General features: G+C 58.5%; 61 protein-coding genes and 1 pseudogene (1 of these 62 running past the window's edge). 34 read left to right on the forward strand and 28 right to left on the reverse strand.

Going from position 1 to position 55726, the window contains the following annotated elements; translation table 11 throughout:
- The first annotated feature begins 274 nt into the window (after nt 1–274).
- The 5 genes from AC07ED_RS03885 to AC07ED_RS03905 are packed head-to-tail and all read left to right on the forward strand — an operon-like array spanning nt 275 to nt 4065.
- Nucleotides 275–490 carry a hypothetical protein gene (locus AC07ED_RS03885; RefSeq protein ID WP_066707477.1) on the forward strand — a complete coding sequence of 72 codons (216 nt, stop codon included), beginning with the start codon at nt 275–277 and terminating at the stop codon, nt 488–490.
- Nucleotides 487–1887, forward strand: a complete 1401-nt coding sequence (locus tag AC07ED_RS03890) for a TolC family protein (protein ID WP_043872337.1) — start codon at nt 487–489, stop codon at nt 1885–1887. Before AC07ED_RS03885 ends, AC07ED_RS03890 begins: the two co-directional genes overlap by 4 nt.
- Nucleotides 1884–3251, forward strand: coding sequence for a multicopper oxidase family protein (locus AC07ED_RS03895; protein ID WP_074646437.1), 1368 nt, complete (start codon nt 1884–1886; stop codon nt 3249–3251). The genes AC07ED_RS03890 and AC07ED_RS03895 overlap by 4 nt, the downstream gene beginning before the upstream one ends.
- A gap of 26 nt (nt 3252–3277) precedes the next feature.
- Nucleotides 3278–3754, forward strand: coding sequence for a cupredoxin domain-containing protein (locus AC07ED_RS03900; RefSeq protein ID WP_009574143.1), 477 nt, complete (start codon nt 3278–3280; stop codon nt 3752–3754).
- Nucleotides 3755–3777: 23 nt separating this feature from the next.
- A complete protein-coding gene (locus AC07ED_RS03905) occupies nt 3778–4065 on the forward strand; it encodes a copper-binding protein (protein ID WP_009574142.1) in 288 nt (95 codons plus the stop codon).
- Nucleotides 4066–4120: 55 nt separating this feature from the next.
- On the opposite strand, the gene cueR is transcribed toward AC07ED_RS03905, so the two are convergent.
- Both cueR and AC07ED_RS03915 read right to left on the reverse strand, forming a co-directional pair.
- A complete protein-coding gene (gene cueR, locus AC07ED_RS03910; protein WP_009573646.1) occupies nt 4121–4525 on the reverse strand; it encodes a Cu(I)-responsive transcriptional regulator in 405 nt (134 codons plus the stop codon).
- Between the two features lie 12 nt (nt 4526–4537).
- On the reverse strand, nt 4538–7042 hold the full coding sequence (locus AC07ED_RS03915; RefSeq protein ID WP_040402909.1) for a heavy metal translocating P-type ATPase: 2505 nt from the start codon (nt 7040–7042) through the stop codon (nt 4538–4540).
- A 174-nt stretch (nt 7043–7216) separates the two neighbouring features.
- Here AC07ED_RS03915 and AC07ED_RS03920 point away from each other — a divergent pair, with 174 nt between their 5' ends.
- Nucleotides 7217–7414, forward strand: a complete 198-nt coding sequence (locus tag AC07ED_RS03920) for a heavy-metal-associated domain-containing protein (protein WP_009573644.1) — start codon at nt 7217–7219, stop codon at nt 7412–7414.
- A gap of 88 nt (nt 7415–7502) precedes the next feature.
- Here the strand turns inward: AC07ED_RS03920 and AC07ED_RS03925 are convergent, their stop codons facing one another.
- From AC07ED_RS03925 to AC07ED_RS03960, 8 genes are all read right to left on the reverse strand, one after another.
- Nucleotides 7503–7823 (reverse strand): YnfA family protein, encoded by a 321-nt coding sequence (locus AC07ED_RS03925; RefSeq protein WP_009573643.1) that lies wholly within the window; start codon nt 7821–7823, stop codon nt 7503–7505.
- A gap of 118 nt (nt 7824–7941) precedes the next feature.
- Nucleotides 7942–8670: a DsbA family protein gene (locus AC07ED_RS03930; protein WP_040402930.1), complete on the reverse strand. Its 729-nt coding sequence runs from the start codon at nt 8668–8670 to the stop codon at nt 7942–7944.
- A gap of 5 nt (nt 8671–8675) precedes the next feature.
- Nucleotides 8676–9146, reverse strand: a complete 471-nt coding sequence (locus AC07ED_RS03935) for a c-type cytochrome (protein WP_009573641.1) — start codon at nt 9144–9146, stop codon at nt 8676–8678.
- On the reverse strand, nt 9143–10537 hold the full coding sequence (locus tag AC07ED_RS03940; protein ID WP_009573640.1) for a multicopper oxidase family protein: 1395 nt from the start codon (nt 10535–10537) through the stop codon (nt 9143–9145). The genes AC07ED_RS03935 and AC07ED_RS03940 overlap by 4 nt, the downstream gene beginning before the upstream one ends.
- 56 nt (nt 10538–10593) lie before the next feature.
- Complete coding sequence (locus tag AC07ED_RS03945) at nt 10594–11529, reverse strand: c-type cytochrome (RefSeq protein ID WP_096807334.1); 936 nt, start codon at nt 11527–11529, stop codon at nt 10594–10596.
- Between the two features lie 11 nt (nt 11530–11540).
- On the reverse strand, nt 11541–12113 hold the full coding sequence (locus AC07ED_RS03950; RefSeq protein WP_066707483.1) for a c-type cytochrome: 573 nt from the start codon (nt 12111–12113) through the stop codon (nt 11541–11543).
- A 426-nt stretch (nt 12114–12539) separates the two neighbouring features.
- A complete protein-coding gene (locus tag AC07ED_RS03955; RefSeq protein ID WP_066707486.1) occupies nt 12540–13004 on the reverse strand; it encodes a c-type cytochrome in 465 nt (154 codons plus the stop codon).
- A gap of 29 nt (nt 13005–13033) precedes the next feature.
- The gene (locus AC07ED_RS03960) at nt 13034–13537 is read right to left on the reverse strand and encodes a L,D-transpeptidase (protein WP_245918255.1); all 504 of its coding nucleotides are present in this window, start codon (nt 13535–13537) and stop codon (nt 13034–13036) included.
- A 223-nt stretch (nt 13538–13760) separates the two neighbouring features.
- On the opposite strand from AC07ED_RS03960, the gene AC07ED_RS03965 reads away from it, so the two are divergent.
- From AC07ED_RS03965 to AC07ED_RS04005, 9 genes are all read left to right on the forward strand, one after another.
- On the forward strand, nt 13761–14057 hold the full coding sequence (locus AC07ED_RS03965; protein ID WP_066707491.1) for a DUF2933 domain-containing protein: 297 nt from the start codon (nt 13761–13763) through the stop codon (nt 14055–14057).
- 308 nt (nt 14058–14365) lie between these two features.
- Nucleotides 14366–16489, forward strand: coding sequence for a protein-disulfide reductase DsbD family protein (locus tag AC07ED_RS03970; RefSeq protein WP_051130660.1), 2124 nt, complete (start codon nt 14366–14368; stop codon nt 16487–16489).
- Between the two features lie 151 nt (nt 16490–16640).
- Nucleotides 16641–16961, forward strand: coding sequence for a hypothetical protein (locus tag AC07ED_RS03975; RefSeq protein ID WP_143093135.1), 321 nt, complete (start codon nt 16641–16643; stop codon nt 16959–16961).
- 90 nt (nt 16962–17051) lie between these two features.
- Entirely contained in the window at nt 17052–18233 is a 1182-nt protein-coding gene (locus AC07ED_RS03980) for a YncE family protein (protein WP_465234111.1), read from the forward strand.
- A gap of 33 nt (nt 18234–18266) precedes the next feature.
- Nucleotides 18267–19652: an MBL fold metallo-hydrolase RNA specificity domain-containing protein gene (locus AC07ED_RS03985; protein ID WP_066707496.1), complete on the forward strand. Its 1386-nt coding sequence runs from the start codon at nt 18267–18269 to the stop codon at nt 19650–19652.
- Nucleotides 19649–21163 (forward strand): thymidine phosphorylase family protein, encoded by a 1515-nt coding sequence (locus tag AC07ED_RS03990; protein ID WP_066707498.1) that lies wholly within the window; start codon nt 19649–19651, stop codon nt 21161–21163. Before AC07ED_RS03985 ends, AC07ED_RS03990 begins: the two co-directional genes overlap by 4 nt.
- Nucleotides 21163–22053: a ribose-phosphate diphosphokinase gene (locus tag AC07ED_RS03995; RefSeq protein ID WP_009573625.1), complete on the forward strand. Its 891-nt coding sequence runs from the start codon at nt 21163–21165 to the stop codon at nt 22051–22053. The genes AC07ED_RS03990 and AC07ED_RS03995 overlap by 1 nt, the downstream gene beginning before the upstream one ends.
- 65 nt (nt 22054–22118) lie before the next feature.
- Complete coding sequence (locus AC07ED_RS04000) at nt 22119–24479, forward strand: copper-transporting P-type ATPase (RefSeq protein ID WP_009573624.1); 2361 nt, start codon at nt 22119–22121, stop codon at nt 24477–24479.
- A gap of 121 nt (nt 24480–24600) precedes the next feature.
- Nucleotides 24601–25083 carry a c-type cytochrome gene (locus tag AC07ED_RS04005; RefSeq protein ID WP_009573623.1) on the forward strand — a complete coding sequence of 161 codons (483 nt, stop codon included), beginning with the start codon at nt 24601–24603 and terminating at the stop codon, nt 25081–25083.
- A gap of 57 nt (nt 25084–25140) precedes the next feature.
- Here the strand turns inward: AC07ED_RS04005 and lgt are convergent, their stop codons facing one another.
- The 8 genes from lgt to AC07ED_RS04045 form a co-directional block, all read right to left on the reverse strand.
- Nucleotides 25141–26046, reverse strand: a complete 906-nt coding sequence (lgt, locus tag AC07ED_RS04010) for a prolipoprotein diacylglyceryl transferase (RefSeq protein ID WP_009573622.1) — start codon at nt 26044–26046, stop codon at nt 25141–25143.
- 97 nt (nt 26047–26143) lie between these two features.
- Nucleotides 26144–27292 (reverse strand): c-type cytochrome biogenesis protein CcmI, encoded by a 1149-nt coding sequence (gene ccmI, locus AC07ED_RS04015; RefSeq protein ID WP_478241850.1) that lies wholly within the window; start codon nt 27290–27292, stop codon nt 26144–26146.
- A gap of 11 nt (nt 27293–27303) precedes the next feature.
- Nucleotides 27304–27774: a cytochrome c-type biogenesis protein gene (locus tag AC07ED_RS04020; protein ID WP_009573620.1), complete on the reverse strand. Its 471-nt coding sequence runs from the start codon at nt 27772–27774 to the stop codon at nt 27304–27306.
- Nucleotide 27775: 1 nt separating this feature from the next.
- The gene (locus AC07ED_RS04025; RefSeq protein WP_009573619.1) at nt 27776–28336 is read right to left on the reverse strand and encodes a DsbE family thiol:disulfide interchange protein; all 561 of its coding nucleotides are present in this window, start codon (nt 28334–28336) and stop codon (nt 27776–27778) included.
- Nucleotides 28337–28339: 3 nt separating this feature from the next.
- Complete coding sequence (locus AC07ED_RS04030; RefSeq protein ID WP_009573618.1) at nt 28340–30340, reverse strand: heme lyase CcmF/NrfE family subunit; 2001 nt, start codon at nt 30338–30340, stop codon at nt 28340–28342.
- A 47-nt stretch (nt 30341–30387) separates the two neighbouring features.
- Entirely contained in the window at nt 30388–30708 is a 321-nt protein-coding gene (locus AC07ED_RS04035) for an SHOCT domain-containing protein (protein ID WP_232616942.1), read from the reverse strand.
- A gap of 1 nt (nt 30709) precedes the next feature.
- A complete protein-coding gene (locus AC07ED_RS04040) occupies nt 30710–32095 on the reverse strand; it encodes an ATP-binding protein (protein ID WP_009573616.1) in 1386 nt (461 codons plus the stop codon).
- The gene (locus AC07ED_RS04045) at nt 32092–32814 is read right to left on the reverse strand and encodes a response regulator (RefSeq protein ID WP_009573615.1); all 723 of its coding nucleotides are present in this window, start codon (nt 32812–32814) and stop codon (nt 32092–32094) included. Before AC07ED_RS04045 ends, AC07ED_RS04040 begins: the two co-directional genes overlap by 4 nt.
- Nucleotides 32815–32982: 168 nt before the next feature.
- Here AC07ED_RS04045 and AC07ED_RS04050 point away from each other — a divergent pair, with 168 nt between their 5' ends.
- The 6 genes from AC07ED_RS04050 (at nt 32983) to AC07ED_RS04075 (ending at nt 38033) form a co-directional block, all read left to right on the forward strand.
- The gene (locus AC07ED_RS04050; RefSeq protein WP_009573614.1) at nt 32983–33606 is read left to right on the forward strand and encodes an EF-hand domain-containing protein; all 624 of its coding nucleotides are present in this window, start codon (nt 32983–32985) and stop codon (nt 33604–33606) included.
- An 89-nt stretch (nt 33607–33695) separates the two neighbouring features.
- A complete protein-coding gene (locus AC07ED_RS04055) occupies nt 33696–34082 on the forward strand; it encodes a DUF302 domain-containing protein (RefSeq protein WP_009573613.1) in 387 nt (128 codons plus the stop codon).
- Nucleotides 34083–34103: 21 nt separating this feature from the next.
- Nucleotides 34104–34565 carry a rhodanese-like domain-containing protein gene (locus tag AC07ED_RS04060; protein WP_009573612.1) on the forward strand — a complete coding sequence of 154 codons (462 nt, stop codon included), beginning with the start codon at nt 34104–34106 and terminating at the stop codon, nt 34563–34565.
- Nucleotides 34566–34610: 45 nt separating this feature from the next.
- Entirely contained in the window at nt 34611–36029 is a 1419-nt protein-coding gene (locus AC07ED_RS04065) for a multicopper oxidase family protein (RefSeq protein WP_478241855.1), read from the forward strand.
- Complete coding sequence (locus AC07ED_RS04070; RefSeq protein ID WP_105236768.1) at nt 36026–36718, forward strand: TVP38/TMEM64 family protein; 693 nt, start codon at nt 36026–36028, stop codon at nt 36716–36718. Before AC07ED_RS04065 ends, AC07ED_RS04070 begins: the two co-directional genes overlap by 4 nt.
- Entirely contained in the window at nt 36711–38033 is a 1323-nt protein-coding gene (locus AC07ED_RS04075) for an APC family permease (protein WP_009573609.1), read from the forward strand. The genes AC07ED_RS04070 and AC07ED_RS04075 overlap by 8 nt, the downstream gene beginning before the upstream one ends.
- Before the next feature lie 208 nt (nt 38034–38241).
- Here AC07ED_RS04075 and AC07ED_RS04080 read toward each other — a convergent pair whose 3' ends face one another.
- Both AC07ED_RS04080 and AC07ED_RS04085 read right to left on the reverse strand, forming a co-directional pair.
- Nucleotides 38242–38562: a type II toxin-antitoxin system RelE/ParE family toxin gene (locus AC07ED_RS04080; RefSeq protein WP_009573608.1), complete on the reverse strand. Its 321-nt coding sequence runs from the start codon at nt 38560–38562 to the stop codon at nt 38242–38244.
- Nucleotides 38563–38567: 5 nt separating this feature from the next.
- The gene (locus AC07ED_RS04085; protein ID WP_105236769.1) at nt 38568–38810 is read right to left on the reverse strand and encodes a type II toxin-antitoxin system ParD family antitoxin; all 243 of its coding nucleotides are present in this window, start codon (nt 38808–38810) and stop codon (nt 38568–38570) included.
- 530 nt (nt 38811–39340) lie between these two features.
- Here AC07ED_RS04085 and AC07ED_RS04090 point away from each other — a divergent pair.
- Nucleotides 39341–39937: a hypothetical protein gene (locus tag AC07ED_RS04090; RefSeq protein WP_009573606.1), complete on the forward strand. Its 597-nt coding sequence runs from the start codon at nt 39341–39343 to the stop codon at nt 39935–39937.
- Nucleotides 39938–40173: 236 nt separating this feature from the next.
- Nucleotides 40174–41016, forward strand: coding sequence for a hypothetical protein (locus AC07ED_RS04095; protein WP_096807337.1), 843 nt, complete (start codon nt 40174–40176; stop codon nt 41014–41016).
- 268 nt (nt 41017–41284) lie between these two features.
- On the opposite strand, the gene AC07ED_RS04100 is transcribed toward AC07ED_RS04095, so the two are convergent.
- The 5 genes from AC07ED_RS04100 to AC07ED_RS04120 form a co-directional block, all read right to left on the reverse strand.
- Nucleotides 41285–41647, reverse strand: a complete 363-nt coding sequence (locus AC07ED_RS04100; protein WP_009573604.1) for a SpoIIAA family protein — start codon at nt 41645–41647, stop codon at nt 41285–41287.
- Nucleotides 41619–42584 (reverse strand): cation diffusion facilitator family transporter, encoded by a 966-nt coding sequence (locus tag AC07ED_RS04105; protein WP_009573603.1) that lies wholly within the window; start codon nt 42582–42584, stop codon nt 41619–41621. Before AC07ED_RS04105 ends, AC07ED_RS04100 begins: the two co-directional genes overlap by 29 nt.
- Nucleotides 42574–43329: a transglutaminase-like domain-containing protein gene (locus tag AC07ED_RS04110; protein WP_009573602.1), complete on the reverse strand. Its 756-nt coding sequence runs from the start codon at nt 43327–43329 to the stop codon at nt 42574–42576. The genes AC07ED_RS04105 and AC07ED_RS04110 overlap by 11 nt, the downstream gene beginning before the upstream one ends.
- 95 nt (nt 43330–43424) lie before the next feature.
- Nucleotides 43425–44003: a cation efflux transmembrane domain-containing protein gene (locus AC07ED_RS04115; protein ID WP_009573601.1), complete on the reverse strand. Its 579-nt coding sequence runs from the start codon at nt 44001–44003 to the stop codon at nt 43425–43427.
- Between the two features lie 103 nt (nt 44004–44106).
- Nucleotides 44107–44535 (reverse strand): MerR family transcriptional regulator, encoded by a 429-nt coding sequence (locus AC07ED_RS04120; protein WP_013959865.1) that lies wholly within the window; start codon nt 44533–44535, stop codon nt 44107–44109.
- A gap of 171 nt (nt 44536–44706) precedes the next feature.
- Between AC07ED_RS04120 and AC07ED_RS04125 the strand changes: the two genes are divergently transcribed.
- From AC07ED_RS04125 to lnt, 10 genes are read left to right on the forward strand one after another with little or no spacing between them, the layout of a single operon-like run.
- Nucleotides 44707–45309 (forward strand): SCO family protein, encoded by a 603-nt coding sequence (locus AC07ED_RS04125; RefSeq protein WP_232616941.1) that lies wholly within the window; start codon nt 44707–44709, stop codon nt 45307–45309.
- A gap of 5 nt (nt 45310–45314) precedes the next feature.
- On the forward strand, nt 45315–45737 hold the full coding sequence (locus AC07ED_RS04130) for a disulfide bond formation protein B (protein ID WP_009573598.1): 423 nt from the start codon (nt 45315–45317) through the stop codon (nt 45735–45737).
- Nucleotides 45734–46393: a DsbA family protein gene (locus AC07ED_RS04135; protein WP_009573597.1), complete on the forward strand. Its 660-nt coding sequence runs from the start codon at nt 45734–45736 to the stop codon at nt 46391–46393. The genes AC07ED_RS04130 and AC07ED_RS04135 overlap by 4 nt, the downstream gene beginning before the upstream one ends.
- A 23-nt stretch (nt 46394–46416) precedes the next feature.
- Complete coding sequence (locus AC07ED_RS04140) at nt 46417–46884, forward strand: copper chaperone PCu(A)C (RefSeq protein ID WP_009573596.1); 468 nt, start codon at nt 46417–46419, stop codon at nt 46882–46884.
- Nucleotides 46884–47510, forward strand: a complete 627-nt coding sequence (locus AC07ED_RS04145; RefSeq protein WP_009573595.1) for an SCO family protein — start codon at nt 46884–46886, stop codon at nt 47508–47510. Before AC07ED_RS04140 ends, AC07ED_RS04145 begins: the two co-directional genes overlap by 1 nt.
- A complete protein-coding gene (locus tag AC07ED_RS04150; RefSeq protein ID WP_009573594.1) occupies nt 47507–48880 on the forward strand; it encodes a M23 family metallopeptidase in 1374 nt (457 codons plus the stop codon). The genes AC07ED_RS04145 and AC07ED_RS04150 overlap by 4 nt, the downstream gene beginning before the upstream one ends.
- Before the next feature lie 3 nt (nt 48881–48883).
- The gene (locus AC07ED_RS04155) at nt 48884–49339 is read left to right on the forward strand and encodes a DUF411 domain-containing protein (protein ID WP_009573593.1); all 456 of its coding nucleotides are present in this window, start codon (nt 48884–48886) and stop codon (nt 49337–49339) included.
- A 12-nt stretch (nt 49340–49351) separates the two neighbouring features.
- On the forward strand, nt 49352–50134 hold the full coding sequence (locus AC07ED_RS04160; protein WP_009573592.1) for a ZIP family metal transporter: 783 nt from the start codon (nt 49352–49354) through the stop codon (nt 50132–50134).
- A gap of 28 nt (nt 50135–50162) precedes the next feature.
- Nucleotides 50163–50621, forward strand: a complete 459-nt coding sequence (gene lspA / locus AC07ED_RS04165; protein ID WP_009573591.1) for a signal peptidase II — start codon at nt 50163–50165, stop codon at nt 50619–50621.
- A complete protein-coding gene (lnt, locus tag AC07ED_RS04170; RefSeq protein WP_009573590.1) occupies nt 50588–52165 on the forward strand; it encodes an apolipoprotein N-acyltransferase in 1578 nt (525 codons plus the stop codon). Before lspA ends, lnt begins: the two co-directional genes overlap by 34 nt.
- A gap of 9 nt (nt 52166–52174) precedes the next feature.
- Here lnt and AC07ED_RS04175 read toward each other — a convergent pair.
- Nucleotides 52175–52687, reverse strand: a pseudogene (locus AC07ED_RS04175) (L,D-transpeptidase family protein).
- Nucleotides 52688–52750: 63 nt separating this feature from the next.
- Nucleotides 52751–55105: a heavy metal translocating P-type ATPase gene (locus AC07ED_RS04180; protein WP_009573588.1), complete on the reverse strand. Its 2355-nt coding sequence runs from the start codon at nt 55103–55105 to the stop codon at nt 52751–52753.
- A gap of 182 nt (nt 55106–55287) precedes the next feature.
- Here AC07ED_RS04180 and AC07ED_RS04185 point away from each other — a divergent pair, with 182 nt between their 5' ends.
- Nucleotides 55288–55572, forward strand: coding sequence for a hypothetical protein (locus AC07ED_RS04185; protein ID WP_009573587.1), 285 nt, complete (start codon nt 55288–55290; stop codon nt 55570–55572).
- Between the two features lie 47 nt (nt 55573–55619).
- On the opposite strand, the gene AC07ED_RS04190 is transcribed toward AC07ED_RS04185, so the two are convergent.
- A protein-coding gene (locus AC07ED_RS04190; protein ID WP_009573586.1) for a L,D-transpeptidase crosses the window boundary here: on the reverse strand, nt 55620–55726 show its 3' end. 556 nt of this gene lie beyond the right edge of the window; only the last 107 of its 663 coding nucleotides appear in the window; its start codon lies off the right edge, out of view — the gene reads right to left on this strand; it ends in the stop codon at nt 55620–55622.

Genomic DNA, 55726 nt, shown 5'->3' on the forward strand with positions numbered 1-55726 from the left:
AAACGAGCGCCACCATCATGAAACGGACATTCCGGCTGCAGATATCGACCATGGAGCAGACCACTGTGCGTCACATATCTGCGTGGTCGGAGACTTCGTAGGTGCCGAAAGTTGCACAAAGCAGTCCGCTAATGTTTCCCTCCGGTCCTGGGATATTGCGTCCCTAGTCCGTTCGGCCACACCCGAAGGTTTGCGGCGCCCTCCTCGCGCCTGATGCACCTGTAGCCGCAGTTTGACTGCGACCATCTGCATCTGACATTTCGAGGAAATCTAAGTGAAAATTCTGCTTGCGGCATCCTTGCCGCTGTTCGGGGCCGCCTGCTCGGCGCTTCCTGAACTTGAAACCGTGCCAGCGCTTACGGCGGCGGTTACATCGCCTGTGGTCGCGTCTGCGCAACCCGGGCCTGTTGTTGCTTACGCGGGCTACTCGGTCGGAGAACCGGCCGAATGGCGGACGCTGAATGATGAACAACGGGAGGGTGGCGAATGAAACTGCCTCTTCTCATGGGGTCCATGTTGCTGGTGTCCGCCTGCGCCAGTCCTGCCGTTCTTGAGCGCGCAAAACCAGATCGCGCGGGCTTTGGCAGTGTCGAGACGGGTGCACGCCAGGCTCTAGGGGCCACACCGATCTGGAACCTGTCTGCCGCGGACCTTGAGGAAACGCGCAAGAGGGTTCACGCCATGGTGCATGGTAAGACCGTCAGCGCCGACACCGCAGTGCAGGTTGCCCTGATAAACAGTCCCGCACTTCAAGCCAGCTTCGCTGAGCTAGGTCTGTCCTCAACTGACTTATGGGAAGTGGCTATGGGGCCGGTGCCCTCGATCGGTGTGTCAATCTCCGGGTTGGCTGGCGATGTCACTCGCACACTTGAGGCAACATTAATCAACTCCCTGCTCGACGTGGCAACATCCGCACCGCGGACCCAACTTGCGGAGATTCGCTTCAGACAATCCGAACTTGCTGCGCTCGCCGACACGATAGACTTGGCCGTTGAAACCCGCCGGGCCTGGATTGAGGCGGTTGGCGCTTTCGAAGCCGCTGCACTGATCGCTCAAACTCAGGGCACTGCCGAGGCAGCGTCCGAACTTGCTGTGCAACTGGGCCGTACCGGCGCGATGAGCAAGGCCGATCAAGCAAGAGAGCATGCCTTTACTGCTGAGCTTGCCGCCGAACGTGCAGCCGCCCAATTGGAGGCGCAATTGGCCAAAGAAAAACTGCTTCGGCTGATGGGGCTTTGGGGTAGCGACACCACTGTATTCGTGCCGGACTCGCTGCCCGCCTTGCCTGGTGGCCCGCGCGTTGCAGGAAATATCGAACAGCTGGCACTGGCAAACCGCGTAGACCTGGCATCTGGAAAGCTGGAACTCGAGGCGCTCGCGCTGGACTACCGTCTGACCGGGCAAACCCGTATGGTCTCGGACGTCCAGTTGGTGGCTGGTTTCGACCTGGAACGTGCAGCCGGAGAAACCGAGGCCAATCCAGCGCTTGCTCTAGATTTCGAGATCCCGCTCTACGACACCGGTCCGCTGGTGTCGAAGCGTGGCCGCATGGCCTATCTGCAGGCAGCGAACAGGCTGGCCCAGCAGGCCGTCGATGCGCGTTCGGACGCACGCATGGCCTATAGGGCCATCACCGGTCGCCATAGCATCGCGCGGCATTGGCGCGACTCTGTTTTGCCTCTGCGACGCCAGATCGATGACGAAGCGCTGCTGTCCTACAACGGCATGCTGACCTCGACCTTTGAATTGATCGCTGATGCCCAGGAGGGGCTCGCTTCGCGCCTCTCTGCCGCAGAAGCGAAACGTGACTACTGGCTTGCCGAAACAGACGCGACCGCGGCGATTTGGGGCGGGGCAATTACTCTGACCGGAGGTAGCGAAGAATGATGAACCGTCGTCAATTACTGGGCGCGGGATTGACCGCGAGCGCTGGAGCTGTGCTGGCGAACGCCGGGGCCGCGCAAACACGCTTTCGCGATCTGCCCGAGGCCGCCTTTACCGACAGCCCCTATACACAAGTTCCCCCAAGGCCTTCGGATCGGTTCGACTACAACCCCGTTGTAACACTGAACGGATGGTCTTTGCCGTATCGCATGAACGGAGATGTAAAGGAGTTCCACCTCGTTGCAGAGCCTGTTGAAAGGATTATGGCGGACGGGATGATTGCGCGGCTCTGGGGCTACAATGGCCAATCCACCGGACCCACAATCGAAGCGGTCGAAGGCGAGCGGGTGCGTATTTACGTAACCAACCGTCTTCCGGAACATACCAGCGTGCATTGGCACGGACTGATCCTGCCATCGGGAATGGATGGAGTTGGTGGTTTGTCGCATCCCGGCATCCCGCCGGGTAAGACCTTCGTCTACGAGTTCGACCTCATCAAGTCCGGCACCTTCATGTACCACCCGCATGCGGACGAGATGGTACAGATGGCCATGGGCATGATGGGGCTCTTCATCGTGCATCCGCGCGACACGGCGTTCATGCCGGTGGACCGGGATTTCGCGTTCCTCCTTGCGGCCTATGACATCGACCCGGGGACCTACATCCCGCGCGTGGCCGAGATGACCAATTTCAACATGTGGACCTGGAACAGCCGGATCTTCCCGGACATCGATCCTCTGGTGGTCAACAAGGGGGACCGCGTCCGTGTGCGTTGTGGCAACCTGACGATGACCAACCACCCAATTCACATGCATGGCTATGACTTTCAGGTCACCTGTACTGACGGAGGCTGGGTGCCGGAAAGTGCCCGTTGGCCCGAGGTCTCGATCGACATTCCTGTAGGCGCCATGCGCGCCTACGAGTTCGACGCGATTCACGAAGGTGACTGGGCGATCCACTGCCACAAGTCGCACCACACCATGAATGCTATGGGCCACGACATCCCTACATTTATTGGCGCCGACAAGTCCCGCCTGACCCAAATGATCCGCCGCCAGCAGCCTGGCTACATGCCGATGGGCACGGCGGGTATGGCGGATATGGGCGAGATGTCGATGGAGATCCCCGAGAACACCGTGCCGATGATGACCGGATGGGGGCCGCATGGCCCATTGGAAATGGGTGGCATGTTTAGCGTGGTGAAGGTTCGCGAGGGCATCGACCGCGACGATTACAGCGATCCTGGCTGGTACGACAACCCGCCCGGAACACAGGCCTACGAATGGACGGGCGAGCTGCCCGAACATGCATACAACACCAGTCCGAAAACCGTGATCACGCCGCGCGGCGGCGTGCGGCAGGGCTGATGCCAGAGCACAGGAGAAACACGCTCATGAAAACTGCACTTTTGACATTGGGGCTGGCCCTGATTCCCGCCCTCGCAATTGCGGACGCCGGGCACGGCAACGGTCAAATGGCCATCGGCATGCCTGCGATGCATGGCCATGAACCCACGCGAACCATCGATGTGATAATGCGTGAGGACTACGACAAGGACGCACCGTTCGTCTTCGAACCCTCCTCGGAAATGACTTTTTCTGAGGGTGAAACCGTGCGCCTGCGCATCACGAACATGGGTGAGGAAACCCACGAGTTCGTGATGGATTCGATGGCACAAAACGCTGAACACAAAGAGCTGATGGCCAAGTTCCCTGAGATGGAACATGACGACCCTAACGCTGTGCGCCTTGAACCAGGTGAAGAGGCGGAGATCCTTTGGACTTTCAACAAGGCCGGCAACTTCGAATTCGCCTGCCTGCTGCCCGGCCACTATGAAGGCGGCATGCACGGCGCCCTTACTGTCAACTGATCTCAAATCAAAGGAAACCAATCATGACCAAATTTTTGACGCTCGCCGCTGCCCTTCTGATGACCGCTGGAACTGCAATTGCTGCTAGCGATAGTGCCATGTCCTCGGGCACGGTGACCAAGATCGATGCCAAGTGGAACAAGATTACTGTCGACCATGGCCCGCTGGAAAACCTCGACATGCCAGCAATGAAAATGGTCTTCGTTCTCGCCGATCCCGCGATGCTGGAAGGGCTGAGTGAAGGCGCACAGATCAACTTCGTTGCCGACCGTGTGAATGGCAAGCTGACTATTACAGAGCTGGTGCAGTAACTACAGGTCGCGCGCCCTGTCTCGCAGGGCGCGCGATTTCATTCGTCGTCGGAGATCATGAGAAAGTTGCGTCGTCTACGACAGAAAGATCCGCAAGAATTGGACAATCCGGTCGGTGATCGCCAGCACACTGGTGCACGAGAGACGAAAGAGTTTCTTTCATCGACATGAGTTTAGAGATCTTTTCATCAATCTGGCGCAGGTGCACCTCTGCGACGGCCTTTACCTGCGCACTTTCTCGATTGTCATCGTTATAGAGCGCCAAAAGCGTACGGCAGTCTTCGATTGTAAATCCCAAGGCTCGCGCTCGTCCGATGAATGCCAGCTTATGAAAATCGATCTCTCTGAAGCTTCGATACCCGTTTGCAGCGCGCAAAGGTGTTACTAGACCGATATCCTCATAGTAGCGAATGGTCTTGGCCGGCACTCCTGACCGCTCGGCAACATCACCAATGTTCATTTCTGCCTCCTCTCACTCGGCCGGGACGGGGGCGAAGTCCTCCACCCGCCCAGACTCTTGGCGCTCGTCCATCGCCGGTCTTACGCGCCGCAGCCGCAAGGCGTTCGTCAAGACAAAGACCGAGCTAAGTGCCATCGCACCGGCAGCGACGACCGGTGACAGCAGCACGGCGAAACTCGGATAAAGCGCTCCGGCGGCCAAGGGTATCAAAGCCACATTGTAACCAAAGGCCCAACCAAGGTTCTGTTTGATGTTTCGCATGGTGTGTCGCGAGATCTCGAAAGCGTTCACAACGCCGCGAAGATCACCGGACATCAATACGACATCTGCGCTTTCGATCGCCACATCCGTGCCAGTGCCGATGGCGATGCCAACATCCGCGTGGGCGAGCGCGGGTGCATCGTTGATGCCATCGCCAACAAAGGCCAATGTGCCCTGCTGGCGCAGATTTTCCAGTGCCGCCACCTTGCCGTCGGGCAAGACCCCCGCGATCACGTGGTCGATACCAGTCTCTTCGGCAATTGCTTCTGCCGTTTCGCGTTTGTCGCCGGTAATCATTGCCACCTTCAAACCCAGACTGTGCAGTGCGGCAATCGCGGCTCGGCTCGAGGGTTTGACCGGATCGGCGACGCCAATCGCAGCCACCGCCTTGCCATTGATTGCGGCGAAGAGTGCGGTGCGACCTTGCCGTGCGAGCATAGTTTCAGCCTCTGCGAGTTCACCAAGATCGATCCCTTCGCGCTGCATCATTCGGTCAGCTCCGACAACAACCTCGGCCCCGTCAACGATGGCGCGCACGCCATACCCTGTAATCGAAGTAAACGCGCTCGGTTCCGACAGTCTGATGTTTTCCGCCTGCGCGCCGCGCACGATAGCTTCGGCGATCGGGTGTTCTGATCTGGCTTCGACCGATGCGACTGCCGCAAGAACGGTGCAGCGCTCGGCTCCTTCCGCCAGCACAAGGTCGGTCAGCGCGGGACGTCCGGCGGTGACGGTGCCGGTCTTGTCCAGAGCGACAACCTTGACGTCCCCCAATGCTTGCAGAGCATCCCCCTTGCGGAACAACACGCCCATTTCAGCAGCGCGACCGGTCCCGACCATGATCGACGTCGGCGTCGCCAGTCCCATCGCGCAGGGACAAGCAATGATGAGAACTGAGACACCCGCGACCAGCGCATAGGTGAGGGCGGGATCAGGGCCGAATATTAGCCAGACAAGGATCGTCAAGGCGGCGAGGGTCATCACAGCGGGGACGAACCAAAGCGTGATCCGATCCACCAACCCTTGAATGGGGAGCTTGGCGCCCTGCGCATCTTCGACCATGCGGATGATTTGGGACAACGTGGTATCCGCACCAACACGCGTTGCTTTATAGGTCAGACTGCCCGCGCCATTGACCGTACCGCCCGTGACAGGATCACCAGCCGACTTGCCGACCGGCACGGGTTCCCCGGTGATCATGCTTTCATCGACATGGCTTTCGCCGTCCACAACCTCACCGTCCACGGCGAGTCGTTCTCCGGGGCGCACAACAATCAGATCTCCGGTGCGCAAGGCATCGATCTCGACCTCGACCGCATCGCCGTCACGCAAAATACGCGCCGTACGAGCCTGTAGGCCGAGCAGCTTCTCGATTGCAGCCCCTGTTCGCCCTTTCGCTCGCGCTTCGAGCCAGCGCCCGATCAGGATCAGGACCACGATGACCGCGGCGGCCTCGAAGTAGACAGCGCGGACGGCCTCGGGCATCAGCGACGGGAAGAACGTTGCGACAACTGAATAAAGATAAGCTGCGCCTGTGCCGACGGCGACCAGACTGTTCATGTCTGGAGCACCTTTCAGCAAGGCCGGAAACCCTTTCAGATAGAACTGTCGGCCGGGCCCAATGAGCACAGCCGTTGTGAGGATGAACTGGATCAACCAGCTGGCCTGCTGTCCTATGGTATTGTTGATCGCCATATGCACGGCCGGGATCAGGTGCCCGCCCATTTCCATCAGGAAAACCGGCAAAGCGAGTGCTGCGGCCAGTGCCACCCGGCGTGCCAACCCGCGCGCTTCCTCTTCTTTTCGCGAAGTGCGATCCTGTGTTGCCGTGGCCTCGGCCACGCTGGCTGGATATCCGGCTTGCTCGGATGCACGGATGAGGGCCACAGGGTCGGTCATGCCCTCAAGATATGTGATGCGCGCATTTTCCGCCGCAAGATTAACGTTGACCTCCAACACGCCGGGAACCAAGGCAAGTGCCTTGTCGACGCGCCCGACACAAGAAGCACATGACATGGACGCGATGTTCAGCGTCACGGATGCCGTTCGCGCTGGATACCCGAGATCTTTCAGGGCTTGGACCGCATCTTGCAGGTGGGGCGAACCATCCACGCTGAAACGCGCCGTCTCGTTCGCGAGGTTCACCGAGACATCGGATATTCCCCTCAACGCGGCTAGGCCCCGATCCACGCGCCCTACGCATGAGGCGCAAGACATTCCTTCAATCGAGAGCGTCACTTTGGATTGATCTGTCATTTCAGTCTCCTGGAATCCCATTTGACACCCCAAATAGGAGTTCCAGTGACTGGAAGGTCAATACCCAATTTGAACTTTCCTGGCTTCGCTTTAAAAATCTACGGAGACCCTTGACCTTCCCCCCACTGGAAGCCCCATCTGCACTGAACAAGCTGTCACAGAGGAGACATCGACATGAAATTCAACGTTCCCGACATGAGTTGTGGTCATTGCACCAGTACGATCGAAAAGGCGATCAAGGCAGCTGACGCAAATGCGAGCGTATCTTGCGACATTCCGGCCCGCACGGTTTCTGTTGAAGGTGCACTGTCAACAGAACGGCTGACGGCCCTGCTTCGTGAAGCTGGGTACGAAAATACCGTGACTGCCTAATCTATGGGTCATCGCACCCGTCGTGACGGGTGCGATGACCTAGCGATTTCTAGCGACGGATTTGCCTGGTTTTCTGAGGTTCCGCAGATCATGAGCGCGAAGGCAACAGGATGAGAGCACTGCCTAAGAGGCAAAGAAGAATGCCTGCAATGTCCCAGCGGTCCGGTCGGCTCCCCTCCACTAGCCACATCCAGATCATGGACGCCGCTATGTAGACGCCCCCGTAAGCTGCATATGCCCGACCGGCCATTTCGCTTTCTGCGCGCGTCAAAAGCCATGCGAAGAGTGCCAAACTTACCAGACCTGGCCCGACCAAAAGTGGCGAACGATCGAGCCGCAACCATGCCCAGAAAGCAAAACATCCGGCGATCTCGGCAAAGGCAGCAATAAGATACCAAAGGTAAGTCATCTTCTCGCCGCCTCTTTCAGTGGTAGGCCGTGCCTAGGTCTTTTGGTATGTAGGGGCTCCGGCTCATTCGCCTGCATCATTGCTCATCGGGCGTGATGTCAGAACCCACCGCAGAGTGCTAGTTTGCCGACGCCCGCACGTTGTCGACCAGTTCCGTGAGCTTATCGCTCTCCACGAAGCCTGGAACCAGATTGTCGCCGATCACAAATGAAGGCGTGCCACTGAAGCCGAGCGACTGCGTCAACCGCATCGAGGTCGCGATGTGCTCTTCAATTTCGGGGCGCTCCATGTCGGTTTGAAGGCGTTCGATGTCGAGACCAACTTCTTGTGCTATCCTGAGAACGCTTGCCTCTTCCGCCCGGCCGTTCATACCCATTAGGGCCCAGTGGAATGCCTCATACTTGCCTTGCAGCCGCGATGCGAGTGCAGCTTTGGTTGCAAACACTGACCCGTCCCCGAGAATTGGCCATTCGCGATAGACCAGACGCACATCAGGATCGGCCTCCAACAGAGCCTGAACTTCCGGCATAGCGCGTCGACAATATGGGCAGTTGTAATCGAAAAATTCGATAACGGTCACATCCCCATCGGGATTGCCGAGAACCGGTGCATTCGGGTCTTGCTCGAGCAATTGTCGCTGATCGCGCAAGACGGTTGCCTGCGCTTGTGCCTGGGCTTCGGCGTCCTGACGTTGAAGTATTTCGACTGCTTCCATGATGATTTGCGGATTCTCGCGGATAGCCTCATATACAAGTTCCTTGACCCGCGCTTCGTCCAGGTCTGCGGCCTGCACTGCCATTGGAAGTAAGGCAAATGACGATACGAGCATCAAATTTCTGAAAATCATGTCCATTATCCCTCTTGTTCTGCTGCTGTGCGTGCGGCCTGAGCATTGCGCTCTCGCTCTGGCCAGGTCGACTTAATGAAGCCGAGAATGTTCCAAATTTCCTGATCTGTGAGTTTGCCGGCGAAGCCCGGCATGCCACTATCGAAATCTGAGCCCTGTTGTCGCATCAGTTCCGCCCCCCCGAGCTTGGTGTAGGAGAACAAAATCTGGTCACTATGGTGCCAGGTATGACCGTTGCGATCATGCGGCGGCGCGGGCAGGCGGCCATCTGAACCAGGGCTTCGCCAGTCTGGTTGCCCTTCGAGATTGGCGCCATGGCAGGACGCACAGTTTTCAGAATAGAGAGCTTGCCCCAGTTCGATATTGACGTCGTCAAACGGGGAAGAACCCTGGGAGGCATTGCCGCTGAACCACCAGGTTGCACCTAGCCCAATCAGGCCAATGGATGAAATTACCGCCAGGTAAGCTGATCTCATGCGACCTCCAGCCACGTCATCATGCCGGATGCCGCGTGCGAGAGCATGTGACAGTGAAACAGCCACTTTCCCGGATTGTCGGCAACGAAGGCGATCTCGCGAGTCTCGCCACCGAACATCAGCAAGGTATCCCGCAGGGGACCAACTTCACCGCCCTCCAGCACCTCCCGGAAATGCATCCCGTGCAAATGCATGGCGTGGGGGAAGGATGTATCGTTGTAGATCTCCACTCGCGCTGTTTCACCGCGTGACAGGCTAGCCAGTGGCTTCTCGGTCATGCCCACGGTACCATTGAAAGCCCAGAACTGGTTCGCGTCGACCAGTTGGCGGAACGTTTTTCGCTCACCCTCAAGTATGGCTGCGTCAAGGTTGCCCATTGCCCCGCCTTCCATGTTGAGCCTGATGCGTCTCGCCTGCTCCAGTCCCGGCACATCCATATTAGGGTTCGGTGGCAGAACTTGGGGGACATCCCGCACAGCGGAGGCCAAAGTGCCGGTCACGCGAAACTCGGTTTGGGCAAATCCCTGGCCGTCTTCAAGCCGCACCAGATGAGCACTTTCCCCTTCATCCGCAATGACGTCGACAAACAAATCCGCTCGTTGGCCCGGCCCAAGGATGATCGGTTCGCTGATCTCACTCGGCGTCACCAGTGGCATTCCGTCGAACGCCATCACCCACCCCTTTAGACCTGACAGGCCCAAAACAAAGATCCTGGCATTTGCCGCGTTGATCAACCGAAGCCGCATCCGCTCACCCTGGCTCACGTTGAGCGTAGAATTGAAGCTTCCGTTGGTGGCGACAAAGTTGCCACGTCGGCCTGCATGGCTACGATCATGAACGGCTTCAAAATCTGGGTCGAGTTGTGCGGTCTCCGGGTTGAGGAGCCAATCGTCAAGAATAAGGACTTCATCGCGATCAACATCCGGGGCTATCGGTTCTTCGACGATCAACGCTCCGTAGAGCCCACGAGCGACCTGTTCGACGGAGCGATTATGCGCGTGAAACCAAAAAGTTCCTGCATCTGGAACGGCAAAATCGTAGTCGAAGGTTTCGCCTGTGGGGATGGCATCTTGGGTGAGCCCGGCCACGCCGTCCATCGCATTTGATATCCGCACGCCATGCCAGTGCAGGGACGTCGCCTGCGGCAACTTGTTGACGAGCCGACGTTGAAGACGCGCGCCCTGCCGAACACGGATCACGGGGCCAGGAAACTTTCCGTCATAGCCCCAAATCTCCGTCTTGGGGTAGTCCGGAGGGGCGAGTTGTACGGCGCCACTTTGCGCTGTCATCACCTGAAATTCAGGGGTGGCTGCTGATCCAGCCTTAGGGAAGACGCTCAACGCACTCATTGCCAACCCCGATTGAATGAATGCTCTTCTGGTGTGTGTCATTTCGTTCTCGTTTGTTGTGCGAGCCAGTTTTGGCTCACACATTGTCTCTATTGCAGTCACATGTCTTTATTAGCAGCGGCGCCCTCGCCCTGAGCGACCCGGTCGGCTCGAGGTTCGTCACCATCAAGCAAGTACACGGCCATCGCTTCCAGATCATCGGGGGACAAAAAGCGCGTATTGCCCTGCACGACCTCCACCATGCTGCCGCCGAAAGCGTCGCCTGACGGCGTCACGCCAGTACGCAACGCATAGGCGAGGTTGGAAACGGTCCAGCCGCGTTCCGCCAGTGAGTTCGGCGTGATCGAAGGCGCCTTGCTCCCCCCTGGCAATGCCTCATTTCCAGCAAAAACCGCGTCAAGCAGGCGCCCGCCTCCGATATTGCGTGGCGTGTGGCAAGCACCGCAATGTGCTGCACCTCGAACCAGCTCGCGACCGCGGTTCCATTGTGCGTTTTTCTCGTCAATGGGTTCCGTGGGTGGATCGTAGAGATAGGCCGCCCGCCATAGCTTCAGGCCCCATCTCTGATCGAAAGGAAACTTGACATCATGCTCAAGCGCTGCCTCGGCGACCGGTGGCACGGTCTGGAAAGCTGCCCAAAGGTCGGCAATGTCCTGATCCGTGAAATCCGCATAGAACGGATAGGAAAAAGCGGGATAATACGGCTCTCCGCTAGGACTAATGCCCTGGCGAACCGCCTTGGCGAACTGCTCAACCGTCCACCCCCCGATGCCGCTCTCTTTGTCTGTCGTCAGATTGGGCGGAAAAAACGTGCCAAAATCTGTCGCCAGCCCCGCGCCGCCTGCGAGTGCGGCGCCGCCAGCCTCTGAATTGGTGTGGCATGAAATGCACCCGGATACGCGAGCCAAATAGGCGCCGCGCTGGACATCACCCGTTTGCGTGATCGACGCGGGCACCTTGCCAATCGGCCAGATCACAAGGCCGCCGACCACAAGGGCGCCAAGCGCCCCTGCAGCAAAGACCAGTTTTTTCATCCGGCCCATCTTTACTTCGCCTCGTAGCGGAATTTCGCGTGACATGCCGAACATGTCTGGGTCACCATGTTGAATGCCCCATCTGCGGGCATCGAGGCATAGTCCATCATCGGGCTTCCTGACGAAGTTCCCATCATGGACGAAGCTCCCATCATGCCACCGGGGGATTGCGTGCCCATCATAGAGCCTGCATCCATTCCCGCCGCTGACGCCATAAGCCCGTTGTCGGCGGCTTTGGCAAGACCTTCGCTAACCACCTTGAGCTGCTCTGCGAGCGCACTGAATTCTTCCCAATCCGACCAGATCTCGGGCTTTGCTTCCGACGGTTTCCCAGCAGACCCTTCGGGAAACAATTCGGTCATGCCTTCGCTATGTTCGACAAAGACGCGTGCTCCCGCACGAACAGCTTCAGCATCATAGGTGATTTCACCACGCATCATCGGAGCCAGTTCTTTGACCGATTGCCCCATGGCCATCATGCCGTCCATGCGTTCCTTGACGACGCCTTCCGCGCCACCATGTGCAAATGCAGCTGCGGCCATTGTCGTTCCTGCCAAGAGGCCGATCATCAGTTTGCTTTTCATCGTTCCGTATCCTGTATTTCCATGCTTGATAGATTTAATTTGATGAGGCGTGGTTGCCCCTAGGTCAGGATAGGTGTTTGGGAGGCGGGGTGTCCCTTAGGACATTCCGGTTAGAAAAGCTCTGATCTGGATGTTCGCGAGGCAATTGCGACAAGTTGGTCGAAGCTCTCGGAGCTGATAAAATGACAATTACCATATTTTTCGAGCAGTCCGGCCCCGGATCGCAATGCCCGGGGAGAAGATTATCTGCATCTTCCTCATGAGAGGTCTGATGTTTTTGCGCACTTCGTTCGGAAACTTTGGCAGCGACCGTTTCATGGCCAATTGCATCGAGAGATCCCGCCGGGAGAACGACAAATAACGCAATCGAGACCAGCAGGAGAATCTGGATCGCGCTACGGAAGATGTTCAGCCTGACGACCAAAGTCAGTTGATCCCGTTCGCGCGCTGCAGTTCGCGCACGTATCCAGCAATCATCTTCACATCACCTTGGGTGAGGCCTTCAACGGGAGGCATATTGCCAAAATTCCAATGATGAGATTGGACGCCGTTTTGCGCCGCATTCAGGAACGCGGCATCGGAATGGTGGTTCGGCTCGTAGATTTTGTGAACAAGCGGAGGAGCGACCCCATTCTGGCCTGCGGCATTTTCACCATGACAGCTGGCGCATTTTGCCTCGAACGCGCGTTGCCCCATTTGGGCTTGCGGCGAAAACTCAGCGGGAATTATTACATTGGCAATGGGCGCGCCCTGAGGAATGCCGCTCGTGTCCGGCGGAACCATTGAGTGTCCTTGAGCGGTCTGCGCCGGGGCCGGCTGCAACGCTTGCCAACCGACCGCTCCAAGGCCGAGCACGAAGAACCCGCTAACGAACCATCCCCAGAAATTCATAGTGTTTTACTCTCCTGCATGTGATCCGTTCAGATCAACTTAACCTGCGTCCCGACCGGCGTGCGATCGAAGACCTCTTCTATATGTTCGTTGTAAAGGCCGATGCAGCCGTTTGATGATCGACGCCCGATTTTCCGCGTGTCTTGGGTTCCGTGGATCCGGTAGTATTGCCACGACAGATAGAGCGCACGCGTTCCCAGAGGATTGGAGGGATCTCCTCCAGGCACATAGGCTGGCCATTCCGGATTGCGTTCCCGCATTGAAGGGGTCGGCGCCCAACTTGGATTTTCCCGTTTCTCGACAACTTCTGTATACCCGCGCTTCGTCAATTCATCAGTCAAGGGAACAGAGGTCGGGTAAATCCGCATCTCTTCATCCTCTGTCCAGTGTTGGAGCACCTTTGTGACAGTATCCGAAATGATGATGCCCTTCCCGAGACGGTCAAAGTGATCACGCCAATTGTGGAGAACGAACGACGAGATATTGCGTCTTACCACACCAGCCTCTTCCGCCCGAAGAGTGTGGGGGGTCATCAAGAATGCGCCTGAAATTGCAATCAGGCTCCGCCTGTTCAAACTCGGTCTCTCTGCCATTTGTTCGTCCTTGGTTACTCAATTGGACGAGACAGGCATTGCTCAGATGGGGCTGAATCTCAACCGCAACAGGCCGCAAGATTTGTATCGAAGTGTATCCTTGACCTTCCAGCGGGAGATCAAGCTAAACAGGATGCGTTGACCAAAATCAGAGGTGGATTCCATGCAAGAGGATAGCGAGTCAGGTGGCAATCGCCACGGAAAGTTGATGCACTGGGGCATGATGGCTTGCTGTGCTGTCATGCTTCTACCCATCGCAGCTTTCCTGATTGGCGGAGGCACCGTCGCAGGCCTTTGGGCAAACGCTACCGTCTTTGCGCCTCTGGTGCTCTGCGTTGGCGCCCATTTTGTGATGCACAAGATGATGGGGCGTTCATGCCATGGAAGCAAAGAGCACAAGCAGACCGCCCCCCAGCCAGTGCCGATTGAAGATATGACCGACAGCGCCGTCCGGCGGTAAGTCGAAATGAGAACAAGAGCGCGGCTGGCGACTGTCTTCTTGGGAGCGATTTTCGTGAGCGCTTGTTCCGGCGGACCAGTCCTGTGCCCGACAAACCCGCCGCCAACTTTGTCGACAAAGTCACCAGAGCTGGAGCTGCCCAATGGATGTCGTCTGGCAGGGCCTATCTCCAACGGTGTGGGCCAGTTGGATTGTGTAAACGGCCGATCAGGCTTTGTTGCCACTCAAGTTCAAAGCCTGGAGATAGTGCGATGACCATCTGGCGCTCGCCAATCCGTCTTGCTTTCTGCGGTACCCTCGCTGCCGCAATGTTCTGGCTCTTGATCCCCTTTGCTGCAACGGCCGAGGTATCAGTCGCCCACAAGGTCACTGCGGTGGAAGCGCGGCTGATCTCCGCCGAGGATGCCGTTTCCGCCGAAGCTCAAACGCTCTCCGCCGGTCTGGATCTGAACCTTGCTGACGGATGGAAAACCTATTGGCGTTCGCCTGGCGAGGTTGGCATTCCGCCACAGATCGACTGGAGCGGGTCGACGAATGTCGCGGGCGTTGATTTCCTATGGCCTGCGCCCGAGCGGTTCACTGCCTTTGGCATCGAAAACTTCGGCTATCATGATGAGGTTGTCTTTCCACTTCAGATCACCCTGAAGGATCCTGGGGAACCTGTCGAACTCAGAGCAAACGTCAAGCTCTTGACCTGCTCAGCAGTTTGTGTCCCCCAGGATTTTGACTTGGCACTTTCGTTGCCTCAGGGGAACTCAATCGATCAAGTCTCGGCTAATCGTATCGGGGCATTTCTCGCACGCGTTCCGGCGGAAGGAGGAGCGGCAGGCGTGACCGCCGCCACATCCCATATAAACGATGATTTCACCCGCCTAACGATAGAAATAGCTGCCACGACTGCCTTCAAAACCCCGGACGTCTTTCCTGAAATTGGTGATGGCAACACGTTGGGGAAGCCCGACATTCGCCTTGGGGCAAGCGGGCGAACGCTTTGGGCTGAATTCCCAATTCTTGCCTACATGGCAGATACAGACGCGCCGCCACGGGTAACCGTGACGGACGGGCCGGATCACGCCCTCACCGTCACGCCAGATCGGGCAACAACCGCCCCAACTCCCCCTTTCAGTATTGATCGGGTGGTCCCCGGCATTGATCAAGTGATCTGGATCGCCATCATCGCTTTTCTTGGGGGCTTGATCCTGAACGCCATGCCTTGCGTGCTTCCTGTTCTGTCGATCAAGTTATCTTCTGCCCTGAAATCCGAAGGACGCGGCAATGCCCAAGTCAGGGCAGGCTTCTTGGCCGCCGCCGCCGGAGTCATGGTCTTTATGTGGGCACTCGCGGCTGTTCTCTTCGCATTGCAAAAGATTGGCGTTGCCGTCGGTTGGGGGCTCCAGTTCCAGAGCCCAACGTTCCTGGTTCTGATGCTCCTGATCCTTGGTCTGTTCACCGCAAACCTGTTTGGACTGTTCGAATTCTCTTTGCCAGCCGCCCTGACAACGCGGTTGATGAAAGCAGGAGGTACGGCCGGTTATGGAGCGGATTTTGCCACCGGATTTTTCGGGGCGGTCATGGCTACTCCCTGCTCCGCGCCGTTTCTTGGAACAGCTATCGCATTCGCACTTGCGGGGCGGGTGATAGACATCGCTGTCGTTTTCACCTTTCTCGGGTTAGGTCTGGCCAGCCCATATCTGTTGGTGGCCATCGTGCCGAACGTTGTTCGGTTCGTGCCCAAGCCCGGCCGCTGGATGATCGCCTTGAAAGCCGGCCTTGGCATCCTCCTGATGGGTACCGCGGCATGGCTGTTCTATGTCCTGCTCGGCGTTGCTGGATCGCGCGCGGCCCTAACAGTTGCATCTCTCGGTGCGGTTATGCTCTTCATAGCGGCATCGCCCTGGGTGCCAAGATCTCTTCGCTGGCCCTTTGGGCTGGCGCTGGCGGCACTCGCGGTCGCGGCCGCGCCATTCTTGGCAACACCCGCCGCACCCGATGCCCAAGCAGGAAAAATTGCCTGGGTCACATTTGACCGCGGCGATATTGCCCGTCGGGTTTCACGCGGAGAGGTCGTTTTTGTCGATGTAACCGCCGATTGGTGTTTGACCTGCAAAGCCAACAAGGCGCTCGTTCTTGAACGCGACCCGGTTCTTTCGGCATTGAACAGCTCTGGTGTCACGCCGATGCTGGCCGACTGGACCCGCCCAGATGACGCGATCACCCGTTTTTTGGAGACCAACAACCGTTACGGCATTCCATTCAACGCGGTTTATGGGCCGTCTGCTCCCGAAGGAATTATCCTGTCTGAAATATTGTCGACTCAGGATGTTCTTGCTGCTCTGCACGCGGCGCGTCCGGGGGCCGCTCAAGCAACGCTCATCGAGGACGATGTGAAGGTTTCCAGATTTGGAAACACTTTGGAGCAAAGTGCCGACTGAGTAATTTCGCCTAAGCTGCGCATCAAGGACGCCGAGTCAGGCAGCATTTAACGCCCTGATTTAGATCAACCACACCATCTGGATAGCGTGTTATAATCACCTAGGAAGGACTCAAATCATGCGATCAAGGCCACATATCGATGTCAGAAGAGTGTCGCGTATTCGCGTCAGCTTCGTCCTGATATTGATCGGAGCCTTGTTTTTCGGTCTCATTGCCGATGGTTTGCATGCGCATGAGGGCGAGCCTGCCGGGTTAGAGACGCAGATTGTTCAGGTCACCGACGCAAATTCCTCCGTCCACGTTATTCTGGACGCGGATTGCGGAATTCATCCCGGTTGCGCCGCTGCTCTGATCCCTAACGGGCTTGTCAGCGCAGTAGTTTCGAACCGTAGCACGCGAATGGTAATGTCGTGGCGGCAATCGGCGTCTTTCGCCGATGACGAATTCATACACGTCCCCATTCTCTTCTGAGCATTCCAGTCAGCGAGGTAGCGAAGCGCCTCCCTTTCGGCTTTTACGCCAATCGTGACGCTTAGGTTTTTCGACAGGCTCGTAGTCTGGATGTCCGGATTCTGCCTGACCGCGCTCCTCACTTCATTCGCTCCTATTAACCGTGGATCCGCCGGTTTTCTGCCCTCGCCACGGCCACCGCATGATCTCGACCAGATAAAGGTTCCAAAAATGAACATGTCGCCCCGCATCGCCTATACGCTCGCCACTTTGTTCGTGTCAGCACCAGCTTTGGCCGCTCCGCCTACGGTCTTCATTCCAGAGGGCAGCGCCAATTCAGTCCTGATGGTTCAGGCGGAGACTGGAAAAGTCCTGCGTCGGATCAATGATGTCGAGGCGGTCCACGGTCTCGCAGGCGCACCCGGCGTGCCGTATCTGGTCGCCGGCAGCTATTCGGAGATCCCGCGCGAGGATGTCGCGGCGCTAGAAAAGCCCTCCACCGTGTCTGCAGACGATCACGCCGCGCACCACGCACCAAAGGCCGCGCCAATGGGGCCACCCGATGCCGGGATCAGTCTTCTCTCGATTCTGGACGCAAAAAGTGGCGATATCCTGCGTCGGATAGAGGTGCCGGGTGCCGTACATCATACGGCAGTTTCCCCTGATGGACGCTTTGCCGTTGCGACCCATCCGGCAGGTGACGGAATATCGGTGATTGACCTGGCGACTTTCGGCATGACGGCATTTGTCCCGACTGGATCGATGCCGAACTATGCAGCGTTCGGAACTGATCCCAATCTCGTCTACGTCTCCAACACCGGTAACGGAACGATCAGCGAAGTAGACCTGTCGCGGGGTATCGTTCGTCGCAACTTCATTGCAGGTGACACCCCGGAACATACGGCGGTTTCGCCCGAAACTGATCGACTCTTTGTGGCAGACGCGGACGCAGGTCAGGTTCTGGAACTGTCTTTGAGTACCGGTGAAAAGCTGCGGACCTTCGAAATTGGCGGCGAGATTCATGGACTGGGGCTGTCAAATGATGGGGCAACTTTGTTCGTCGCGGGTAGGGGAGAGGACAAACTCGCCTCAGTTGCACTCGCTACCGGGGAAGTGCGCACAGCCACGCTTGCACCAGAACCCTACCACCTGACGGTAATTCCAGGCTCCGACATCCTTTATGTCTCAAGCCGTGCAGAGCCCGTGGTTTGGCTCATCGATACCAGCTCACTGCAAACGCGTGAAACAGTTTCTGTCGAAGGAGAAGGACATCAGATGGTGGCGCTTCCCTGAAGGGCTGCCGATGGGAATGAAAGGCACAGGATCATGGCACAGGACACTCGCCCAACACTTCGTTTTCTGGGAGCCGCCGGAACAGTAACCGGATCGCGCTATCTGATTGAAACCGGGGATCGCCGCATTCTAGTTGATTGTGGCTTGTTTCAAGGCTTCAAATCGCTGCGGGACCGCAACCGCAAGGCGTTTCCGGTACGCCCCTCCACCATTGACACCGTACTTCTGACGCACGCGCATCTCGATCACTCAGGCTATCTGCCTGCGCTGATCCGCGGCGGGTATCGAGGGAAGGTGATGTGTACCGAAGCGACGGAGGAACTCTGCGGCCTGATCCTGCCGGACAGCGGCCATATCCAGGAAGAGGAGGCACGTTTTGCCAAAAGGCACCGATACTCCAAGCACAAGAACCCCAAGCCGCTCTACACGTTGAAAGATGCTCAGGCGGCGCTTGAGCATTTGCACAGAGTTCCCTTCAACAGCACAATCGATGTTGGTGACGGAATATCCGCAGAGTTCATCCCGGCGGGCCATTTGCTCGGTGCGGCGCAGATCCGTATCAGACTGCCGGGAAGGACAATCCACTTCAGTGGCGACCTCGGCCGACAGAACGACGCACTGATGCGACCACCACAACCGTTCTCAGGTGCGGACGTGTTGGTTTGTGAATCCACCTATGGCAATCGCCATCACGCAGCCATCGACGCGGAGGAAGAGCTTCTGCCAATCCTGAAACGTGTTTTCGGGCGGGGCGGTACGGTTCTCATCCCCTCATTCGCGGTTGGGCGCGCGCAGGGGCTTATGTATCACATTGCACGCCTGCAAAACCGCGGCGAGATCCCATATGTGCCGGTTTATCTCAACTCGCCAATGGCGATCGACGCGACCGAAATCTACCACGGCCATCACGAAGAACATCACGTTGCCTGGGAGGATTGCCTTGCGATGTTCCAGATCGCCAAGCGGGTCACTTCGGTCGAGGAGTCGAAGAAGCTGAACACGCAGCATGGCCCGATGATCATCATTTCGGCGAGCGGCATGTTGACCGGCGGGCGGATCCTGCATCACCTCGCCAGCTTCGGCGGCGACCCGCGCAACGCAATCCTGCTGTCGGGCTTTCAGGCTGGCGGTACCCGCGGGGCGGCACTGGCCGCTGGCGCGGACAGTCTGCGCATGTTCGGTCGAGATTTCCCGATCAGGGCAGAGGTGATCCAGCTCGAAGCCTTTTCCGGACATGCCGATGCCGAAGAGTTGCTGGCCTGGATGCGCGCGTCGGATCGCGCGCCGCGCATGACCTATGTGACTCACGGCGAACCTTCTGCCTCGGACCGGCTGCGCTGGCGGATCGAACATGAACTCGGCTGGCCTGCCCGCGCCCCCGAACACCTCGAAACGATCCGGCTGGACAATCCAAAATGACAGAAATCGACAATACGCTCGCCCTGTCCCGCGCGGGGATCGACACTTACCGGCAACCCGTTGTCTTCATGCGCGAAGACTGCCACGTCTGCCGCGCCGAAGGCTTCGCAGCCCTGACCCGGATCGAGGTCACGCTCGGCGACAGGTCGGTGATTGCCACGCTGAACGTGTTGACCAATGGCGACTGGCTGCCCGACGACACTGCCGCCTTGTCGGAAGAAGCCTGGGCCGCCCTGAAGCCCCAACCGGGGGACCGGGCAAGTTTTACGCACCCGGAGCCACCGGACTCCGTCTCAGCGATCCGCGCCAAGGTCTATGGAGAAACCCTTGAGCAGCAAAGGTTCGACGCAATCATTCGTGACGTCCTCGATCATCGTCTCTCCGATCTCGATCTGGCAGCCTTCATCACCGCCTGCGCGGGCGACCGGCTTTCGATTGCGGAAACCATCGCACTGACCCGATCCATGCAGGCGGCGGGCGAAACGCTGGATTGGGGCGGCGCCGAGATCTACGACAAGCATTGCGTCGGGGGGCTTCCAGGAAACCGCACCACGCCGATCATCGTTTCGATCATCGCGGCGGCGGGGCTGATGATCCCCAAGACCTCTTCTCGCGCGATCACTTCCCCCGCAGGCACGGCCGACACGATGGAGGTCATGGCTCCCGTCTCGCTCGACATCCCCGCGTTGAGACGCGTCGTCGAGGCTGAGGGCGGGTGCATCGTTTGGGGGGGCAACCTCGCTCTCAGCCCTGCGGACGATGTTCTGATCCGGATTGAACGGCCACTCGATTTCGACAGCGACGGACAGCTGGTGGCGAGCGTCTTGTCGAAGAAGGCTGCGGTCGGTGCGAAGCGCGTGCTGATCGATGTGCCCGTCGGACCAACGGCCAAGGTCCGCTCGGCGGAAACCGCCGCTGCGCTGGCAGAGCGGCTCCGCGCCGTTGGCAAGGCCATCGGCCTGACGCTCTCGATCCATCAAAGCGACGGGACTGCACCTGTCGGCCGCGGAATTGGACCCGCACTTGAAGCCCAAGATGTCCTTGCCGTGCTACGCCGCAACGAGAACTTCCCTGTCGACCTGCGCGACCGTGCACTCGACATCGCTGGAGCGCTGCTGGACCTTGTCCCCGAGACGGGCAGCGCGGGAGGGCGAAAGGTGGCCGCACAGCTGCTCGACAGCGGCGCTGCCGAGGCGAAGTTCATGGCGATTTGCGATGCACAAGGCGGTTTCACTGAGCCCGGTGAGGCGCGTTATCATGCGGTGATCACCTCCCGCACGGCGGGGCGCCTCATTGCGATTGACAATCGTCGCATCGCGCGCACAGCGAAACTCGCCGGCGCACCGCGGCAGCAGCTCGCAGGGCTGCGCCTTCTGGTCCAGATCGGTGACCATATCGAATTTGGCAAGCCGCTGTTCGAGATCCACGCCGAAACGCTGGGAGAACTGGAATACGCCCGCTCCTATGCCGAGGCGCAATTGGGACTTTGCACAATTGAGGAGGCAAACTGATGACCATTATCGCCCCCTTTCCCGGCATGGAGCCATTGGCGCGCAGAATGGCGGCGACATCCGGTGCCGAAATCCAGCCGGTGGACTTGCACCATTTTCCCGATGGTGAAACCCTCGTGAAGCTCGGCGGCGATCCTGCAGGACGCGAAATCGCCTTCCTCGCCACGTTGCGCGATCCTGATCGGCTGGCGTTGCCTCTGCGTTTCGCAGCTCTGACGGCGCGCGAACTTGGGGCCGCGCGTGTGGGGCTGGTCGCGCCCTATCTTGGCTACATGCGCCAGGACAAGCGGTTTCATCCACGCGAAGCTGTGAGCGCCCCGATCTTCGCGGGATTTCTTGATGAATGTTTCGACTGGGTGATGACCGCTGACCCCCATCTGCATCGCAACCCGAGCCTTTCAGCGCTGTTCCGCATTCCCGCATATCGTGTCGCCACAGCCCCTCTGCTGGCCGACTGGATTGCGGCGAACGTTCCAGAGGCCGTGCTCCTTGGGCCTGACAGCGAAAGCCAGCAATGGGTGGCTGAAGTCGCCAGGCTCGCCGGACGCCCCTACGAAGTGCTGACAAAACATCGCTCCGGGGATCGGCAGGTCGAGATCAGCCTGCCGGGCAGCGCCGTTTTCCGACAGGGGACACCCGTGATCCTCGATGATATCGCCTCGTCCGGACACACGCTGATCCGAACGCTCGAACAACTCGAGCAGGCCGGTGCCCGACCTGCGACTTGCGTAATTATCCACGCGGTTTTCGCACACGGCGCAGAGGAAGCAATCCGCCATGCCGGTGCCGCGCGGATCGTCAGTACCGATACGATTCCACACTCAACGAACGCAGTCTGCGTCGGCGAGCTGTTAGCGACAGAAATGAAAGTTGCTCAATGCGCCACTTGACCTTCCAGTTACTGGAAGAATTAGGTTTGAGGCAATGAGCTAGAAATACGGGAAAGGATCCCCGAATGAACAACCATCACGAACATGCCAACGGATCTGACGATCAAGTTCCTTCTGGCTACGCGGGCACGGTCTTCACTTGCCCGATGCACCCCGAGGTACGCCGCGCCGAACCGGGAGATTGCCCGAAATGCCAGATGCATCTGGTGCCGGAGGGCGAGCCCTCGCAACACCACGCCCATCATCAGCACACGGGCGACGCGGTGGAGCCAAACCACTTGGACTCGGTTCCCAACGACTACACTGGCCCGGTTTATACCTGTCCGATGCACCCTCAGGTGCGCCAGACGCATCCCGGGTCTTGTCCGATCTGCGGTATGGGGCTGGAACTGGAATCGGCCGCCATGGAAGCGGAAGGCCCGAACCCGGAGCTTGTGGATTTCAGCCGTCGTTTCTGGGTGGGGGCCATTTTGACCGTACCGCTCCTTGTGCTGACCATGGGCCCCTATCTTGGCCTGAGCGGGGTGCGCGAGATATTCGGAGAACGCGTCACCCTCTGGGTCGAACTCGCGCTCGGGACACCCGTTGTCTTTTGGTCCGGCTGGCCTTTCCTTGTTCGTGGCTGGAACTCGTTCCGGACAAGGAACCTCAATATGTTCAGTCTCATTGCCATGGGTGTAAGCGCCGCATGGCTGTTCAGCATCATCGCCGTCCTGGCACCGGGCATATTCCCCGATGGGTTCCGGGATGCCGAAGGGCATGTCGGCGTCTATTTCGAGGCGGCGGCTGTGATCGTCACGCTGGTCCTTGTGGGACAGGTGATGGAGCTGCGCGCTCGCGAAGGCACTGGCAAGGCGATCCGTGCTCTTCTGGATATGGCCGCCAAGACGGCACGTATTATCCGCGACGACGGAAGCGAGGAAGAGGTTCCATTGGAACAGGTCCAGGTCGGCGACCGACTACGTGTGCGACCCGGTGACAAGGTGCCGGTCGATGGTATGGTCGTCGAAGGCAGGTCCTCAGTTGACGAAAGCATGATCACGGGCGAGCCGGTACCTGTAGAAAAGGTCGGAGGAGACCCTGTAACGGGTGCCACGATCAACGGAACCGGCAGCCTGATCATGGAGGCGACGCGCGTCGGCGCCGACACGATGCTGAGCCAAATCGTCGAGATGGTGGCCAATGCGCAGCGGTCTCGCGCGCCGATCCAGAAATACGCCGACAAGGTCTCCGGATATTTCGTGCCTGCAGTTATTGGCATCGCCGTGCTGGCCTTCATTGGCTGGGCCATTTGGGGCCCGGTCCCGGCCCTTTCCTATGCTCTTATTGCGGCCGTTGCCGTTCTCATCATCGCTTGTCCCTGTGCCCTCGGCCTTGCGACACCGATGTCTATCATGACGGCGACGGGGCGCGGCGCGCAGGCGGGTGTCCTGATCAGGAATGCAGAGGCACTGGAACGGTTCGAGAAGGTCGATACCCTGATCGTCGACAAGACCGGCACGCTGACGGAAGGCAAGCCGAAACTTGTCGGCGTCTACCCTGAACCGGGTCACGATGAGGTAGAAGTGCTTCGGCTTGCCGCATCGCTGGAACGCGGCTCCGAGCATCCTCTCGCGGAAGCCATCGTACGCGGTGCTGAAGAGCGTGGCGTCGACCTGGCAAAAGCCGACGCCTTCGAGGCGGTCACCGGCAAGGGCGTCAAAGGCACGGTGGACGGGCGGGTAGTGGCGCTCGGCAACGTGAAACTCCTGACTGACCTCGGACTTGATGCAGCAGAGCTTCGGGACAAGGCGGATGCCCGTCGGGATAATGGCGAAACGGTTATGTTTGTCGTCGTCGAGAATGACGTTGCCGGTCTTGTCAGCGTCGCAGACCCGGTAAAGGCGACCACACCGGCCGCCCTGAAGGAACTGCACGCACTTGGGTTCCGTATTATCATGGCGACGGGAGACAATGAGCGTACCGCTAGGGCCGTCGCGTCCAGTCTAGGCATCGACGAGATCCGCGCCGATGTGATGCCGGAAGACAAAGCGAAGATCATCAAGGAACTTCAGGCCAAGGGGCACAAGGTTGCCATGGCCGGCGACGGTGTCAACGATGCACCTGCCCTGGCTCAGGCCGATGTCGGGATTGCCATGGGCACCGGCGCCGATGTGGCCATTGAGAGCGCAGGGTTCACGCTCGTCAAAGGGAACCTCGACGGTATCGTGCGTGCGCGCAAACTCGCCCGCGCGACCATGCGGAACATACGCCAGAACCTGTTCTTTGCTCTGATCTACAACACTGCGGGCGTGCCCGTCGCTGCGGGGATCTTGTTCCCATTCCTCGGGATCTTGATCAGTCCGATGTTTGCGGCCTTTGCCATGAGCGCTTCCTCAATCTCGGTCGTCCTAAACTCCCTTCGGCTACGGCGCGCGCAGATTTGAGGGGAAACAAGAACGATCGCGAGGTCCATCAGACCGTTCAATAAACAGTATTGGGTACAATCCATCGCCGGAGAAGGGGCAACAGCGTTCAGACAATCACCTGCAAACCAAGGAGACCAAAATGACCTACATTTCCAGACAGATGATCTTAGCCATTGCTGTGGTGTGGGCGCTGCCAGTCGGCGCCCAAGACAGCGGGCATATGACAGATAATGGGGCGATGAGTCAGATGATGAGCTCCGGACTGTTCCTGCCAAACATGGATGCAGCCAAGGGGCGTGCGCTGTTCGCCTCGAAAGGCTGTGTCGTTTGTCATTCTATCAACGGGGTCGGAGGCGAGGATGCCCCCGCCCTTGATGCAGCGTATATGGACCTGCCAATGAACCCGTTTGAATTTGCCGCCCGAATGTGGCGCGGCGCGCCGGCGATGGTCGCTGCCCAAGAGGATGAGCTCGGCGGGCAAATTGAATTCACAGGTCAGGAGCTTGCCGATATCATCGCGTTCGTTCACGATTCCGAAGAACAGAAGGCATTCTCTGCCGGCGACATCCCCGAAAAGATTGAAGAAATGATGCACCAAATGGGTGAGGAGGATCACGACTGAAGCGTCAGGGGATATCGCAGTAGAATAAGGCAATGCGTCGAAAGTTTCATTTGCGCCCTAAGATGCCGATCCTATGGCGGACCGCTTCTGCGCCAGCCAAAGTAATCCAAATCCCGCGGCTAACATCGGCAAGGAAAGGAATTGCCCCATCGTAAGCCCCCAGTCACCAAACTGCACAACATACCCAATCGGATTGTTCACGTCTGCGAATTGAGCGTCGGGCTGGCGAAACAACTCTACAAAACTTCTCGCAAAACCATATCCGGCCAGGAAGAGCCCGCAAATTGCCCCTGGTGTCCTAAGCCATCCGCGCCGCCACGCAAGGAATAGGAGAGCGAAGCCAAGCAACAGGCCTTCCAAAAGGGCTTCGTACAGTTGCGAAGGATGCCGTGCGCAAATGTCGGTTATTCCCGGGCATGATTGCGCTGCGTCACCGGGAAATATGACGGCCCAGGGCATGTCCGATGGGCGGCCCCATAGTTCATTGTTTATGAAATTTGCGATCCGGCCCAAGAACAAGCCCGGAGGCGTTGCCAGAGCGAGAAGGTCAGCCATGCTCAGGAGCGGCATACGCTGACGGATGCCATAAACAAGCGCGGCAATGGTTACGCCAGCAAACCCACCATGAAATGACATTCCCCCTTGCCAGACCTTCAGAATTTCTAACGGATTGGCAAGATAGAACCCGCGCTGATAGAACATCACGAACCCTAACCGCCCGCCAACGATCACCCCGATGATAATCCAGGTCAAAAGATCCTCAATTTGGCGCGGTGTTAGCGGGGCGCCCGATGCAGGCCACAGAGCGGCGCGTTTGACCGTGGCAACACAAATTCTCCAGCCGACGAGAAGGCCGATGATATAGGCCAACGCATACCAGCGGAGAGTCAACGTAAACGTGCCGATCTCAACCGAAAATATATCCGGCCCGATATTTGGGAACGGAAGTGCGGACAAAGGCATGGACATTCTTTCTAGTCATTCGGGTGAGGTCGGATCGTGCACATACGCCGTTCGTGCTCTCTCATGGTTTGTTCATCGCGAGTGAAGCTTCCGCGGGCTATTGGCCCGACTGGAGTTCTTCCAAGGACTGCAAAATGACACTTTGGCGCGGGTCTTCGGAGGAAACGGGCACCAATAGCTCTTTGGCTCGACTGTACGCGTTCAAGGCGAGGTCAGTTTCGCCGAGCACCCTGTAGGCCCTGCCAAGACGCATCCATCCATCGATATCGTCTGGTTCAGCCTCAAGGCGTGTTGCCAAACGTTCCACCATGGATCGGATAAATGCATCTCGATCGACATCATCCATCTGGCTGGCCGCTTCGACATCTGCAGCAGTGGGGCCGGGCGAATTGCCTGACATTACTGGAGCATAATCCGACAAACTGATAGGCGCTCGGCCCAGTGCCGCACCTATCCGGTTTGCTTCCGCGACAAATGTTTCCATCCAGGGTGCGAACCCATCCACTTCGTCCAATCGCGTGAGAAGACGATTGTAGGCCTGCTCATTCGCACCCGCTTGCGCAAGCCCGACAGCATCGTAAAAAGTTCCAGCAGGATTGGTCGGATCGAGCTCAAGTGCTCTTGCAATGGCCCGCTTCGCTTGGGGTGTCACGATCCCCTGTTCGGAAACGATGAGAGCTTCCGCATAGATCGAAAACACAGCAGAATCGGCATTCATGGATTGTGTTGCACGCTCGTAGGCCGATGCGGCATCCGAAGCGCGGCCCAATTTCATGAAGGTCTGTCCAAGGAGCATCCAGCCCTCCAAGGCTCCGCCTTCTGAATCCGCCTGCAACCGCTGCAATAGCTTCTGCGCCAACGCTTCGATTTCACGATTTTGCGCGACCTCTGCCTGGCGATCCTCGAAAGCGATGCTGGATAGGTTTGGCGCTCCAGCAAAACTGTAATACCCCGCCGCGAACAGCGGCACAAAGACCGCAGCAGCCATGAGTATGACCCTGCCGCCGCCGTTGGATTCCCCGGTGTTTTTTACTCTCCCCACGGAGAGAACCCGCCGCTTGATTTCCTGTCGCGCCGCATGCGCCTCTGCGACAGAAAGCAGGCCGCGTTCAGCATCCCGATCGACTTCAGACAACTGGTCCTTCAAAACTGCGAGAGTCCTGTCTTCGGCCGGACCTTGCACCAAGGCAGGCTTCCACGCCGAAGCCGCAACAATACCTGAGGCAGTCAAGGCGAGGACTGCCATTGCAATCCATATCATCGGTGGTCCCCTTCGCTGGATGAAGTGAAAATGCGTGCGACCTCGGCCTCCTCGTCATCGCTCAGGTCTGCGATTTTTTTTCTTTTTCGAGAGCCCATCAGGATGCCGCCACCGATCCCCAGAGCCAAGAGCCCAAGGAGTGGGGGGGTAAACCAGAGAGCGTAGGTCTCGGGTTTAAACGGAGGCTTCAGTAGAACGTAATCGCCGTATCTCGCTTGGATGAAAGCAATTGCATCTTCGTTCGTGTCACCCGCAACCAACCGTTCCCGGACCAAAAGTCGTAGGTCGCGCGCAACGCCGGCGTTCGAGCTGTCAATATCCTGATTTTGGCAAACTACGCAGCGAAGCTGCCTGGAAACCTCCCGTGCCCGAGCCTCGAGGATTGGATCGGAGAGGATTTCGTCGGGCTCAACAGCCTGCGCAGACATTGGCATGATGAGTGCCAACACAAGGAAAAAACGACGCATGTCAGCTCCTCTCCTCTAACACACCCGCTTGTCGGAGAGCCTGGCGAAAGGTTGATACAGCCTCTTCACCGACGATCGGGCCGACGTATCGGTAGAGCACCGTTCCATCGCCTCCGACAATGAATGTCTCGGGCACACCCGAAATCCCCCACTCGATCCCGGCACGACCTGACAGATCCAAGCCAATACGTTCGTACGGGTTCCCGAGATTTTGAAGCCAATTGACCGCGTCTACCGGTTGATCCTTGTAGTTGATCCCGAACAAACGCACGCCATCGCGCTCAACCAAAGCGCTCAGAACCGCGTGTTCGGCACGACAGGGAACGCACCAGGAAGCGAACACATTAACGACGACTGGCGTTGGGTTTCCGAGCAGGTTTTCCCGAGACAGTCCCTGTACATCAAGACCCGGCACCGGCCCGAGAATGAACGAGGGAGCTGGCTGAGAAATGAGAACCGAAGGAATCTCGCTTGGGTCACGATTGGGATTCAGGCCCCACAAGAAAAATCCGCCGACAATCACTGCCAGTACCAAGGGAATAATCGCTACAGCTCGTTTCATTGCTCACTCCGCTGCGACCGGTTTCGTGGATCGTGCCTTGGAGCTTTGGGGTGCCCCGACCCGGAAGCGGCGATCGGACAAGGACAGACTGCCGCCTATGACAAGCATGGCCGCACCCAACCAAAGCAAGCCGACGAATGGCTCATAGAGAATACGCAGAGTCCAGGCACCGCTCTCTTCGGCTTTGTCCAGAGAGGGTTCCGTGATCGAAGCGTATAGGTCTCCCGCCAGGGTTGACCGTATCGCCGATTCTGTTGTCGTACTTTGTGCGACCGGATAGCTGCGCCGTTCAGGTTTGAGAGCCGTCACGAAAGAGCCGCCCCTTTCGACGCGCAGGGTTCCCTGATCCGCAATATAGTTCGGGCCACGAACGCGCTGCACACCTTCAAATGTGACATCAAATCCCGCAATGTTGACACTCGTGCCGGGCTCTACAAATGCGATCTCTTCAGATTTCCAAACCGAAGAGCCAATCATGCCGATCATCAAGACCGCAACTCCCGCATGAGCGAGCGTCATTCCATGCGCCGCGCGGGGCAAATTGCGGGCACGCCGGATGCTTTCCTGGAGCGGAACCTCGAACAAACGAACCCGCAGCGCCCATTCACGTAAGGAAGCAAAAAACAACCAAAGCGCGATGAGGATCGAAAGATATGCCAACACGGGCCCGCCTTTGGCGAAATACCAAATTGCGAGCGTTGCCAGCACCGCCAGCACCACCACGAAGCGGACACGTTGAAGCACTCCGACGAGATCGGCTCGTTTCCAGGACAAAAACGGCCCCAGACCCATGACAAAAACCAAGGGGAGCATCATTGGTACGAACGCGCCATTGAAGAACGGCGGACCGACGGAAATCTTGTCACCAGAAACGGCTTCGAGAAACAGCGGATAAAGCGTACCGAACAGAACCGTGCCAGTCGCTGTAGCCAGGATCAGGTTGTTTAGCAACAACCCTGCCTCTCGACTAATCGGCTTAAACAACCCGCCACCTTCCATCATTGGCGCCCGCCACGCATAGAGTGCAAGTGAGCCACCAATTGAAATCGCAAGCAGGCCAAGAATGTATAGGCCTCGCTCCGGATCCACGGCAAAAGCATGCACAGAGGTCAGCAAGCCAGACCGAACCACAAATGTGCCGAGGAGTGACAGCGAAAACGTCAAGATCGCGAGTAGGATTGTCCAGCTTTTGAACGCGTCACGCTTTTCAGTGACAATCGCCGAATGGAGAAGTGCTGTCCCGAGAAGCCAGGGCATAAAACTGACATTTTCAACCGGGTCCCAGAACCACCATCCACCCCAACCCAGTTCGTAATATGCCCACCACGATCCCAGAGCTATCCCCGCAGTCAGGCTGATCCACGCGGCCAGTGTCCAGGGTCGAACCCATCTTGCCCAGGCTGTGTCGATCCGTCCCTCGATCAAGGCTGCGGCTGCAAACGAAAAGACGATCGAGAAACCGACATATCCAAAATACAGCAGAGGCGGGTGCATCGCGAGGCCGATATCCTGGAGCAGAGGATTGAGGTCAGCGCCATCAAGCGGCGGAGGAAAGACGCGCTCGAACGGATTGGATGTGAAGAGAAGGAAGGACAGGAACCCGACGCTGATCCATGCCTGCATTGCCAAAGTTCGCGCTCGAAGTGTTTCCGGTAGGTTTGAGCCGAAAGCAGCAACCGCAGCACCGAAGATGGTCAGAATGAAGACCCAGAGAAGCAACGATCCTTCATGACTTCCCCAAGTCGCCGCGACTTTGAAGATCATTGGTTTCAGCGAATGCGAATTGTTCGCAACGTTCAAAACAGTGAAATCAGAGACAACAAAAGCGCGCATCAAGGCTGCAAAGGCAAGTCCGACGAAGACGACCTGCCCAAAAGCAGTCGACCGGGCCGAACGCATCCAGAGAAGATTGCCCCGGGCCGCGCCGAAAAGAGGAATAGTCGATTGGACGAGGGCCAACGCCAATGCGAGGGCCAGCACAAAATGGCCGAGTTCCGGGGTCATAGGAGCCTCACGATCTTTAGCAGTGGGGTCGACTGGTGATCACTTTCTCAGTCGTCTAGAGCGGCTTTGCGCTTGCGATACTCTTCTTCATCAATCTCACCGCGCGCGAAGCGATCCCTGAGAATGTCATGCGCGCTCGACCCGGAGGCACGGCCCTTTTCGCTGAACCAGCGAACGGCGAAGAATATCAGCGCAATAATCACGCCCCAGAACACGATCATCATCAGCCCTCCCAGCATTCCAAATCCACCGCCCCACATGTGGCCGTAATAATCTCCGCCGGGGTCCGCCATGGCGGTCGTCGCGAACAGTGTGAATGCTGCGGTTGTGTTGGTAAGTCTAAGCATGTCGGTTTCCTTTTCTGTCATTTCATGTTTCAGCAACTGGCAATCGAATTGTCGCGATAAGCCCCCCGTCCGGGTGGTTCGCCAGACTGATCTCCCCACCCTGCGCACGAAGAATGGACCTTGCGATCGACAGGCCCAGCCCATGCCCGCCGGTTTCCAGAGATCGGCTTTCTTCAAGCCTGAAGAATGGGTCAAATATGCGTTCCAATTCTGCGGTTGGAATCCCCGGCCCTCTGTCAGTGACGGAAATTTCTATTTCCCCCTCGGCTGATATCCAGCCCAGGGTTGCGGACCCGCCGTAGCGCACCGCGTTCTCGATCACGTTTCGCAATGCGCGTCGAATGGCATTGGGGCGCAATCGAACCGTGACTTCGGGGCCGTCAGAGAGCACAAACGGTACGACCATATCCCCCCGCAGAGCTTCTAGGAACGATTGCAGGTCAACATCCTGCATTGGTTCGTTCCCTGAGAGACCTTTCGCGAAGGTAAGGGTTGCTTCCACCATCGACTGCATTTCTTCGACGGTTGCGACGAGACTCTCTCGGGTTTCGTCTTCCTCTACCATTTCTGAATGTACTCTCATTGCGGTGAGCGGAGATCGAAGATCATGTCCAAGGGCCGCCAGAACCCTCGTTCTGTCGGCAACGAACCGTGTCAGCCTGTCCTGCATACGGTTGAAACCAGCGGTCAGCTCCCGAACCTCCTGGGGTCCCCGTTCTGGCAACGCGTCTATGTCTTCTCCACGCCCCAATCGTTCCGACGCCCAGGCCAATCGCCGCAGAGGGCCCAGCAGTCCGGTCATGACAAACCAGCTCACTGCGACCAACAGGGCCATTGCCGTCAGACCAAATGTCAGCATGGAATAAAGCGGCCACTGGATCGGCGGACGCTCAAAGCGCGTACTTACGTTCAACCACTGGCCGCCGGCGATCGAAATTGAAAGGTTCATCTCGATTGCGGACAGTTCACCTCGCATCATGGCCAAGTGCATCTCGGTCATTTCGTGCGAAAGGTTCGGTAGCGGCAGGATCGCGCCTTGGATCTGGTGAAGCTCCACACGAATGTCGCGACTGTAGCTGTCGTTCAGGAGTGCGCGGACGCGGGTTTCAACCAACCCGCCATCCGAATGGTCGCTATGTTGCACAAGCGGCTTCGTCCCGAGGTCAAAGCGAACAAGGGGCGAGTTCGCCGCGCGGATAATTGATGGGCGCAGGTCAGCGGGTGCCTCTTCAATCAAGCGCGCAACATTTGCCGCTCGTCCAGCTGCCTCAAACCCAAGAGCAGCCCGTATGGCGAGGCTTCGTTCATCGGCGAAGAGCCACAGGCTGACAAACTGTGCGATCCCCAACGCGATAATGATGAGAAGAACGAGTTGGACCCGGAGAGATCGTAGGAGCCGCCAGATCATTCGGACACCTCGACGTCGACCGACAGGCAGTAGCCGCCGCTTCTGATCGTCTTGATAATACGTGGACGGAGAATGTCGGGCTCGAGCTTTCGCCGAAGGCGCGAAATCTGGTTGTCAATTTTCCTGTCCAACGGACCAGCGGAAATGCCCTGAGAAAGATCTAGCAACTGATCGCGGCTCAACACCATCCGAGGGCGCTCCAGAAGGACCGTCAGCAGTTTGAATTCTGCGACCGTAAGAGCGGTCTCTTGTCCCGCGTCGTCGAGAAGCACCTGCCGGTCTACATCCAAGGTAAGGTGTGCAAAGCGGACTTTGCGGCCGCTCAGAGATCCGGTGAAGGCCTCTTTGTGCTCGCTTCTTCGCAGGACGGCTTTGATCCTCGCAAGGAGTTCGCGTGGATTAAACGGCTTGGGAAGATAATCGTCCGCACCGATCTCCAAACCGACAATACGGTCCGCATCTTCACCGAGCGCGGTTAACATGATGATCGGCAGTCGCCCTTCGCTTGACAGACGTTGGCAAACGGAAAGGCCATCCTCGCCAGGCATCATGATATCCAGGACCAGTAGGTCGAAGCTTCCGACAGCCAGCTTCGCGTCCATCTCCGCCGCATCCTTGGCAGCGGTTGCTCGCATGCCATTCTTTTCCAGATAGCGGGTTACACTTTTCCGGATCTGTTCATGGTCATCCACGACGAGAATATGTGGCGCGTGTTGCATGGGGCCCTTCTAAAGCATTGGAAATCAGACGGTCAGGTTCCTTTTTGTCGCCAATTGTATCAGCCCCTGTCCATTGCGACAGACGGATACAAATCCACGGGTGTACGTCCTTACATTCAAATGTTTGATGCCAAGTTGTATGAGGTCAAAAGAAGGAAAGGCTTCAAAATGTCCTACTCAACAAAAGTTTCTACCGGTCTTCTGGTTGCCGTTCTCACAGCAGGTGCTGCGCTCGCCGATGACAGCCATCACCAAGCTGCGGGCGGTGAAAGCGTCTCTCCCAATGTACTTGCTCAACCGATGGCAGGGACGGGCGGGCCCGGAATGATGATGGGTGGCGGCATGATGGATCCCAGTCAGATGGCCGAGCATCTTCAGATGATGCACGGCATGATGCGCATGATGATGCAAATGCATTCGGGCATGATGAGCGGAAACGGCAGCATGATGGGACCAAGCACAACCGGTCAAGGTATGTTCCCGATGATGGGGGGCAACATGATGTCAATGTTCGATATGGATGGAAACGGCGCGGTGTCTCCCGAAGAGGCGCATGAGGGCCTTCAGTCGATGCTGTCGGACTATGACGCCGACGGTAATGGCACGCTCTCGATTGACGAATTCGCGTCGCTTCACGCCAAGGCGATGCGCGAGACCATGGTCGATCGTTTCCAGATGCTTGATGCTGATGGCGACGGCCAGATTTCTCAAGGCGAAATGGTCGCCCCTGCCGACAACATGGCACAGGGTATGGCCGCAAATCCCGGAATGATGACGGACGAAGACAACTGAACCCCGTCGTTCAGAAATTCCCCATTCAGGTAAGCCCGTCAACGGTTCGGTGCTTTGGGTTTGCCTGAACAAGATCGAGAGGGCTCAAAATGAGTTATACCTACAACAGACATCTGCCCAATACGGCGATTGATGATGCGGAGATGCGCCTGCGCGAAGCCCTGAAAGAAAAGGGATTTGGTGTACTGACCGAAATCGACGTACAGGCAACAATGAAGAAAAAGATTGACCGCGACATGGATGGATACCGCATTCTGGGTGCGTGCAACCCTCATATGGCATGGGAGGCCATTGGGCTGGAGCCCCGTATAGGATCGATGCTGCCTTGCAATGTGATCTTGCGGACGGTCGAAAACGGCACTGAAATCAGCGCTGTTGATCCAGTGGCTTCGATGGCCGCTGTCGAGAATGAGAAGCTGCACGAAGTCGCCGCGCAGGTGCGCGATATGCTGCGATCTGCGGTTGATAATGCATAAACTAAACTGAGGAGGCAGACCATGCTGAGCCGCCGTCAAACTTTTGGCCTGTTCGCATCGAGCACCTTGCTTGCCTATTCGCCAGCTTGGGCTGACAACCATGACGTATGGGCGCTCGATACTCTCCATGATGCGCTGAAAAGCGATTTGGCAAGGCTTGTGGACATCCGCAGACCCGAGGAATGGCAAGATACCGGCGTCGCGGAGGGGGCGTGGCCAATCGACATGACCCATCCGCGGTTCGGGGAGCGCCTCTTCGACGCCCGCGATCTTGCTGCGGGACGCCCGGTCGCCCTGATTTGTCGGACCGGCCATCGCTCAGGTCTCGTAATGAGCAAGTTGCGTGAAGCGAAAGCTGCCGGCTTTGTTGACGCCGTAGGCGGGATGCTTGGCGCCCCGGGGAGATCCGGCTGGATCGAGCAAGGTCTGCCGACAGTAACAAGAGAAGCCGCACTGGCCGCCCTCCCAAGTGAGCTAGCGTGAGACACAAGCTATACCATGACAAATCGTAGAGCCTTCATCGCCGGCTTGGCTGGCCTGCCGTTCGCCACAGGTCCGCTGGCGGCCATCGCACAGGGGAGTGTCAGGGCGTTGGCTATGCCACCATTGCTCGACGCAACCCGCGATCGGCATTTCCGTCTGACTGCCCAAAAGGGCAAGACCGATTTTACAGGACTGGGCGGCGGTGAGACCTGGGGGTTCAACCAATCCTTTTTGGGGCCTACGCTACGTCTTCCCGCAGGAGCTTCGACGCAAGCACAGATCGACAATACGCTGTCAGAGAAAATCTCGGTGCACTGGCACGGTATGCTGATACCCGGCGAAGTTGACGGCGGCCCACACCAGACCATTGAACCGGGCACGACTTGGTTTCCCGAACTGGATCTGACACAACCACCCGCTACTCTTTGGTACCACTCGCACGTTCATGGTGACACCGGACGACAAGTTCAAAGGGGATTGGCCGGTGTGATCCACGTTGATGACGGTCGGGACGATGCTCGGGGTCTCCCGATCTCATACGGCGTCGATGATTTGACCTTGGTTCTGCAAGACCGCCGGTTCGACCGGCAGGGCCGCATCGATTATGGCCTGTCTATGCCAGATCAGATGATGGGTTTCATGGGCAATGTCATTCTTGTTAACGGTCAGCTAGGCACCCAGGCTGTCGTCCCTCGCGGTATTGTCCGTTTGCGCTTGCTCAACGGCTCGAACGCGAGGATTTATCCCCTATCGTTTTCTGACCGTCGCGAGATGCACCTCATCGCGACGGACAGTGGCTATCTCAATCAACCTGTCGCCATTGAGTCCCTCGTGATCGCTCCCGGCGAACGATACGAAGTCCTCGTCGATTTTTCGGGAGGAGAGGCTGGCACGCTGGTATCCTCTGCAAATCCCAATCAGATGATGGGTGGGATGATGGGCGGCGCGAGCACTGCTGGGGGGAGCTTCGTAGTTGTACCCTTTGGTGTGGATGCGAGACTTCCTGCCCGCATTCTGGAAATACCCGCCGACTTGGGCGGCGTCCTGCCTGACGGTGAGGCCCGATCAGTCAATACACGTCAGATCACACTCGATATGCCAATGGGGATGGGCATGATGATGCGTAGGTCGAATGATCGGTTTGCGATCAATGGGCAGTCCTTCGACATGGGGAGGATAGACTTGTCTCTTTCGAAGGGGGCGACCGAGATTTGGCAAGTCTCCTCAAACATGATGATGCACCCGTTTCATGTTCATGGCGTGAGGTTTCAGGTGCTCGCCGAAAACGGAAAGAAACCAAGCATACAAAATTCTGGCTGGAAGGATACCGTGCTCGTAAATGGCCGAGTCGATATCCTGGTCAGCTTTGAGCAGACGGCAGATCGCGCCAATCCCTTCATGTATCACTGTCACATCCTTGAACACGAAGATGGAGGAATGATGGCGCAGTTCACGGTCACATGATCGTGCAAGCATGGGGATATGGTCGCCTGATTGGTTGTTTGGCGATAGCAACAGTTCTGTCTCTTGCAGCTTTCGGTTTTTTTTCGGGCACGGTTTCTCTGAGCAATCTTGGGGTCGCCTTTTCACAGGCTGAAGTGCAGCGCCATATTGAAAATGCCGGAGCCGTTGGCCCCCTCGCGGTTATTGCACTCATGGCCCTCGCGATTGTCGCAAGCCCCATACCGAGCGCACCAATCGCACTTGCCGCCGGGGCTGCATTTGGTCACTATCTCGGAGCCACCTACGTAGCCATAGGCTCGGAGCTCGGTGCTACAATCGCATTTGTCTTCGCGCGAAAACTCGGTCGAAGCACAGTTCGGCGTTTTTTGGGTAAGTATTCAGAGTTCGGGCTGTTGGGGTCGCAAAAGGCTCTGATGTTATCAGTGTTTGCGTCCCGCCTGCTTCCATTCGTTTCTTTCGATGCAATCAGCTATGTTGCGGGCTTGAGCCAACTTCATCTATGGCGCTTCATGCTGGCAACTTTTGCCGGGATTTTGCCGGCGAGTTTTGTTCTTGCCCATTTTGGAGCTGTGGCCATGTCAGGGGATTGGGGAACGGCTGAATGGATCACGATAGGACTTGGGGTTGTGACAGCACTGCCTTTTGTCTTTTTGACCCTCAAAAATAGAAAGCAGATCGACGATGAATAGCGACTATAAAGCGGGCAGCATTTCTCTTTGGGATGCCGTCGCCATGGGGACTGGTGTCATGATTGGCGCCGGAATTCTGGCACTCACAGGCCAAATTGCGGAACTGGCCGGCCCTACCTTTCCACTTGTGTTCATCGTTGGAGCCATCGTTACAGCCTTCAGCGCTTACACTTACATAAGAATGTCCAATGCCTACCCGTCAGCTGGCGGAATTGGAATGATCCTGCAAAAGGCCTATGGACCAACCGCCGTAGCCGCTGCAGCGGCTTTGCTTATGGCTCTGTCAATGGTCATTAACGAAAGCCTAGTCGCACGGACCTTCGCAAACTATTTGCTCCGTGGACTGGGCATTGCACCAGATGGCTTACTGGTTCCGGCAATAGGCGTTGCTCTCATTATCGCAGCCTATGTCGTCAACATCTCGGGCAACCGCTCTGTAGGCTGGATTTCCCAGTTGCTCGCGGTACTGAAGGTTGGCGGTATCACTCTGTTTGGGATCTCTGCGCTTTGGGCCGGCGGGTTTACTTTTGGCACAACAGGAGATGGAACAGCTTCACAGGGTCTCAGCGGATTTGTTGGTGCCACAGCGTTGGCAATTCTGGCATTCAAAGGGTTCACGACAATCACCAACAGCGGCGCCGAGATAGTGGACCCACACCGCAACATCGGACGCGCGATCATCATTTCATTGGCGGTCTGCGTAGTGGTGTATCTCTTGGTAGCATTTGCGGTGGGAAGCAGCTTGCCGCTTGGCAAGATCGTCGAAGCAAAAGACTATGCGCTCGCGGAAGCGGCAGCACCGTCCCTTGGGGAAACGGGCTTCTATCTGACCGTCGCGCTCGCTTTGATCGCAACTGCATCAGGCGTGATTGCCAGCATCTTTGCGGTATCTCGTATGTTGGCAATGCTGACAGAGATGAAATTGATCCCGCACAGTCATTTTGGGATGTCAGGCGGAGTCCGCGACCATACACTGATCTACACAGTAGTGATTGCGAGCCTGCTGACCATTCTCTTCGACGTTAGCCGAATAGCGTCGATGGGGGCCTTCTTTTACCTTGTAATGGATATGGTTATTCACTGGGGAGTGTACCGAAACCTTAGGGCCGAGCTTTCTGCGCATGGATGGATCATGTTGACTGCAATCGGTCTCGACGCGATCGTGCTTGCCGTATTCGCTTCACTAAAGTGGCAGAGCGATCCAATGATTGTAGTGGTCGCATTCGCGATCATGGCTTGTGTATTGATCTTTGAGCATTGGTTTCTTCAGCGCACAAAAACCGAGCCACATCAACATGATCACAATGGGCATTGAGTGCTCGCGTGATGACCAGGTATCGAAGCAGTAATTCTTAGCGCTTCCAACATTCAAATTGGTCGGGTTTGAGCGATTTTGAGACCCACTTTGCCGATGTGTAGGACTACTTTCGTTGCCTCGATGGCGGGCGCCAACGCGCGTTTCACGAGGTCAGTGAAGACTATGGAAGACTGGTCGAGCCATTGAAATGAGGAAACGCAAGGGCTTAACCGCCGTCGAGATCCTCGTAGTAGACGAGCGCGGGCATGTTGCGGCGCTGATGCACGATGCGCAGGATGACTGCCGCCCCATCCGCCGCATCTAGCCGCTTGTAGAAGATCACGTGACGTTGGCAGTTGACGGACCGCAACCCCGGAACGAAGAGACTCCTGTCCCGACCCCGGTCGGGATCCCCGGTGATCTGCTCGAAGGCGTTGACCAACTGGCGGTAATAGACGAGCCATTGGTCCCTACCCCAAGTTTCGACGGTGTAGGCACGGATCTCTTCAAGGTCGGCCCTGGCCCGACCGGAAAGTCGAATAATCATATGGGTCAGCGATCAAATGCATCCGGTTCGAAGGCATGAGCATCGAACTCGGCGAAATCCCCATTTTCGGCCAGGGAGGCTGCTTCCTCTAGGTCGGCCTTGAGGGCATAGAACTGCCGGGCGCCATCCTTCTCCATCAGCATCCTTACGCCGGCGCGCACGACTTCGCTCAGATTGGCGTAGGCGCCGGACTCGATCTGCGCCTGCAAATATTTCTGCATCGGTTCGGTCAGGTGGACGTTTGGCATCAGACTCTCCTATCCATGCTCAATCGTATCAGATACTGACATAGATATTCAAGCTCAGGCTCGATCCCAACTTGGGCCCCAAATCGGCTCGCTGGCTGCTCCCGCCCTTCTGCTCCCGGATTCCATGCGGAGAGCCGGGCCGGGCAGTTTCCCGATACAGCCCTTCCCGAGGCCAGGAGCGCTGCGCCACGCGGTTTGGAGGGCTCATTCGATCTGTCCTTCCGTGACCACTTTCGCGGCCACATTGGAACACCCAATTTCCCCTTTGTAACAGACGTTTGTTTAGCAGCTAACATGAAAGGGGTCCGCAATTTTGGCCACTTTCAAGACGCAGAAGCAGCCAGAACCGGCGTCAGATCTTGGAAGCGGTCAAGCGACACAAGCGAACAGTCGCAAGCAACCATCAATCAAATCTCCTTGCTATCATTAATGTTGTTTCGTATCGCTGCACCATTATAGATGGAGTCGGCATCATGAAGCACGTGATCCACAGCGTGGCAACAGCCACGGCACTAACCATATCCGGACTAATGGCCTCGTCAGGTCCGGCTCAGGCCTATCAGGTGGACTGTGCAATCCTCCTCTGCCTTGCGGGCGGCTGGCCTGCCTCCGCGCCCTGCGCGCATGCCAGAGCGGTCTTCATTCGGCGGATCACACCATGGCCGATCGAGCCGCCCTTACAAATCTGGCGGTGTCCGATGGGTGTGTCGTTCAACGATCCCAGCCCGATGTCGCCTATGGAACGCCTTTATGACACCACGTTCCGCGATCCGCCCGAACCGCAGGAATCGACTTCGAAACCCCTTGTTCGCGTCCAAGCAGATGAGCAAGCTGACATCGACATTTCGGGCGACGCCTTTGATTTCGTGCGCAGCATACGGGTCTATCACATCCAGTATCGCCAGCACGAAAACCGAGATGGCGACTGCAATCGCAGCGACTCGACGCGATTGGGGTCCTACGGCGTGCAGGGCGACTACCGATGGACAAGATCCACCGTGGGCCAGGTGCCAGCCGCATCCGGCCTGAGCATCCCGAATGGATGCGGCAGCTACTTTTACCGTTCCGTCTTCGTCGACTGGCGTGATCACGCCGGGAACTATGGCTCTGAAGAGGTTCGCTACTGACAAAATCTGCGCGCGGTATTACCGCGCGCGTCCTGACAACCCCGCACGGAAGGCTGTGCAAAACCCCCGAAAAGGAGACGACGCCAGACCGTGAAGCCTGACGCCGTGCTAGAAAACTCCGTGAACAAGAGTTTCCTAGCGCACCGCTAAAACACCCGCAACCAGCAAAGTTGTTTTGCTGGCAAGAATGTTGTTGTCTCACGACATGGCGTCGGTTCTCCAAGGAGACCTCGACCATGGAACCTACGACCGGCCTGATCCTGCGACGGATCACACAGACAAATCTCTCTGTTGCTGCGCACAAGCTTGCTACCCTCATCCTCGATGCCATCGCCTGGAAGGATGGCTACAACGGTTTGTCGCGCGGAACGGCAGCCTTCACCCTCTCGGCCCTGGCGGAGAAGATGGGTGTTTCACGACAATATCTTTCGGTTCTATTGAGCGAACTTGAGACGTCGAAGTTGCAGCTCGAGCGGGCAAAGCCGAATGGAAAGTTCGCGCCCTGGATCTTTCGGTTTTCCGCCTTCGACGAGGAGAGTGAAACCCATGATCTCGTGTCAGGTGAAGGTGACACATCACTATCTAGAGATAATAATAACAAAACTATCTTCTCAGGACTGATCGACATCACCGCGAGTTCGAACGTTTTTCAGACCAGTTGGGCAGAGCTCATCAAAGCAGCGAAGGCCACGTTGCCCTGCTGGAACATCGACACCCAGGTCATCTGGGATCGCTTCCTCGCCTTCAATCGGTCCCGAGGCAACGGCAGGGTGCCGGCCGGCTTCCTGCTTGGCTTCATGCGCCGGTGGCGAAATTCGTCGGGAACTCCAACTCGTCCCGCGGTCAAGCCGCCCGCGAGACCAATAACGGACCCCAAAGAGCGCGAATTGCTGAGACAGATGCAAGCCGCACCAACTTCGAACCGCCAGTTCCACGCGTCCGACTTGTGTCGCTTGATCGGATACACTGCCTACGAAGCGCGTGTACTCGATGTGATCCACGAGTTTGGGTGCCAGAGGTTTTCAGCGACGTTGGCGGTGCACGGACGAGCGGTGCTGGCAGGGGAGATATCCAGGTAGATTCACCTGCCAAGCTTTGGATCCGGGAAGGCTCTGCCCCCGTACAGAAAATCGGCAGATAATGAAGTTTATGTTAAATTTCGAAGAATTCAGCGCGTAGGGACTTATTTTGCAGCCTAAAGTCGACATCAAACTTCATCGGATTTTTTCATCCGAGCAGACAAATGTTGCTGACTACATTTAGATCGTTCCGATCCTCCATTAATCGTGAAGCATCTGATGTGATGTCAATTTCCAGGCCAGAATCCTTTTCTTGCAGAATCGCTGGCTACCCGTCACGCGCCCACGCAATTGCGGACTCGGTATCGCTGGATTCGAACCACTGCATCTCGGAGCCCGTCAGTAGGTTGACCACCCGTGCGCCCCATTCCATCCATCTGCGTTCTCCGACAACCGCTATGCGACCGAAATCGTTCACGTGGGCGGTGTCGACCTTCAGATCTTCCAGCATCGCCGAAGGCTCTTCGTAGCCCTCGAAACTTGTAAGGTCGAGAACCAGACCCGGATTATCGGTTGTTCCAAGACGCTCATGAAGCAGCGCGTGCATTTGCTTGAATTCTGTCTCCGTCAACTTGCCTTCGCAGACGAGCCCGATGACATCATCACGCTCGGTCAGCGTTTCCTTGAACATTGGTCTTCTCCTTTTCACTTGCGTTGCCGTGACAGTAGAGATCGGCGTTCTGATGAGCGCGATCCTCGTGCTCGAATTCGAGGCTGGAATGGCTGATGCCGAATTCTTCCTTCAGCCGCTTCTTGATCGCGCTCTTGATCTCTTCAATCTTCGACCACCCTTCGGCTGCCACGACGACATGGCAGTCGAGCGCAGCCTCGTGCTCTTGCATTTGCCAGAGATGGACGTGGTGGACGTCGGCGACGCCTTCGACTTTCCGCATCGCTTCGACGACGGCCTCGTTGTCGATGTCCGGCGGGCTCCCGAGCATCAGGGTTCGGATTGGGCCGCCTATTTCAGTGAAAGACAGATACAGGATGTAGATCGCGATGCCGATGGTGATGGTAGGATCGACCAAACGCATGTCGTAAAGGATGATCATCGACCCAGCGACGATAACCGCGACCGAAGCAAGCGCGTCCGACAGGTTATGCAGGAAAAGCGCGCGGATGTTCACGCTCCCCTTCTGCATCGAATAGGTCAGCATTGCGGTCAGCGTGTCGACCACAAGCGCGATTCCACCGAGAATGACGACGGTCCACCCCATGACTTCGGGTGGATCAATCATGCGCATGCCACCTTCGTAGATCAGATAGAAGCCGATCACGATGAGGGTGGTGTAGTTGATCAGGGCCGCGACGATTTCGACCCGACCATAGCCGAAGGTCATGCGCTCATCGGCCGGGCGGCGCGCGATCTTGCGTGCGGCGAAGGCAATGACAAGCGAGGCCATATCGGAAAAGTTGTGCAGCGCATCGGCGATCAGTGCCAAACTACCCGAGAATATGCCCCCGACGATCTGCGCAACGGTAAGAAGCCCGTTCGCCCAGATCGCGATGGCAACCCGCCGATCGCCAGAATCCGGTTCGATATGCGCGTGCCCATGATCATGCGGCATTGGCAGGCTCCTCATGCGCGTGTGTCGCGCGTCGGTCAGTCTTGAGGCGGCCGCTGCGGAAACCACGTACGCGCGCATTCATCCAGTGGCGGATGATATGACGGTAAAGGGCACCACGCAGCCACCCAAAGGATTGCTCATGGGACAAATAGAAGGCGTCCGGCGTATCGTACACGCCAAAATCTTGCACAATGCCGGTTTTCTGAATGTAGGTATCTTCTCCGTTCCAGGCGACGGGAGGCGCGCCAAGGCAATCCGTGCCCGCGCCATAACCGCAGAGACTTTCTGTGTCCGAGAATGACGTTTGCAGGACATCGAGGAAAGCGTCATCCAGGATGAAGCCTTCAAGGTTGATCCAGGCACCTTGAAATTCGATCTCGACCCATGAGTGGAGAATTTCCTGCGGAGCAAGCGGATACACCAGCTCAGGGACAACACCGCGCTGCAAGCCTTTGTGGATCGTAAACCCATGCAACCGGCAACGAATGCCGACACCACGCAGCAGCGCCATCAAGAGCGTGCCTTTGGTATTGCACTGCCCATAGCCGTCGGAAAGCACTTCGGATGCGGGGATGTCGTCAGCTCGATTGTATCCGAACGCGATTTCATTCCGAACGAAATCATAGGCAGCTCCGATCCGATCGTATTCGGATAAGCCGCGCCAGCTGCGGTTCTCAATTAGACGCGCAAGAGGCGCGGCATCAAAATCCAGTAGTTTGGTGGGTACAAGTAGGGGGTCGGTCATCTGCAACGGGTCGCTCCTCGAATCGTCTTGGAACAAGACTAATTGCTATAGTCACTATAGCTTCAATCCTTTCTTTCAGAAAGAATCTCCCGCAACTATTTGTCCGTGTGAACCGCTTTGTGGTGTTCGCCGTGTGCGTCGCGCAGGATGTCGATACCGCCCCAGGCCGCGATCCCGGCGACGATCACACCGACGACAAGGTCCGGCCAGTTGGTTCCTAGCCAAGCGACGAGGCCACCGGCCACGACGATCCCGAGGTTCGCGGCGAAATCGTTGTAACTGAAGGTGTTGGCCGCGCGGATATTGACGTTTGGATTTTTGAGCTTAGCGAGCAGCCAAACGCAGACTGCGTTGATAGCCGCCGCGATCAGGGCCATTGCAATCATGATCGTCCCGAGCGGATCTGACCCACCGATGTAGCGGCGCCACGCATCGTAGAGGATGCCTGCAGCGAACAGGATCAGCAGCCCGCCGGAAACGTTCGCCGCCCCGCGTTTCCATTTGGCGGATCGGGACAAAGCGAAAAGGCTGATCGCGTAGACGAAGCTGTCGGAGAGGTTATCGAGCCCGTTGGCGATCAGGGCACTTGAGTCGCCGAAGGCGCCTGTTGCGAAAAAGGCCACGGCCAAACCGATATTGAGCGCCAGAACGATCCAAAGCGTCCGTCTCTCCATTGAATCTTGTCTAGCGGCCATTTTGTGGTTCCAGCTTGTGTTGTACGACACATTAACTTCTGCGGCTGATCTGCGTTCCAGCCGGAATGTTGGCTGAATTCCTTCAGGCCCCGATTTCCTCGTGTTCGGTCAAGCATTCCGAATGGTCCCGCAACACCTCAAGCACCTTGCAATCTCCCGTCCGCCCGCCGCTGCATTCGTGAACCATGCGTTTCAGTTCCGTGCGCAGCGCCTTCAGGCGGGCCATGCGCTGCTCCACCTGTTTGAGCTGGCGACGCGCGATGGCATCAGCTTCATCACAGGGCCGATTGGGATGGTCGCTGAGGTCGAGCAGCTCGCGGATCGCATCGAGCGAGAAGCCGAGTTGCCGCGAGTGGCGGATGAAGGACAGTCGATCAAGCTGTGCATTGTCGTAGCGCCTCTGTCCGCCTTCGGTCCTGCCAGGTTCGGGCATGAGTCCGATCTGTTCGTAGTACCGGATGGTCTGCACTTTTGTGCCAGTCTTCTTTGACAGAGTACCGATCGTGAGCATTTTCGCCTCCATGAAAAAGATACAGTTTGTGTAGGTTTTGCCGTCGGAATAGACAAGTGTCGGATTCACAGACGCGTGAGTTCAAGCTATACCATGATTTCGTGCTTGAACCTCTAGCAGCTAGAGGATGTATCCGCACAAGCAATAAGAATCAAAATCAGGCGAACAGGATTGTCCCTTACATCGGCACAGAAGTTTCTTTGGGTTTTGGCAGGCGTGGCAGCGCTTGCCTTCGTATGGCTTTTGCTATGGTCCGATTATCGTGCCGATAGCGCCCGAACCGACGCCGAACCGCCTTTTTTCGCTGAGTTCGAACTGACGGACCACCAGGGTATGGTTCGAACCGAGGAGGACTTTGCGGGGCGCTGGATGCTGGTTTTTTTCGGCTTTACCAACTGCCCCGACGTCTGCCCGACGACCCTATCCGAGGTCGCGGCGGTGATGGACGGTCTGGGCGACGATGCCGCCAAGGTCCAGCCGATTTTCATAACAATCGACCCTGAACGAGACACGCCCGCAGCACTCGCCGAATACGTCCCGCTGTTCGATGCGGGCATCATCGGGCTGACCGACACGCCGGAACAGATCGCCGCCACATCCGAGACCTTTCCGATCTTCTTCGAACGCGTCGAAGAGGCTGCGGCGCCGGATGGTTACACGATGGGCCACACGTCGCATCTGTTCCTCTTCGATCCCGACGCGGGCTTCGCCGACTCGTGGCCCTACGGCACCTCCGCCGAAGAGATCCTCGCCAATCTGGAAGAGAGGATCTGACCGACATGAACCGTATGTCCGGAGAAACAGCCCTCGGGCTGGCGTGGATCATCGCGCTCGTCGCCTCGCTTGCCGTGCTTTTCATCGGCGAGGTGCTGGGGCAGACGCCCTGTGTGCTGTGCTGGTTCCAGCGCGCCTTCATGTTCCCCTTGGCCATTGTCCTCGGGCTCGGCCTTTGGTGGCGGGACGGCCGCGTGGGGCGCTACGGCATCGCATTGGCGCTTGGCGGCGGCGCAATCGCCCTCTGGCACATGGGGCTGTACGTCGGTCTTGTTCCCGAACGCGTCCAGCCCTGCACGGCCACCGGCCCCTCTTGCACCGATGACAACCAACTGGTCTTCGGCATCCCTATCCCGCTGATGGCGCTCGCCGCCTTCGCGCTGATCGGGGCGCTGTCGGCCCTTTCATTAAAGGACACACGAACATGAATCGACGCGGCCTGATCCTGTCCGTTCTTGCCCTCGGCGCCGCCGGTTTCGGCGGAGCCACCTGGTTTGCAAACCGCCCCGGCCCAGTGGCCGAAGCGGAGCCCGTTGCTCCGGAACTTGCGGAGGCGATGATCCGCCCCTACTCGCCCATCCTCGGGCCTGCGGATGCGCCCGTCACGATCGTCGAATTCTTCGATCCGGCCTGCGAGGCCTGTCGCGCCTTTCATCCCATCGTGAAGGACATCATGGCCGAGCATGGGGATGCTGTCCGCGTCGTGATCCGCTACACGCCTTTCCACGGCGCGGCATCCGAGGAAGCGATCCGCGTGCTCGAGGCGGCGCGCATGCAGGACGTTTACATGCCGGTGCTCGAGGCCGTTCTGCGGGAACAGCCGAGATGGGCGTCGCACGGTGCCCCGGAGCCCGGCCTGATCCTTCAGATCGCCGCCACGGCCGGGCTCGATGCCGAGGCCGCCCGCACGCAAATGCTGGCACCCGGTGTCGTGGCGATCCTTAACCAAGATCGTGCTGACGTCGAGGCCGTGGGAATTCGCCAGACGCCCACATTCTTTGTGAACGGCAAGCCGCTCGATCCATTCGGGGAGGCAGAGTTGCGTCGTCTGGTGGCCGCCGAAGTCGCTGCCGCGCAAAGCTGAATGGAAAGGGCAGGATCAGAACGATGAAAAAGTATATTTTGACTGGCACACTGGCCGCGCTTTTGACCCTAGGAGGGCTCTCAGTGCCCGCGCTGGCCGGACCCGAGGATGTTGTCGTCGAGAACGCGTGGTCCCGCGCCTCCATCGGGATGAACCGTCCCGGGGCCGCTTACATGACGATCCGCAACACTGGCGACGAGCCGGTGACGCTGATCGGCCTTACAACACCGCTCGCGATGATGCCCGAAATTCACGAGACGAAGACAAATGCCGAAGGTGTGAGTTCCATGAGCCCGGCGGGGGAGATCGCGATCGCCCCGGGCGAGAGCATCGCGCTCGAACCGGGGGGCCTGCACGCAATGCTGATGCGGCTGCAAGAACCAATGACGGAAGGGGACACTTTTCCGCTGACACTGCTTTTCGACGACGGAGGCGAAGTGACGGTCGAGGTTCCGATCCTCGGCATCGCCGCGCGGGGGCCAGAGGACTGATGCAGCGACGGGCGATCCTGGGGTACGGCGCGGCTGGTGTCGGGGCGGTCGCCCTGATGCTCTTCGTCGGTTGGTGGCGGGTCGACGGACCCGGTGCACCCGCACCTGTCGGGCAGCGGCCTGTGACCCTTACCGAGATGGACTTCCGTCTGACGGATCATGAGGGCAACGCGGTCGGGCCGGAAACCCTGATCGGTCGCCCGACGATGGCGTTCTTCGGCTTCACCTACTGTCCCGATGTCTGCCCGACCACGCTTTCTGACATTTCGGGATGGCTCGACGATCTGGGAGACGAGGCCGACGAGATGAACGTGGTTTTCATCACGGTCGATCCCGAGCGCGACACTGTAGAAACGATGGCCGAATATGTCGGCTACTTCCATCCGGCGATCCGCGGCTGGACGGGACCGGAAGAGCAGATAGCGCGCGTCGCGGACGGCTTCCGCGCCACCTACGAGCGAGTACCGGCGGAGAGCGGCGATTACACGATGAACCACACCGCGAGCGTCTTCCTGTTCGCAGCCTCTGGGCGATTCGTCACCATGATCGACTATCACGAGCCCAAAGAATTCGCGGTGCCGAAGATCCGCCGCGCGCTGGAAGAAGAAATGGAGGGGGCGACATGAGGCTCAGAACTTTGGCGGCTTGTGTCGCAATTGCGGGGACGGTTTCGGGAGCGGCTATCGCCATCTCTGATTCCATGTCGAAAGAACCCGTGCCGCCGGAACTTGCCCAGGCAGGTAGCTGGATGCCCCAAGGTCCTGAAGCCCCCCAGAACGTTGACATCCCCGTGACGCTGCCCGCGGCGGCATGGGCAGACGATGCACCCGACCTCAGCCCGCTGCCCCTTCTGCAGGCCGCGTTTGCCGACAGGCCGGTGCAAGCGATCGAGCCACCCCTGTCGACGTGGTCGCGCGACATTGCTCCGGGCGAAACGCTCGATTTCTTGCTGTCAGAGGCCGGTCTTGCGGCACCTGACAGAGCCGAAGTTGCCCTCGCGCTTGGCGCGGAATACGATCTGCGACGGCTGCGGCCGGGGCACTCGGTCACTGTTGCTTCGACCATGGACGGCAGCCCCCGCACCGTCTCAGTCGCCGTCGAGGACGGGGTTCGGATCGAGGTGGTTTTCGGCGAGCAGTTGTCCACACAGGTCGTGGCTCCGGATCCGGAGATCGTAACCCTTGCCGGCGAAGCCGTGATCGACAGCTCGATCTTCGCGGCACTCGACGAAGCCGGCATACCCGCCCGTTTTTCCGTGGACCTTGCGCAGATGCTGGGTGGGACCGTGGATTTCCGCCGCGAGATGGCCGGCGGCGAAACACTAAGGCTTCTCTGGCGTGAGGCGCGGGTCGGCGAGGACAGGATCGGACAGCCCGAACTCGCCTTCGCCGCACTGGACATCGGCGGTTCGCTCTACGAGATCGTATGGCCTGACGACGGCAGCGGTCAGGCGACGATCTACGTCGATGGCGAGGTGCTGCGCGTCTTCGCACAGCCGGTCGAGGGTGCGCGCCTCAGCTCGGTGTTCGGGCGCCGCACGCATCCGGTCTTTGGCAACGTCCGGATGCACACCGGCGTCGATTTTGCAGCGGCACGTGGGACACCGGTTCAATCGACGGCACCGGGGCGGGTTAGTTTCATTGGCTGGCGCGGTGGCTATGGCCGTGTGGTCGAAATCTCGCACGGCTCCGACACCATGACGCGCTACGCGCATCTGAGCGCCGTGCCGGAAGACCTGGCACAAGGCCAACGCGTTGCGGCGGGAGATGTGATCGGCCGCGTCGGCGCGACTGGCACGGCGACAGGTCCGAACCTGCACTACGAAGTCCTCGTGGATGGGCGCCCGACTGACCCCCTCACTGACGACCGGCTCGCCGAAGCAGCCGAGAGCGAAGCGGATGATACCGCCGCGCTCTCGCGTCTGGCCGAGGCGCGCGCGCTTCTGAATGAAAACCTCGGCAGCGAGATTGCCGAAACGACAACCGAAAGGCTCTGACCCATGAAACGCATGACCCAAGCTCTGGCAATCACCCTCGCCCTGTTACCAGCGGCCCAGGTTCTCGCAGAGGCAACGGCGATCGAGGTCCGCAAGACGAACGGTTGCGGCTGTTGCCTGTCTTGGATGAACCATCTCGAAGAGAACGGGTTTGTGCCGACCGGCCAGGACATGTTCGGCGGGCTTCTCGTGCGCTTCAAGCTAGACAACGGCGTGCCGCAGCGCATGGTCTCCTGCCACACCGCGCTCATTGACGGCTACGTGATCGAGGGCCATGTACCGGCCGCTGACATCCGCCGCCTTCTCGAGGAGCGCCCGGACGCCGTCGGCCTCGCTGTTCCGGGGATGCCCTATGGCTCGCCCGGCATGGGGCCAGAAGACGACCGCGAGGCCTATGATGTCTTCCTCATCCGCAAGGACGGGTCGACGGAAGTCTTTTCGAGCTACGCCGAAGGATAATCTGGCCCGCCCATGGAAAATCTGTCTCCGATAATGCTTGGCTTTCTCGGAAGTCTCGCCGCCGGTTCGCTCACGGCAGTCGGAGCAGTTCCCGTGCTGTTTGGGCGCATCCCGTCCCGGGCCACGCGCGATCTGTCGCTCGGCTTCGCCGCCGGTGTCATGCTGTCAGCCTCGTTCTTTTCGCTGATCATCCCGGCATTGAATGCGGCAGAGCCAATGTTCGAGAACGGCGCGATGCCTGCGGCCATCGTGTGCGTCTCGATCCTTCTGGGAATGGGGGCTGTCGCCCTGATGAACGAAAAGCTGCCGCACGAGCACTTCAAGACAGGACGCGAAGGGCCCGAAGCGGCGTCTTTGCGGCGGGTCTGGCTGTTCATCATCGCAATCACGATCCACAACTTCCCCGAAGGCCTTGCGGTTGGGGTCGGCTTCGGATCCGGAGGTATGGAGGGCGGTCTGCCTCTTGCTGTCGGAATCGGGCTTCAGAATGCGCCCGAAGGATTGGCCGTCGCTGTATCTCTGCTGGGCGAGGGATATCCGAAGCTGCGCGCCTGGGGCATCGCGGCGCTGACGGGCATGGTCGAGCCGATTGGCGGCCTGCTCGGGGCCGGGATCATCACACTGTCGGAACCGCTGCTTCCATGGGGTCTGGCCTTTGCCGCGGGCGCAATGCTCTACGTTATCAGCCACGAAATCATCCCCGAAACCCATCGCAGCGGCCATCAGAACAGGGCGACGCTCGGTCTCGCAGTCGGGCTCGTTCTAATGCTGTTCCTTGATGTCTGGTTGGGATGAGGCAATGTCACTAAACAAGGTATCTCCGATGATCGGCGTCTTCGCAGCACTTGCTGCGTTCGCGATCGATCAGATCACCAAAGCCATTGTCGTTGCGAATGCCGTCACTTTAAGCGCCGGGATTCCTGTGTTTCCGGGATTCAACCTCGTCTTTTATCGTAATGACGGCGTGACTTTCGGGATGTTGGGCGGCGCGCCGTGGTGGAGCCTCATCGCTCTCGCTCTTGCCATCTGTGTTTGGCTAGGGGTTATGCTGTTTCGCGCCGAAAATGCGGTCGAAACACTTGCCTATGGCGCGATCATTGGCGGAGCCCTGGGCAATGTCATCGATCGTGTGCGGTATCGGGCTGTAACAGACTTTCTCGATTTCTACATTGGCACAACACATTGGCCTGCCTTCAACTTGGCCGATGTATTTGTCGTCAGTGGCGTGGGGCTCTTGCTCGCCGCGCCATGGATCAGCGCGCGGCGTTCGATCAAGTCGTGAAGCCGGAAATTCTGAACCGCATCGCTCTGCGCCACCGTTTTCTTTCGCGGGTGACGCTTGGTTTCGTCGCCGGGGCGCTGACCGTTCTGACTTTCCCGCCTTTCTCGATTCTCCTACTCGTTCCCGTTGCCTATTCCGCGTTGTTTGTCGGTCTTCGCGGTCTCTCCTTCGGGCGTGCTTTTCTCGTCGGCTGGGCGTTCGGACTCGGCCAGTTCGGTTTCGGGATTTCATGGATCGCGGAGAGTTTCTACGTCGAGGCCGAGCGGTTTGGGGCGATGGCGATCCCGGCCGTCGCGGGATTGTCCGCAGGTCTCGCGATTTTCCCAGCCATTGCCGCTGTGCTCTTCGCCGAAATCGCGCGGCGCGGAGCCCTGGGCAATCTCCTGGCCTGCCTCCTGTTCGCGACCTTCTGGACCGTGGCCGAGTGGTTGCGAGGTCACGTTCTGACAGGTTTTCCGTGGATCCTCGCCAGCTACGCTCTGGTCGATTACGCCGCGTTGCGCCAGCCCGCCGCCTGGGTCGGAAGCTATGGACTAAGCTTTCTCACCGTGTTCGTCGCGGCACTTCCCGTCGCGGCTGTCATGGCGTCCGGGCGGCAACGACTGACCATCTCGCTCATGGCGCTGGCCGGCATCGCGACGATGTGGGCCGTCGGCACACTTCGCCTCCAGTCGGATACAGAACAGCCACCCGGTGTGGAGCTGCGCATCGTCCAGGGCAACGTTCCCCAAGAGGAGAAATGGGCGCCCGAGAACCGCGAGGCAACCTTCGCGCGTTATCTTGAGCTTTCAACCCGGCGCGGCGATTTCGACGTTCTTCTCTGGCCGGAAACCGCCTTTCCGGGTTTCCTCGATGAGGATACGGAGGCACGGGCCCGCATTGCCGCAGCGCTACCAGACGGCAGAGTGCTGCTTACCGGTGTGCCGGACCGTGTACCGAGCGAGGATGGCACCCGATATTTCAACACGGTCCAGGCATTTGACGAGACCGGCGAGATCCTGACCGGATACGCGAAACACCATCTCGTGCCCTTCGGCGAATATGTGCCATTCCGCGGCTGGTTGCCCATCGAGCGGCTCACGGCGGGTCTGGGCGATTTTACGCCCGGACCGGGCCCGAGAACGCTTGCGCTTCCGGGTGTGCCGCTGGTCGCCGTGGCGATCTGCTATGAGATCATCTTCCCAGGGCATGTGGTCGACGACCTGTTCCGGCCGGACTGGATTTTCAACGCGACAAACGATGCCTGGTTTGGCACCAGCATCGGACCCGAGCAGCATCTGGCTTCCGCACGTATGCGCGCCGTAGAGGAAGGCCTTCCAGTCATCCGAGCCGCGAATACGGGCATCTCTGCGGTCATCGACGCGAGCGGAGAGATCGTTGCGCGGCTCGATACCGGCGAAACGGGCATCATCGACGCTAGCCTGCCCTCCGCGCGACCGCCGACACTCTACGCGAGCTTCGGGGACTGGATGCTGTTGGCGCTCATCTTGGCTTCGTGGAGCTGGGCAATGGCGCCAATGCGACGGCTCACTACCGCCGCATGAGAAAGACCGTCATGCAAAGATGTGGATAGGTGTCCCGTCCTTCACCATTGCATAGATGTCCTCGATCTCCCGATCCGTGACCGCGATGCAGCCAGCTGTCCAGTCGCGGACATTTGTCGGGTCGATGCCGGGGCGTGGGCCACCATGGATGAAGATGTCGCCGCCGGGGGAAAGGCCCTGCGCTTCGGCAAAGGCGATGTCGGCCTCGTTCGGATAAGAGATGCCAATCGAAAGATGGTAGGTGCTGTTGGGGTTTCGCCTGTCGATTGTGTAAACTCCTTCCGGAGTCCGGCCATCCCCTTCGAATTGTTTGTGACCCTCAGGAGCGAAACCCAGCCCGACCGGATAGGTTTGCAAGACGCGATCGGCTCCGTCGAGAACAAGCAAGCGCTGTCCCTTTTAAAGCCGAACACGGGTGACTTCGGGTCCGTCATAGCTGCGGAACTTGCTGGCACACCCGGACAGAAACGCTACCAACCCGCCCAACAGGACGGCGCGGCGGGGAAATCGGATGGTCTTCACTGCTCGATGCCTCTTTGGTGAGGTCTGATATGGACATCACGTTACCTTGCAAATGCTGCGTGATCAATGTCCGTGGGCAAGCGCGGCCTTTGCCATCTGTGGGCCAACCTGCTCACCGCCGGACGGCGGCGCCTTGGCCTCTTGGCTGTTCAGCAGGCGCAGGGCATTGGCCACCACCAGCAATGACACTCCTACGTCGGCTGCAATCGCGCCCCACATCGATGCCAGTCCGAACGCGGTAGCGACAACGAAAACGCCCTTGGTCGCCAAGGAAATACCGATGTTCTGATGAATGATCGACATTGTCCGGCGCGAATGACCGATCAGCCAAGGCACCTTGCCGAGATCGTCGGTCATCAGGGCTATATCCGCCGTCTCGATTGCCGCGTCCGAACCAACGGCACCCATTGCGATGGCGTAATGCGCGCGCGCCATGGCCGGGGCGTCGTTGACCCCGTCGCCGATCATGGCCACCATGTCATGCGTTTCGACCAGTTCTTCGATGGCAGTCACCTTGTCTTCGGGCAGAAGCTCGGCACGGACCTCGTCGATGCCGACCTCGGCTGCAACAGCGTGCGCTGTCCGCTCGTTATCACCGGTCAGCATGACGATGGTCTTCACACCCTGCGCGTGGAGCTGCGCCACGATGCCTTTGGCATCCGGGCGGATACGGTCGCGCAATTCCAAGATGCCGGTGACACCGGTGTCGTCGCCCACGGCAACAAGGGTGCTGCCAGCCCCTTCGATGCGGTCGCGCAAATCCTTCGGAATGGCGTCGCCGAAACCCTTCTCCGCGGCAAACCGGTCCGACCCCAGCCAGATCGACCGGCCGTCTGTGCGTCCTTCAAGTCCCCTGCCCGGAACGGTTCGGGTATCTTCCGCGGCGGATACCTTGATGCCGTCGGCTTCTGCCCGCGCAAGAATGGCGCGCGCCAAGGGATGCGAGGAACGTGCCTCCAGCCCAGCGGCGAGGGTCATCAGATCTTGCGCCGAAGCCCCGCCCAGCGGATGCACCGCCGCCACTTCGGGCTCGCCCATTGTGATTGTGCCGGTCTTGTCCATGGCCAGCGCGGTGGTCCGACCCGGTGCCTCGACATAGGCACCACCCTTGATGAGTACGCCCGCCCGCGCCGAAGCGGTGAGCGCCGCGACGATGGAGACAGGAGTCGAGATGACCAGAGCGCATGGGCAGGCGATCACCAGCAGCACGAGTGCATTGTAGAACCAATAATCCCAGGCTCCACCGAAAATGAGCGGCGGCAGCAGGGCAATTGCGATGGCGAGCGCCATGACGATAGGCGTGTAGATGCAGGCGAACTTCGCCACCCACTGCTCCACCGGCGCGCGGCGGGCATGGGCGTCACCGACCATGCGGATGATCTTGGCCAACACGGTATCCGAGGCGGCCTTCGTGGCGCGCACCGTCAGTGTGCCTTCGCCGTTGATCGTACCGGCATAGACTTCGTCGCCCCGTTCCTTTGGGACCAGCGCACTCTCTCCGGTGATTGGCGCCTGATCGACGGCCCCTGCCCCATCGACAACCTCACCATCCAATGGGATGCGGTCTCCGCCGCGCACGACGAAACGTGCGTTGATAGCAACCGCAGAAGCCGGAACGTCCGCTTCTGAGCCGTCATCATTAAGAACTCTTGCCGTCGGCGGCGCCAGGTCGAGCAGAGCTGAAACCGCATTCCTCGCACGCCCGACGCTCCAGCTTTCGAGGTAGAGCGAGAGCGAGAAGAAGAACGCGACTGTCGCCGCCTCGAAAAATTCGCCAAGCCCGATGGCACCGGCCACGGCGACCACCATGAGCAGGTTCATGTCGGGCGACAGCCGCTGAGCGGACGACCATGCCTTGGGTGCCACGAGCCAGACACCGAACAGGATCGCAACCGCGAACAGCCCTGCCTCGACCAGTGGCATCGGCGCTTCGCCGTGACCCGCGAAGAGGCCGAGCGCCCCGCCCATGCCGGTCTCGATGATGTGCCACAGAAATCCCGCGGCCCAGAAGCCTCCACTGAGCGCCGTAAACAGCCGCTGTCTTGCAAGATGGGCCGCCTGGTCGACCGACGCGTTCTCGGCATCCCAGGGCTTGGCGGTCATGCCGGTGCTTGCCACCAGTTCTGCAATTTCGCCGTCCGATACACTGCTGGCGCTGTCGAGAATAGTCATCCGTCCATTGATCACGTCGAACGCGAGATGCTCGGCTCCACCGATCTTCGGACCGACCACCTTGTTCAGGATTGCTACCTCCTCGGCACAATCGAGGCCGGATACCTGAAAACTGCGCCCGCCCGATGGCGCGGGCGTCGTCGGAACGATGTCGCCGCACGTTCCGGCGCCCCCGCAGCAGCTGCCGCCGCTTGTCTGGGCATCTTCGGCGTGATCGTGGTCGTGACGATGGGTGTCGGACGGCATGAATGGACCTCTGGATTCGGGTGCTTTACCATGACATAACCCCTACAGTAGCTAGAGCTTCAAGAGCAAAATACGGTGGTATTTCAGTTTGCTTTATTGCTAGAGGATGCGGCGACCGGCTCCATCACGCCTTGAGGCATGAAAAGCCGATGCAAAGAAAAACAGACACGAAAGGAAGCTTGATGCGGGTTTTGATGCTGAAGCAAAAAATAATTGTTGCAGTGGCGCTGTCTCTTACGGCCGGGTGCGCAATCCAGCCGACTGGACCGGGCGACTCGGCAGACCGGCGGGGCAACGTTCCCGAAGCCGTGATTGCAATGGCTGCCCCGAATCAGGATGTTTCAACCGCGCGCTTGGTGCCCGAGGACGGGTGCTACTGGTACGAACACAGCGGCCCCGTTGAAACGACCTTGCTGCCGCTGCGCACGGCGAACGGCAACCCTATCTGCGTCGCGCGGGAAGTGTGACGACGACCCGCACGTCACATCAATGCGCTGAGAGTTAATTACCTCATTCAACTTCTCGCGGTAACGCTAGCCTCAGCCGAATAAAGATGTGCTATCGATCCGATCTCGACGTTCGGATAAAGCTCGTTGATGTGTGCCATAACCATCCGCACGC

This window comes from Aestuarium zhoushanense (assembly GCF_056431045.1).

Coding starts and splice junctions, on each gene's coding strand:
- AC07ED_RS04005 (WP_009573623.1), top strand. CDS start 24,601: ATGACCTACATTTCCAGACAGATGATCTTAGCCATTGCTGTGGTGTGG.
- AC07ED_RS03945 (WP_096807334.1), bottom strand. CDS start 11,529: ATGAAAAAACTGGTCTTTGCTGCAGGGGCGCTTGGCGCCCTTGTGGTC.
- AC07ED_RS04025 (WP_009573619.1), bottom strand. CDS start 28,336: ATGAAACGAGCTGTAGCGATTATTCCCTTGGTACTGGCAGTGATTGTC.
- AC07ED_RS03905 (WP_009574142.1), top strand. CDS start 3,778: ATGACCAAATTTTTGACGCTCGCCGCTGCCCTTCTGATGACCGCTGGA.
- AC07ED_RS03965 (WP_066707491.1), top strand. CDS start 13,761: ATGCAAGAGGATAGCGAGTCAGGTGGCAATCGCCACGGAAAGTTGATG.
- AC07ED_RS04080 (WP_009573608.1), bottom strand. CDS start 38,562: ATGATTATTCGACTTTCCGGTCGGGCCAGGGCCGACCTTGAAGAGATC.
- AC07ED_RS04060 (WP_009573612.1), top strand. CDS start 34,104: ATGCTGAGCCGCCGTCAAACTTTTGGCCTGTTCGCATCGAGCACCTTG.
- AC07ED_RS03995 (WP_009573625.1), top strand. CDS start 21,163: ATGACCATTATCGCCCCCTTTCCCGGCATGGAGCCATTGGCGCGCAGA.
- ccmI (WP_478241850.1), bottom strand. CDS start 27,292: ATGGCAGTCCTCGCCTTGACTGCCTCAGGTATTGTTGCGGCTTCGGCG.
- AC07ED_RS03920 (WP_009573644.1), top strand. CDS start 7,217: ATGAAATTCAACGTTCCCGACATGAGTTGTGGTCATTGCACCAGTACG.
- cueR (WP_009573646.1), bottom strand. CDS start 4,525: ATGAACATTGGTGATGTTGCCGAGCGGTCAGGAGTGCCGGCCAAGACC.
- AC07ED_RS03925 (WP_009573643.1), bottom strand. CDS start 7,823: ATGACTTACCTTTGGTATCTTATTGCTGCCTTTGCCGAGATCGCCGGA.
- lgt (WP_009573622.1), bottom strand. CDS start 26,046: ATGCCTTTGTCCGCACTTCCGTTCCCAAATATCGGGCCGGATATATTT.
- AC07ED_RS04035 (WP_232616942.1), bottom strand. CDS start 30,708: ATGACAGAAAAGGAAACCGACATGCTTAGACTTACCAACACAACCGCA.
- AC07ED_RS03940 (WP_009573640.1), bottom strand. CDS start 10,537: ATGACACACACCAGAAGAGCATTCATTCAATCGGGGTTGGCAATGAGT.
- AC07ED_RS04030 (WP_009573618.1), bottom strand. CDS start 30,340: ATGACCCCGGAACTCGGCCATTTTGTGCTGGCCCTCGCATTGGCGTTG.
- AC07ED_RS04115 (WP_009573601.1), bottom strand. CDS start 44,003: ATGGAGAGACGGACGCTTTGGATCGTTCTGGCGCTCAATATCGGTTTG.
- AC07ED_RS03990 (WP_066707498.1), top strand. CDS start 19,649: ATGACAGAAATCGACAATACGCTCGCCCTGTCCCGCGCGGGGATCGAC.
- AC07ED_RS03985 (WP_066707496.1), top strand. CDS start 18,267: ATGGCACAGGACACTCGCCCAACACTTCGTTTTCTGGGAGCCGCCGGA.
- AC07ED_RS04145 (WP_009573595.1), top strand. CDS start 46,884: ATGCAGCGACGGGCGATCCTGGGGTACGGCGCGGCTGGTGTCGGGGCG.
- AC07ED_RS04160 (WP_009573592.1), top strand. CDS start 49,352: ATGGAAAATCTGTCTCCGATAATGCTTGGCTTTCTCGGAAGTCTCGCC.
- AC07ED_RS04155 (WP_009573593.1), top strand. CDS start 48,884: ATGAAACGCATGACCCAAGCTCTGGCAATCACCCTCGCCCTGTTACCA.
- AC07ED_RS03915 (WP_040402909.1), bottom strand. CDS start 7,042: ATGACAGATCAATCCAAAGTGACGCTCTCGATTGAAGGAATGTCTTGC.
- AC07ED_RS04055 (WP_009573613.1), top strand. CDS start 33,696: ATGAGTTATACCTACAACAGACATCTGCCCAATACGGCGATTGATGAT.
- AC07ED_RS03955 (WP_066707486.1), bottom strand. CDS start 13,004: ATGAATTTCTGGGGATGGTTCGTTAGCGGGTTCTTCGTGCTCGGCCTT.
- AC07ED_RS04090 (WP_009573606.1), top strand. CDS start 39,341: ATGGCCTCGTCAGGTCCGGCTCAGGCCTATCAGGTGGACTGTGCAATC.
- AC07ED_RS03895 (WP_074646437.1), top strand. CDS start 1,884: ATGATGAACCGTCGTCAATTACTGGGCGCGGGATTGACCGCGAGCGCT.
- AC07ED_RS04070 (WP_105236768.1), top strand. CDS start 36,026: ATGATCGTGCAAGCATGGGGATATGGTCGCCTGATTGGTTGTTTGGCG.
- AC07ED_RS04110 (WP_009573602.1), bottom strand. CDS start 43,329: ATGACCGACCCCCTACTTGTACCCACCAAACTACTGGATTTTGATGCC.
- lspA (WP_009573591.1), top strand. CDS start 50,163: ATGATCGGCGTCTTCGCAGCACTTGCTGCGTTCGCGATCGATCAGATC.
- AC07ED_RS04095 (WP_096807337.1), top strand. CDS start 40,174: ATGGAACCTACGACCGGCCTGATCCTGCGACGGATCACACAGACAAAT.
- AC07ED_RS04135 (WP_009573597.1), top strand. CDS start 45,734: ATGAATCGACGCGGCCTGATCCTGTCCGTTCTTGCCCTCGGCGCCGCC.
- AC07ED_RS04020 (WP_009573620.1), bottom strand. CDS start 27,774: ATGCGTCGTTTTTTCCTTGTGTTGGCACTCATCATGCCAATGTCTGCG.
- AC07ED_RS03980 (WP_465234111.1), top strand. CDS start 17,052: ATGTCCGGATTCTGCCTGACCGCGCTCCTCACTTCATTCGCTCCTATT.
- AC07ED_RS04105 (WP_009573603.1), bottom strand. CDS start 42,584: ATGCCGCATGATCATGGGCACGCGCATATCGAACCGGATTCTGGCGAT.
- AC07ED_RS04140 (WP_009573596.1), top strand. CDS start 46,417: ATGAAAAAGTATATTTTGACTGGCACACTGGCCGCGCTTTTGACCCTA.
- lnt (WP_009573590.1), top strand. CDS start 50,588: ATGGATCAGCGCGCGGCGTTCGATCAAGTCGTGAAGCCGGAAATTCTG.
- AC07ED_RS03930 (WP_040402930.1), bottom strand. CDS start 8,670: ATGATTTTCAGAAATTTGATGCTCGTATCGTCATTTGCCTTACTTCCA.
- AC07ED_RS04075 (WP_009573609.1), top strand. CDS start 36,711: ATGAATAGCGACTATAAAGCGGGCAGCATTTCTCTTTGGGATGCCGTC.
- AC07ED_RS04180 (WP_009573588.1), bottom strand. CDS start 55,105: ATGCCGTCCGACACCCATCGTCACGACCACGATCACGCCGAAGATGCC.
- AC07ED_RS04085 (WP_105236769.1), bottom strand. CDS start 38,810: ATGCCAAACGTCCACCTGACCGAACCGATGCAGAAATATTTGCAGGCG.
- AC07ED_RS04185 (WP_009573587.1), top strand. CDS start 55,288: ATGCGGGTTTTGATGCTGAAGCAAAAAATAATTGTTGCAGTGGCGCTG.
- AC07ED_RS03970 (WP_051130660.1), top strand. CDS start 14,366: ATGTTCTGGCTCTTGATCCCCTTTGCTGCAACGGCCGAGGTATCAGTC.
- AC07ED_RS04045 (WP_009573615.1), bottom strand. CDS start 32,814: ATGCAACACGCGCCACATATTCTCGTCGTGGATGACCATGAACAGATC.
- AC07ED_RS03935 (WP_009573641.1), bottom strand. CDS start 9,146: ATGAGATCAGCTTACCTGGCGGTAATTTCATCCATTGGCCTGATTGGG.
- AC07ED_RS03900 (WP_009574143.1), top strand. CDS start 3,278: ATGAAAACTGCACTTTTGACATTGGGGCTGGCCCTGATTCCCGCCCTC.
- AC07ED_RS04120 (WP_013959865.1), bottom strand. CDS start 44,535: ATGCTCACGATCGGTACTCTGTCAAAGAAGACTGGCACAAAAGTGCAG.
- AC07ED_RS04050 (WP_009573614.1), top strand. CDS start 32,983: ATGTCCTACTCAACAAAAGTTTCTACCGGTCTTCTGGTTGCCGTTCTC.
- AC07ED_RS04100 (WP_009573604.1), bottom strand. CDS start 41,647: ATGTTCAAGGAAACGCTGACCGAGCGTGATGATGTCATCGGGCTCGTC.
- AC07ED_RS03950 (WP_066707483.1), bottom strand. CDS start 12,113: ATGAAAAGCAAACTGATGATCGGCCTCTTGGCAGGAACGACAATGGCC.
- AC07ED_RS03960 (WP_245918255.1), bottom strand. CDS start 13,537: ATGACCCCCCACACTCTTCGGGCGGAAGAGGCTGGTGTGGTAAGACGC.
- AC07ED_RS04150 (WP_009573594.1), top strand. CDS start 47,507: ATGAGGCTCAGAACTTTGGCGGCTTGTGTCGCAATTGCGGGGACGGTT.
- AC07ED_RS04130 (WP_009573598.1), top strand. CDS start 45,315: ATGAACCGTATGTCCGGAGAAACAGCCCTCGGGCTGGCGTGGATCATC.
- AC07ED_RS04040 (WP_009573616.1), bottom strand. CDS start 32,095: ATGATCTGGCGGCTCCTACGATCTCTCCGGGTCCAACTCGTTCTTCTC.
- AC07ED_RS04000 (WP_009573624.1), top strand. CDS start 22,119: ATGAACAACCATCACGAACATGCCAACGGATCTGACGATCAAGTTCCT.
- AC07ED_RS03890 (WP_043872337.1), top strand. CDS start 487: ATGAAACTGCCTCTTCTCATGGGGTCCATGTTGCTGGTGTCCGCCTGC.